At 66.9% G+C, this 52,558-nt stretch carries 64 protein-coding genes (1 of these 64 cut by a window edge); 43 read left to right on the forward strand and 21 right to left on the reverse strand.

The features are described 5' to 3' along the window. Positions 1–99: 99 nt before the first annotated feature. Both hisD and RIdsm_RS02445 read right to left on the reverse strand, forming a co-directional pair. Positions 100–1,410 (reverse strand): histidinol dehydrogenase, encoded by a 1,311-nt coding sequence (gene hisD, locus RIdsm_RS02440; RefSeq protein ID WP_057821485.1) that lies wholly within the window; start codon positions 1,408–1,410, stop codon positions 100–102. Between the two features lie 125 nt (positions 1,411–1,535). After that, on the reverse strand, positions 1,536–1,973 hold the full coding sequence (locus RIdsm_RS02445) for a low molecular weight protein-tyrosine-phosphatase (protein ID WP_057821484.1): 438 nt from the start codon (positions 1,971–1,973) through the stop codon (positions 1,536–1,538). Positions 1,974–2,001: 28 nt separating this feature from the next. On the opposite strand from RIdsm_RS02445, the gene RIdsm_RS02450 reads away from it, so the two are divergent. Next, a complete protein-coding gene (locus tag RIdsm_RS02450) occupies positions 2,002–2,694 on the forward strand; it encodes an NAD-dependent deacylase (RefSeq protein WP_057821482.1) in 693 nt (230 codons plus the stop codon). A 330-nt stretch (positions 2,695–3,024) separates the two neighbouring features. On the opposite strand, the gene rpmB is transcribed toward RIdsm_RS02450, so the two are convergent. Further along, positions 3,025–3,315, reverse strand: coding sequence for a 50S ribosomal protein L28 (gene rpmB, locus RIdsm_RS02455; RefSeq protein WP_057821479.1), 291 nt, complete (start codon positions 3,313–3,315; stop codon positions 3,025–3,027). Between the two features lie 365 nt (positions 3,316–3,680). On the opposite strand from rpmB, the gene RIdsm_RS02460 reads away from it, so the two are divergent. Continuing rightward, on the forward strand, positions 3,681–4,085 hold the full coding sequence (locus tag RIdsm_RS02460) for a hypothetical protein (RefSeq protein WP_217625282.1): 405 nt from the start codon (positions 3,681–3,683) through the stop codon (positions 4,083–4,085). Positions 4,086–4,286: 201 nt separating this feature from the next. On the opposite strand, the gene RIdsm_RS02465 is transcribed toward RIdsm_RS02460, so the two are convergent. Next, on the reverse strand, positions 4,287–5,261 hold the full coding sequence (locus tag RIdsm_RS02465) for a glutathione S-transferase family protein (RefSeq protein ID WP_057821475.1): 975 nt from the start codon (positions 5,259–5,261) through the stop codon (positions 4,287–4,289). Positions 5,262–5,557: 296 nt separating this feature from the next. On the opposite strand from RIdsm_RS02465, the gene RIdsm_RS02470 reads away from it, so the two are divergent. From RIdsm_RS02470 to RIdsm_RS02510, 9 genes are all read left to right on the forward strand, one after another. Next, positions 5,558–5,782, forward strand: coding sequence for a DUF6732 family protein (locus RIdsm_RS02470; protein ID WP_057821473.1), 225 nt, complete (start codon positions 5,558–5,560; stop codon positions 5,780–5,782). Between the two features lie 5 nt (positions 5,783–5,787). Continuing rightward, complete coding sequence (locus RIdsm_RS02475; protein WP_057821471.1) at positions 5,788–7,056, forward strand: sirohydrochlorin chelatase; 1,269 nt, start codon at positions 5,788–5,790, stop codon at positions 7,054–7,056. Between the two features lie 75 nt (positions 7,057–7,131). Then, the gene (locus RIdsm_RS02480; protein ID WP_057821469.1) at positions 7,132–7,770 is read left to right on the forward strand and encodes a precorrin-8X methylmutase; all 639 of its coding nucleotides are present in this window, start codon (positions 7,132–7,134) and stop codon (positions 7,768–7,770) included. A 61-nt stretch (positions 7,771–7,831) separates the two neighbouring features. Then, positions 7,832–9,034 carry a bifunctional cobalt-precorrin-7 (C(5))-methyltransferase/cobalt-precorrin-6B (C(15))-methyltransferase gene (locus tag RIdsm_RS02485; RefSeq protein ID WP_057821467.1) on the forward strand — a complete coding sequence of 401 codons (1,203 nt, stop codon included), beginning with the start codon at positions 7,832–7,834 and terminating at the stop codon, positions 9,032–9,034. Between the two features lie 97 nt (positions 9,035–9,131). After that, on the forward strand, positions 9,132–9,833 hold the full coding sequence (gene cobI / locus RIdsm_RS02490) for a precorrin-2 C(20)-methyltransferase (RefSeq protein WP_057821465.1): 702 nt from the start codon (positions 9,132–9,134) through the stop codon (positions 9,831–9,833). Then, a complete protein-coding gene (gene cobJ / locus RIdsm_RS02495; RefSeq protein WP_057821463.1) occupies positions 9,824–11,632 on the forward strand; it encodes a precorrin-3B C(17)-methyltransferase in 1,809 nt (602 codons plus the stop codon). The genes cobI and cobJ overlap by 10 nt, the downstream gene beginning before the upstream one ends. Next, the gene (locus RIdsm_RS02500) at positions 11,629–12,159 is read left to right on the forward strand and encodes a DUF6882 domain-containing protein (protein ID WP_057821461.1); all 531 of its coding nucleotides are present in this window, start codon (positions 11,629–11,631) and stop codon (positions 12,157–12,159) included. The genes cobJ and RIdsm_RS02500 overlap by 4 nt, the downstream gene beginning before the upstream one ends. Continuing rightward, the gene (cobM, locus tag RIdsm_RS02505; RefSeq protein ID WP_057821459.1) at positions 12,156–12,926 is read left to right on the forward strand and encodes a precorrin-4 C(11)-methyltransferase; all 771 of its coding nucleotides are present in this window, start codon (positions 12,156–12,158) and stop codon (positions 12,924–12,926) included. Before RIdsm_RS02500 ends, cobM begins: the two co-directional genes overlap by 4 nt. Before the next feature lie 87 nt (positions 12,927–13,013). Continuing rightward, positions 13,014–13,364: a hypothetical protein gene (locus RIdsm_RS02510; RefSeq protein ID WP_057821457.1), complete on the forward strand. Its 351-nt coding sequence runs from the start codon at positions 13,014–13,016 to the stop codon at positions 13,362–13,364. A gap of 31 nt (positions 13,365–13,395) precedes the next feature. Here RIdsm_RS02510 and RIdsm_RS02515 read toward each other — a convergent pair whose 3' ends face one another. Both RIdsm_RS02515 and RIdsm_RS02520 read right to left on the reverse strand, forming a co-directional pair. Next, a complete protein-coding gene (locus RIdsm_RS02515) occupies positions 13,396–13,932 on the reverse strand; it encodes a L,D-transpeptidase family protein (protein WP_057821454.1) in 537 nt (178 codons plus the stop codon). Beyond that, on the reverse strand, positions 13,929–15,185 hold the full coding sequence (locus RIdsm_RS02520) for a MalY/PatB family protein (RefSeq protein ID WP_082647564.1): 1,257 nt from the start codon (positions 15,183–15,185) through the stop codon (positions 13,929–13,931). The genes RIdsm_RS02515 and RIdsm_RS02520 overlap by 4 nt, the downstream gene beginning before the upstream one ends. A gap of 100 nt (positions 15,186–15,285) precedes the next feature. Between RIdsm_RS02520 and def (RIdsm_RS02525) the strand changes: the two genes are divergently transcribed. The 5 genes from def (RIdsm_RS02525) to RIdsm_RS02545 all read left to right on the forward strand — a co-directional run bounded on the left by def (RIdsm_RS02525) (position 15,286) and on the right by RIdsm_RS02545 (position 17,807). After that, a complete protein-coding gene (gene def / locus RIdsm_RS02525; protein WP_057821452.1) occupies positions 15,286–15,804 on the forward strand; it encodes a peptide deformylase in 519 nt (172 codons plus the stop codon). Further along, positions 15,801–16,295, forward strand: a complete 495-nt coding sequence (gene def, locus RIdsm_RS02530) for a peptide deformylase (RefSeq protein WP_057821450.1) — start codon at positions 15,801–15,803, stop codon at positions 16,293–16,295. Before def (RIdsm_RS02525) ends, def (RIdsm_RS02530) begins: the two co-directional genes overlap by 4 nt. A gap of 96 nt (positions 16,296–16,391) precedes the next feature. After that, positions 16,392–17,297: a methionyl-tRNA formyltransferase gene (gene fmt / locus RIdsm_RS02535; RefSeq protein ID WP_057821448.1), complete on the forward strand. Its 906-nt coding sequence runs from the start codon at positions 16,392–16,394 to the stop codon at positions 17,295–17,297. A 13-nt stretch (positions 17,298–17,310) separates the two neighbouring features. Further along, entirely contained in the window at positions 17,311–17,553 is a 243-nt protein-coding gene (locus RIdsm_RS02540; RefSeq protein ID WP_057821446.1) for a hypothetical protein, read from the forward strand. An 11-nt stretch (positions 17,554–17,564) separates the two neighbouring features. Continuing rightward, positions 17,565–17,807 carry a GlsB/YeaQ/YmgE family stress response membrane protein gene (locus tag RIdsm_RS02545; protein WP_057821444.1) on the forward strand — a complete coding sequence of 81 codons (243 nt, stop codon included), beginning with the start codon at positions 17,565–17,567 and terminating at the stop codon, positions 17,805–17,807. A gap of 105 nt (positions 17,808–17,912) precedes the next feature. On the opposite strand, the gene rnhA is transcribed toward RIdsm_RS02545, so the two are convergent. The 6 genes from rnhA to RIdsm_RS02575 form a co-directional block, all read right to left on the reverse strand. Continuing rightward, the gene (gene rnhA, locus RIdsm_RS02550) at positions 17,913–18,374 is read right to left on the reverse strand and encodes a ribonuclease HI (protein WP_057821442.1); all 462 of its coding nucleotides are present in this window, start codon (positions 18,372–18,374) and stop codon (positions 17,913–17,915) included. Beyond that, positions 18,367–18,960 carry a class I SAM-dependent methyltransferase gene (locus RIdsm_RS02555; protein ID WP_057821441.1) on the reverse strand — a complete coding sequence of 198 codons (594 nt, stop codon included), beginning with the start codon at positions 18,958–18,960 and terminating at the stop codon, positions 18,367–18,369. Before RIdsm_RS02555 ends, rnhA begins: the two co-directional genes overlap by 8 nt. Further along, a complete protein-coding gene (locus RIdsm_RS02560; RefSeq protein ID WP_057821439.1) occupies positions 18,957–19,412 on the reverse strand; it encodes a DUF3429 domain-containing protein in 456 nt (151 codons plus the stop codon). The genes RIdsm_RS02555 and RIdsm_RS02560 overlap by 4 nt, the downstream gene beginning before the upstream one ends. A gap of 77 nt (positions 19,413–19,489) precedes the next feature. After that, a complete protein-coding gene (locus tag RIdsm_RS02565; protein ID WP_057821437.1) occupies positions 19,490–20,101 on the reverse strand; it encodes a LysE family translocator in 612 nt (203 codons plus the stop codon). 670 nt (positions 20,102–20,771) lie between these two features. Then, positions 20,772–21,722, reverse strand: coding sequence for a 4-hydroxy-3-methylbut-2-enyl diphosphate reductase (gene ispH / locus RIdsm_RS02570; RefSeq protein ID WP_057821435.1), 951 nt, complete (start codon positions 21,720–21,722; stop codon positions 20,772–20,774). A 131-nt stretch (positions 21,723–21,853) separates the two neighbouring features. After that, on the reverse strand, positions 21,854–22,429 hold the full coding sequence (locus RIdsm_RS02575; RefSeq protein WP_057821433.1) for a LabA-like NYN domain-containing protein: 576 nt from the start codon (positions 22,427–22,429) through the stop codon (positions 21,854–21,856). Between the two features lie 169 nt (positions 22,430–22,598). On the opposite strand from RIdsm_RS02575, the gene folK reads away from it, so the two are divergent. Next, positions 22,599–23,165 (forward strand): 2-amino-4-hydroxy-6-hydroxymethyldihydropteridine diphosphokinase, encoded by a 567-nt coding sequence (gene folK, locus RIdsm_RS02580; RefSeq protein ID WP_074940752.1) that lies wholly within the window; start codon positions 22,599–22,601, stop codon positions 23,163–23,165. A 4-nt stretch (positions 23,166–23,169) separates the two neighbouring features. On the opposite strand, the gene RIdsm_RS02585 is transcribed toward folK, so the two are convergent. Next, positions 23,170–23,712: an RICIN domain-containing protein gene (locus RIdsm_RS02585; RefSeq protein ID WP_057821431.1), complete on the reverse strand. Its 543-nt coding sequence runs from the start codon at positions 23,710–23,712 to the stop codon at positions 23,170–23,172. Positions 23,713–23,921: 209 nt separating this feature from the next. On the opposite strand from RIdsm_RS02585, the gene rpoZ reads away from it, so the two are divergent. The 9 genes from rpoZ (at position 23,922) to rnc (ending at position 30,833) form a co-directional block, all read left to right on the forward strand. Next, complete coding sequence (gene rpoZ / locus RIdsm_RS02590) at positions 23,922–24,275, forward strand: DNA-directed RNA polymerase subunit omega (protein WP_057821429.1); 354 nt, start codon at positions 23,922–23,924, stop codon at positions 24,273–24,275. Between the two features lie 30 nt (positions 24,276–24,305). Next, on the forward strand, positions 24,306–26,441 hold the full coding sequence (locus tag RIdsm_RS02595) for a RelA/SpoT family protein (RefSeq protein WP_057821427.1): 2,136 nt from the start codon (positions 24,306–24,308) through the stop codon (positions 26,439–26,441). Positions 26,442–26,459: 18 nt separating this feature from the next. Then, positions 26,460–27,122, forward strand: coding sequence for a DUF2062 domain-containing protein (locus RIdsm_RS02600; protein WP_057821425.1), 663 nt, complete (start codon positions 26,460–26,462; stop codon positions 27,120–27,122). 49 nt (positions 27,123–27,171) lie between these two features. Next, positions 27,172–27,939 (forward strand): pyridoxine 5'-phosphate synthase, encoded by a 768-nt coding sequence (locus RIdsm_RS02605; RefSeq protein ID WP_057821506.1) that lies wholly within the window; start codon positions 27,172–27,174, stop codon positions 27,937–27,939. Further along, on the forward strand, positions 27,936–28,382 hold the full coding sequence (locus RIdsm_RS02610; RefSeq protein ID WP_057821423.1) for an ABZJ_00895 family protein: 447 nt from the start codon (positions 27,936–27,938) through the stop codon (positions 28,380–28,382). Before RIdsm_RS02605 ends, RIdsm_RS02610 begins: the two co-directional genes overlap by 4 nt. Before the next feature lie 16 nt (positions 28,383–28,398). Next, positions 28,399–28,836 (forward strand): hypothetical protein, encoded by a 438-nt coding sequence (locus tag RIdsm_RS02615; RefSeq protein WP_057821504.1) that lies wholly within the window; start codon positions 28,399–28,401, stop codon positions 28,834–28,836. Next, positions 28,833–29,249, forward strand: a complete 417-nt coding sequence (acpS, locus tag RIdsm_RS02620; protein WP_057821421.1) for a holo-ACP synthase — start codon at positions 28,833–28,835, stop codon at positions 29,247–29,249. The genes RIdsm_RS02615 and acpS overlap by 4 nt, the downstream gene beginning before the upstream one ends. A gap of 67 nt (positions 29,250–29,316) precedes the next feature. After that, positions 29,317–30,153, forward strand: coding sequence for a signal peptidase I (lepB, locus tag RIdsm_RS02625; RefSeq protein ID WP_057821420.1), 837 nt, complete (start codon positions 29,317–29,319; stop codon positions 30,151–30,153). Further along, entirely contained in the window at positions 30,150–30,833 is a 684-nt protein-coding gene (gene rnc / locus RIdsm_RS02630; protein WP_057821418.1) for a ribonuclease III, read from the forward strand. The genes lepB and rnc overlap by 4 nt, the downstream gene beginning before the upstream one ends. 23 nt (positions 30,834–30,856) lie before the next feature. Here rnc and RIdsm_RS02635 read toward each other — a convergent pair whose 3' ends face one another. After that, complete coding sequence (locus RIdsm_RS02635; RefSeq protein WP_057821416.1) at positions 30,857–31,861, reverse strand: glycosyltransferase family protein; 1,005 nt, start codon at positions 31,859–31,861, stop codon at positions 30,857–30,859. Positions 31,862–31,999: 138 nt separating this feature from the next. Between RIdsm_RS02635 and era the strand changes: the two genes are divergently transcribed. The 4 genes from era (at position 32,000) to RIdsm_RS02655 (ending at position 35,110) form a co-directional block, all read left to right on the forward strand. Further along, a complete protein-coding gene (gene era, locus RIdsm_RS02640; protein ID WP_057821414.1) occupies positions 32,000–32,908 on the forward strand; it encodes a GTPase Era in 909 nt (302 codons plus the stop codon). Between the two features lie 90 nt (positions 32,909–32,998). Beyond that, the gene (locus RIdsm_RS02645; RefSeq protein ID WP_057821412.1) at positions 32,999–33,331 is read left to right on the forward strand and encodes a DUF1491 family protein; all 333 of its coding nucleotides are present in this window, start codon (positions 32,999–33,001) and stop codon (positions 33,329–33,331) included. 219 nt (positions 33,332–33,550) lie between these two features. After that, positions 33,551–34,480, forward strand: coding sequence for an IS110 family RNA-guided transposase (locus tag RIdsm_RS02650; protein ID WP_151175234.1), 930 nt, complete (start codon positions 33,551–33,553; stop codon positions 34,478–34,480). 102 nt (positions 34,481–34,582) lie between these two features. Beyond that, complete coding sequence (locus RIdsm_RS02655; RefSeq protein WP_057820826.1) at positions 34,583–35,110, forward strand: universal stress protein; 528 nt, start codon at positions 34,583–34,585, stop codon at positions 35,108–35,110. Positions 35,111–35,117: 7 nt separating this feature from the next. Here the strand turns inward: RIdsm_RS02655 and RIdsm_RS30000 are convergent, their stop codons facing one another. Then, positions 35,118–35,486 (reverse strand): VOC family protein, encoded by a 369-nt coding sequence (locus RIdsm_RS30000; protein WP_057820828.1) that lies wholly within the window; start codon positions 35,484–35,486, stop codon positions 35,118–35,120. Positions 35,487–35,491: 5 nt separating this feature from the next. Next, complete coding sequence (locus tag RIdsm_RS02665) at positions 35,492–38,554, reverse strand: VWA domain-containing protein (RefSeq protein ID WP_057820830.1); 3,063 nt, start codon at positions 38,552–38,554, stop codon at positions 35,492–35,494. A 122-nt stretch (positions 38,555–38,676) separates the two neighbouring features. Here RIdsm_RS02665 and recO point away from each other — a divergent pair, with 122 nt between their 5' ends. After that, positions 38,677–39,417, forward strand: coding sequence for a DNA repair protein RecO (gene recO, locus RIdsm_RS02670; RefSeq protein ID WP_057820832.1), 741 nt, complete (start codon positions 38,677–38,679; stop codon positions 39,415–39,417). 382 nt (positions 39,418–39,799) lie between these two features. Here the strand turns inward: recO and RIdsm_RS02675 are convergent, their stop codons facing one another. Together RIdsm_RS02675 and RIdsm_RS02680 are read right to left on the reverse strand one after the other, a co-directional pair. Continuing rightward, positions 39,800–40,000 carry a YjiS-like domain-containing protein gene (locus RIdsm_RS02675; RefSeq protein ID WP_057820834.1) on the reverse strand — a complete coding sequence of 67 codons (201 nt, stop codon included), beginning with the start codon at positions 39,998–40,000 and terminating at the stop codon, positions 39,800–39,802. Positions 40,001–40,145: 145 nt separating this feature from the next. Beyond that, a complete protein-coding gene (locus tag RIdsm_RS02680; RefSeq protein ID WP_057820963.1) occupies positions 40,146–40,694 on the reverse strand; it encodes a TetR/AcrR family transcriptional regulator in 549 nt (182 codons plus the stop codon). A gap of 186 nt (positions 40,695–40,880) precedes the next feature. Between RIdsm_RS02680 and phnC the strand changes: the two genes are divergently transcribed. The 5 genes from phnC to RIdsm_RS02705 all read left to right on the forward strand — a co-directional run bounded on the left by phnC (position 40,881) and on the right by RIdsm_RS02705 (position 45,608). Further along, the gene (phnC, locus tag RIdsm_RS02685; RefSeq protein WP_057820836.1) at positions 40,881–41,675 is read left to right on the forward strand and encodes a phosphonate ABC transporter ATP-binding protein; all 795 of its coding nucleotides are present in this window, start codon (positions 40,881–40,883) and stop codon (positions 41,673–41,675) included. Positions 41,676–41,733: 58 nt separating this feature from the next. Next, positions 41,734–42,636: a phosphonate ABC transporter substrate-binding protein gene (gene phnD, locus RIdsm_RS02690; RefSeq protein WP_057820838.1), complete on the forward strand. Its 903-nt coding sequence runs from the start codon at positions 41,734–41,736 to the stop codon at positions 42,634–42,636. Positions 42,637–42,710: 74 nt separating this feature from the next. Next, a complete protein-coding gene (gene phnE / locus RIdsm_RS02695) occupies positions 42,711–43,586 on the forward strand; it encodes a phosphonate ABC transporter, permease protein PhnE (protein WP_057820840.1) in 876 nt (291 codons plus the stop codon). Beyond that, positions 43,583–44,935: a phosphonate ABC transporter, permease protein PhnE gene (gene phnE / locus RIdsm_RS02700; protein ID WP_057820843.1), complete on the forward strand. Its 1,353-nt coding sequence runs from the start codon at positions 43,583–43,585 to the stop codon at positions 44,933–44,935. The genes phnE (RIdsm_RS02695) and phnE (RIdsm_RS02700) overlap by 4 nt, the downstream gene beginning before the upstream one ends. 58 nt (positions 44,936–44,993) lie before the next feature. Beyond that, entirely contained in the window at positions 44,994–45,608 is a 615-nt protein-coding gene (locus tag RIdsm_RS02705) for an LbetaH domain-containing protein (protein WP_057820844.1), read from the forward strand. A 125-nt stretch (positions 45,609–45,733) separates the two neighbouring features. On the opposite strand, the gene RIdsm_RS02710 is transcribed toward RIdsm_RS02705, so the two are convergent. Together RIdsm_RS02710 and phnF are read right to left on the reverse strand one after the other, a co-directional pair. Next, the gene (locus tag RIdsm_RS02710; protein ID WP_057820846.1) at positions 45,734–46,915 is read right to left on the reverse strand and encodes an alpha-D-ribose 1-methylphosphonate 5-triphosphate diphosphatase; all 1,182 of its coding nucleotides are present in this window, start codon (positions 46,913–46,915) and stop codon (positions 45,734–45,736) included. A gap of 80 nt (positions 46,916–46,995) precedes the next feature. Continuing rightward, the gene (gene phnF / locus RIdsm_RS02715; protein ID WP_057820849.1) at positions 46,996–47,721 is read right to left on the reverse strand and encodes a phosphonate metabolism transcriptional regulator PhnF; all 726 of its coding nucleotides are present in this window, start codon (positions 47,719–47,721) and stop codon (positions 46,996–46,998) included. A 102-nt stretch (positions 47,722–47,823) separates the two neighbouring features. Between phnF and phnG the strand changes: the two genes are divergently transcribed. The 4 genes from phnG to fosX are packed head-to-tail and all read left to right on the forward strand — an operon-like array spanning position 47,824 to position 50,367. Continuing rightward, positions 47,824–48,267 carry a phosphonate C-P lyase system protein PhnG gene (gene phnG, locus RIdsm_RS02720; protein WP_057820851.1) on the forward strand — a complete coding sequence of 148 codons (444 nt, stop codon included), beginning with the start codon at positions 47,824–47,826 and terminating at the stop codon, positions 48,265–48,267. Next, positions 48,267–48,845, forward strand: coding sequence for a phosphonate C-P lyase system protein PhnH (phnH, locus tag RIdsm_RS02725; RefSeq protein ID WP_057820853.1), 579 nt, complete (start codon positions 48,267–48,269; stop codon positions 48,843–48,845). The genes phnG and phnH overlap by 1 nt, the downstream gene beginning before the upstream one ends. Continuing rightward, the gene (locus tag RIdsm_RS02730) at positions 48,836–49,951 is read left to right on the forward strand and encodes a carbon-phosphorus lyase complex subunit (RefSeq protein ID WP_057820855.1); all 1,116 of its coding nucleotides are present in this window, start codon (positions 48,836–48,838) and stop codon (positions 49,949–49,951) included. Before phnH ends, RIdsm_RS02730 begins: the two co-directional genes overlap by 10 nt. Beyond that, positions 49,948–50,367, forward strand: a complete 420-nt coding sequence (fosX, locus tag RIdsm_RS02735; protein ID WP_057820857.1) for a FosX/FosE/FosI family fosfomycin resistance hydrolase — start codon at positions 49,948–49,950, stop codon at positions 50,365–50,367. Before RIdsm_RS02730 ends, fosX begins: the two co-directional genes overlap by 4 nt. A 96-nt stretch (positions 50,368–50,463) precedes the next feature. Here the strand turns inward: fosX and RIdsm_RS30005 are convergent, their stop codons facing one another. Next, positions 50,464–50,604: a hypothetical protein gene (locus RIdsm_RS30005; RefSeq protein ID WP_160325902.1), complete on the reverse strand. Its 141-nt coding sequence runs from the start codon at positions 50,602–50,604 to the stop codon at positions 50,464–50,466. A gap of 107 nt (positions 50,605–50,711) precedes the next feature. Here RIdsm_RS30005 and RIdsm_RS02740 point away from each other — a divergent pair, with 107 nt between their 5' ends. The 3 genes in view from RIdsm_RS02740 to RIdsm_RS02750 are tightly spaced (at most 3 nt apart) and all read left to right on the forward strand, a layout consistent with a single transcriptional unit that may run on beyond the window. Next, on the forward strand, positions 50,712–51,581 hold the full coding sequence (locus RIdsm_RS02740; RefSeq protein WP_057820965.1) for an alpha-D-ribose 1-methylphosphonate 5-phosphate C-P-lyase PhnJ: 870 nt from the start codon (positions 50,712–50,714) through the stop codon (positions 51,579–51,581). Beyond that, positions 51,578–52,348, forward strand: a complete 771-nt coding sequence (gene phnK, locus RIdsm_RS02745; RefSeq protein WP_057820859.1) for a phosphonate C-P lyase system protein PhnK — start codon at positions 51,578–51,580, stop codon at positions 52,346–52,348. The genes RIdsm_RS02740 and phnK overlap by 4 nt, the downstream gene beginning before the upstream one ends. A gap of 3 nt (positions 52,349–52,351) precedes the next feature. Next, positions 52,352–52,558: the 5' end (the start) of a CorA family divalent cation transporter gene (locus RIdsm_RS02750; RefSeq protein WP_057820860.1), read on the forward strand. It continues 747 nt past the right edge of the window; 207 of the gene's 954 nt are visible here — the first part of the coding sequence; its start codon is at positions 52,352–52,354; its stop codon lies beyond the right edge, outside the window.

The raw sequence follows: 52,558 nt of genomic DNA on the forward strand, positions 1-52,558 counted from the left end.
GAGGAGGCGCGTAGCGGCGGGCCGTGGTCCGGCAAAGCGCGGCGGGCTGTGCCCTCGATCCCGCGCCCGGGGCTCCGCTGCGATGGTGGGTCTTGGGGGCTACCCTGCCTCTCCCACGGCGCGTTTCGGCGGGCTGGCGACCTTCTCGAGCCGGATGTCGGCGGAGCGGGCGTGGCCTTCCATGCGCTCGGCGCGGCTGATGGCGGCGGTTGCGGTGGCGAGGTCGGGAAGGGCGCTTTCATCGACCTGTTGCCATGTCACCGTTTTCAGGAACTTGTGGACCGAAAGCCCGCCGGTATAGCGCGCCGCGCCCGAGGTGGGGAGCACGTGGTTGGGCCCGGCGGACTTGTCGCCGAAGGCCACGGTGGTGGCCTCGCCGAGGAAGAGCGAGCCATAGGCGCGCAGGCGGTCGCGCCACCAGGGCAGGTCGCGCGCCTGTACGTGAAGGTGTTCCGGCGCCTTGCGGTTGGCATAGGCGGCCAGCTCCTCGCGGTCTGCGCAGAGGACCACTTCGCCGAAATCGCGCCAGGCGGCGGTGGCGGCCTCGCGGTTGGCCTCGGGCAGGGCGTCGATCAGGTGGGGCACGCGGGCCAGCACGGTTTCGGCGAGCGGCCGGTCGGTGGTGGCGAGCCAGGCGGGCGAGGTGGGCCCGTGCTCGGCCTGGCCGACGAGATCGGTGGCGACGGTCTCGGGGTCGGCGGAATTGTCGGCGAGCACGAGAATGTCGGTGGGGCCTGCGAACATGTCGATGCCCACGGGGCCGAAGAGCTGGCGCTTGGCCTCGGCCACGTAGGCGTTGCCGGGGCCGACGAGGATATCGGCCGGTCGCGCGCCGAAGAGGCCGAAGGCCAGCGCCGCGATGCCCTGGACGCCGCCGATGGTCAGGATGCGCGAGGCGCCGGCGAGGTGCATGGCGTAGAGCATCGGCGAGGGGATGCCGCCCGCCGCGGCGTTGGGCGGCGTGCAGGCGGTGATGTCGGGCACGCCGGCCTCGCGCGCCGTGGCGATGGACATGAGCGCCGAGGCGATATGGGTGTAGCGCCCGCCGGGCACGTAGCAGCCGGCCGCCTGCACGGGGATCTGTTTCTGGCCGGCGATCATGCCGGGGCGCAGCTCGATCTCCATGTCCTGCGCGGTGGCGCGCTGGGTGGCGGCGAAGCGGGAGATGTTGTCATGGGCCCAGCTTATGCTGTCTTTCAGCTCCTGCGGGGTTTCGGCGATGGCGGCCTCGATGCGCTCGGGGCTGACGGTGATCTCCCCTTCCCAGGCGTCGAGCTTGCGGGCGTAGTCGAGTGCCGTCTCCTCTCCGCCCGAGCGCAGGCGGGCGAGCATGTCGCGGACGGTTTCGACCACCTGGGCGGTGGCCTGGGGCTGTTCGCCGGGGGCGGTCTTGAGGGGGATTTCGGCCATGTGTCGCGTCTCCTTCCCTCATCAATTGCGCGGGAGAGGCGCGTCGGACAAGGGGCGCGTGCCGGGGCGGCCGGTGTTTTTTCCGGCGCTGAAAGGATGTTTCGGCTTTCCTGAAAAGAGCGGGCTCAGAGGCTCGATTTGAGGCCGCGTGCCGCTTTTTCGATCAGGTCGAGCGTGCCGTCGAAATCGCGGGTGTAGTAGGGGTCGGGGACGTGATCCATGCCGGCCTCGGGGGCGTAGTCGGTGAAAAGGCGCACGGGGGTGGCGTTGCCTGTGGGGCGGCGGGCCTCGATGGCGTCGAGGTTCGAGGCGTCCATCGCGACGATCAGGTCGAAGCGGGTGAAGTCATGGGGTGTGAACTGGCGGGCGCGCAGGTCGGAGAGGTCGTAGCCGCGGGCGAGGGCGGCGCGCTGCATCTCGGCATAGGGCGGCTCGCCGACGTGCCAGTCGCTGGTGCCGCAGCTGTCGGTTTCGGTGTCGGGGGCCAGCGTGCGGAACACCCCCTCGGCGGTGGGCGAGCGGCAGATATTGCCGAGGCAGACGAAGAGAATCCGGGTGGTCATGGGGTCCTTGATAGGGCAAGCAGGGGGCATGGAAAAGATCGTGATCCTGACGGGGGCGGGGATTTCGGCCGAAAGCGGGCTGGGGACGTTCCGGGACGAGGGCGGGCTGTGGACGCAGTACGCGCTGGAGGATGTGGCGACGCCGGAGGGGTTCGCCCGCGATCCGGTGCTGGTGCATGAGTTCTACAATGCAAGGCGGGCGCATGCGGCGGAGGCGGTGCCGAACCCGGCGCACCTGGCGCTGGCGCGGCTGGAGGAGGCGTTGGGCGGCGAGGTGCTGATCGTGACGCAGAACGTGGACGGGCTGCACGAGAAGGCCGGGTGCCGGAACGTGCTGCACATGCACGGGCAGCTTGACCGGGCGCTGTGCGCGGGCTGCGGGCACCGGTGGGAGGCGCCGTTGGAGATGTCGGTGGAGGATGCCTGCCCGGCCTGCGGGGCGAGGGCGGTGCGGCCAGACGTGGTGTGGTTCGGGGAGATGCCCTATCACATGGACCGGATCGACCGGGAGCTGGCGGAGGCGGATATCTTCGCGGCGATCGGGACGTCGGGGCAGGTGTATCCGGCGGCGGCCTTCGGGCAGATGGCGGGGGCCTATGGCGCGCGGACGGTGGAGCTGAACCTCGAGCGGTCGGCGGCGTCGGAGGATTTCGGCGAGATGCGGCACGGGCCGGCGAGCAAGGTGGTGCCGGCCTGGGTGGAGGAAGTGCTGGGGGTGTGAGGGAAGTGCCCCAACGCCCGGAATCAAGGCGAGCCAGGGGCTCGCCGCCGGGCTATCGGCGATTGCTTGCAATCGCCTGCCGCAAGTGAATTGCGAGGCAATTCACGATAGGCAGCGCCCGACCGCCCCCCGGGCGGGCGTTTCTGCGATGGAGACATGCAGAGCCATCGTCGGATGTAGGCTGCGCGATAAATCAACCAACTCTGGCGTGGGTGCGCCCACCCGCGGTCGGGCGCTGCCCGGCGTGGCAACGGTTGCGAAAAACATGAAAAAGAAAAGCCCCGCCGATTGGGCGGGGCCGCTGCTAAGCCTTCGAGGTACTCGTTACCCTCAGGCGTTGGCCGCCTGTGCCTTCGCAATCTCTTTCTTCACTTTCAGCGCGTTGGCCGAAAGCGTGTCGTCTTTTGCCTTGGCAAGAAACGCGTCCAGGCCGCCGCGATGGTCGACGCTGCGCAGGGCCGAGGCCGTGATCCGCAGCTTGATGCCGCGGCCCAGCGTTTCGGACTGCAGGGTCACATCGTTCAGGTTCGGCAGGTACCGGCGCTTGGTCTTGTTGTTGGCGTGGCTGGAGTTCATGCCAACCATCGGCTTCTTTCCGGTCAGTTCGCACACGCGCGACATGGGGTCATCCTCGTCTTGGGCCGGGGGCGCTCTGCGGCCCCGTTCAATACAAACGGGCACCACCAAAGGCGGCGCCCCGAAATCCGTTGGGGGTCTTTACGGCCAAAGATGCGGGGCGTCAAGGGATTCGGGCGGGGAAAATGGCCTGCAAAATGCGCAGGATGGCGCCGGTGGCGCGCGGCGCCGGTCGGGTCGACATTTTCCCGCCGGTGGCGGGGCCGGTTTCCAGCGGTATCCGGCCGGTGCGGGGCGGGGTCATTGCAACGGCAGGGGGCCGGGGACAGGTGTGTCGGGCTAGGCAAGCAGTACTTTGAAGGGAGGCACCTATGCAACCGACACTCAAGACACTTCTTCTTTCCGCAAGCATGGCGGCCGTGACCGCGGCGCCGCTGGCCGGGGTTTTCGCCACGGCCGGTGCAGGCGTGGCCCAGGCCGAGCCCGGCGGCAACGGCAATGGCGGCGGCAATGGCAGCGACAACGGCAATGGCGGGGCCAGCGGCGAGGCGCCGGGCGGCCAGGCCAGCGCGGATGGCGCTGCCGGGGCCGAGGGGGCGCCGGGCGCCGACGGCACCGTCGGCAACCCGGGCAACGACATCGATGTCGGCCGCGCCGGCGAGACGCCCAACGGGATCGAGGATGGCTGGGGCGAGGGCGCCCGGGGCGCCTCGGACTCGGTGACCGATGCCGAGGATGGCGCCGGCAGCGACGACCCGGACGATACCGCCGGAATGGAAGAGGATGACGAGACCGGCAACAACCCGGAGGTCTGAGGGGTTTCGTGATCATGGAGAGGCCGGCGCCTTGATCGGGGCCGGCCTTTTTTGTTGCTCCGTGGGAGGGGGCGCTGCCCCCGCCGTTGAAACTCTCAAGAGTTTCAACGCCTCCCCCGGGATATTTCGGGCCAGAAGAAGCGGGGGCGGGGGGCTGCTTCTTTCTGGTTTCAGGTACCGGACTGCGCCGGTGCGGCCCGGTCAGCCCCGGTCGTGGGGGGCGTCGAAGTCGGGTTGCGGGTTGATCGGGATGATCCCGTAGGGGTTAATCGTCTTGTGGCTCATGTGGTAGTGGCGCACGATGTGGTCGAAGTTGACCGTGTCGCGGACGCCGGGCCACTGGTAGAGCTCGCGCAGGTAGCCCCAGAGGTTGGGGTAATCCATGATCCGGTTGCGGTTGCACTTGAAGTGTGTGTGGTAGACCAGGTCGAAGCGGACGAGCGTGGTGAAGAGGCGCCAGTCGGCTTCGGTGATCGTCTCGCCCATCAGGTAGCGGCTGTTCGACAGGCGGTGTTCGAGCCAGTCGAGGCTGTCGAAGAGCGGGTGGACCGCCTCGTCATAGGCTTCCTGCGAGGTGGCGAAGCCGGATTTGTAGACGCCGTTGTTGACGGTGTCGTAGATGCGGTCGTTGACCGGCTGGATCTTGTCGCGCAGTTCCTCGGGCCAGTAGTCGTCGGTGTTGCCGGTGATGTCGTTGAAGGCCGAGTTGAACATGCGGATGATCTCGGCGCTTTCGTTGGAGACGATGGTTTCGCGCTCGGTGTCCCACAGCACCGGCACGGTGACGCGGCCCGAGATCTTGGGATCGGCCTTGAGGTAGAGCTCGCGCAGGTAGTCGAGCCCGTAGAGCTTGTCGCCGGTGGCGCCGGGGTAGTCGGAGCGCAGTTCCCAGCCTTCCGACAGCATGTCGGGGTGGACGACGGAGACGTCGATATGGTCTTCGAGGTCTTTCAGGGCCCGGAAGACGAGCGCCCGGTGGGCCCACGGGCAGGCCAGCGAGACATAGAGGTGGTAGCGGCCGCTTTCGGCCTTGAAGCCGCCTTCGCCCGAGGGGCCGGCGGAGCCGTCGGCGGTGATCCAGTTGCGGAACTTGGTTTCGGACCGGACGAACTTACCGCCGTGCGATTCGGTGTCGTACCCCTGGTCTTTCCATTCACCTTCTACGAGCAATCCCATCTGGGGCCTCCTTTCATTTGGGGAACGAATTAGGCCGGGGGCGGTTCCGCGAACAGGGGGCGGGGCGCGCAGGGGTCGTGCGGGGCCGCACATGTCGGTTCGGGAACCGGTCGTGCCGATTCTTGATTTGCGCGGGCGGCGCCTGCCGCCTATAGAGGGGCAAGACGATGCCCGGAGAGCGGGCCGGAAAGGTGTGTGAAGGGCGGCCGACCCAATCCGGGGGCCAAGCTTCAGGTCGTCAGTGTTCTCCTTTTCGACCGGGCCGGTACGTGACGTTTGGACAAGGGGGATACCTCATGAGATTTGCCGTTTTTGTTGCCGCCATCATGGCCGCGGGCGCCGCCGAGGCGCATCCGGGGCATCTGGCCGAGGTGGCCGGGCACGGCCACTGGCTGGGTGCGGCTGCGATCGGGGCGGCGATTGCCATCGGGCTTTGGGCCGGGCTGAAGGGCCGGAAGAGCGAGGAGCCTGAGGCAGAGGCCGAGGACGAGGATGCCGACGCCGAGCCGCAGGAGGCGTGAGGCAGATGGTCAAGACCGGGGTGATGATTTGTGGCCACGGCTCGCGCAGCCAGTCGGCGGTGGACGAGTTCGCGACGCTGGCCGAGAAGCTGCCGCCGCTTCTGCCGGCGGAGTGGGAGATGGAATACGGCTATCTCGAGTTCGCCAACCCGGTGATCCGCGACGGGCTGGACCGGCTGCGGGAGAAGGGCTGCGAGCGCATCCTGGCGGTGCCGGGGATGCTGTTCGCGGCGATGCATTCGAAGAACGACATTCCGACGGTTCTGAACACCTATGCGGCGAAGCACGGGATATCGGTGAGTTATGGCCGGGAGCTGGGGGTCGACCCGAAGATGGTGGCGGCTGCTGGCTCGCGGGTGCGGGAGGCCTTGGACCGGGCCGATGCCGAGCATGGCGCGGTGAGCCTGCACGACACCTGCCTGGTGGTGATCGGGCGCGGCGCGTCGGACCCGGATGCCAATGCCAACGTGTCGAAGATTGCGCGGCTGTTGCAGGAGGGGATGGGGTTCGGCTGGTGCGAGGTGGGCTATTCGGGCGTCACCTTCCCGCTGGTGGAGCCGTGTCTGCAGCACGTGGTGAAGCTTGGGTACAAGCGGGTCGTGGTGTTTCCGTATTTCCTGTTTTCGGGGATCCTGATCGACCGGATCTATGGGTTTACCGACCAGGTTGCGGGGGAGTATCCGGGGATCGAGTTCGTGAAGGCCGGGTATCTGGGCGATCATCCGCAGGTGTTGGAAACCTTTGCCGAGCGGGTGAGGGAGCAGGTGGGCGCCGTGCCGCCGCCCAATTGCGGGACATGCCCCTACCGGACACAGGTTCTGGCGCTGGAAGGCGAAGAGGTTGTGGAGATCTCGGCCGAGGAGCGGCGGGGGCATCCGGCGTTCAGCGACACGCCGCCGCCGACTTGTGTCATGTGCAAGTATCGCACCGCCGTGCTGGGCTTCGAGGCCGAGGTGGGGGCGGTTCAGGAGAGCCATCACCACCATGTCGAGGGGCAGGGCGCGTCGGCGCCGGGGTCGAACGTGGAGGATTGCCAGCTGTGCAGCACGTTCTGCACGGGGCTGTGCCGGCTGGAGATGGCGGGGCATCATCACCATCATCATCACGATCACGGGCACCATCATCACCATCATGACCATGGGCATGAGCACCACCAACATGATCATGACCATCACCACGACCATGGCCACGATCATCACCATCACCACCACGCCGCCTATCCGCATGCCGACCACCCGCTGGGTCCGGAGAGCGCGCGGAAGACGAAGGCCTGAGGCGGGCGGTTCGCCCGTTTGAAAGTTGCGTTGCCGGAGCGGTATCCGGCGTTCCAGAGAGCCGAGGCCAGATCAGTGCGCCCCTACGAGAAGAACCCGCAGGCGATTTATGCCGAGAGCTTCGCGACCGTCCGCAAGGAGGCGCGGCTGGACCGGTTCGGGCCGGGAATGGAGGCTTTGGCGATCCGGCTGATCCATGCCTGCGGCATGGTCGAGGTGGCGGATCGGCTGGCGTTTTCGGAGGGTGCCTACGAGGCGGGGCAGGCGGCGTTGCAGGCCGGTGCGCCGGTGCTTTGCGATTGCGAAATGGTGGGGGCGGGGATCATCCGGCGGTATCTGCCGCGCGACAACGAGGTGATCGTGACGCTGAACGATCCGAAGGTGCCGGGTATTGCGGCGGGGATCGGGAACACGCGCTCGGCGGCGGCGGTGGAGCTTTGGGCCGAGCGGCTTGAGGGCGCCGTGGTGGCCGTCGGGAATGCGCCGACGGCGTTGTTTCATTTGCTGGAGCTGATCGACGAGGGGGCGCCGAAGCCTGCCGTGATCCTGGGGTTTCCGGTGGGGTTTGTCGGGGCGGCCGAGTCGAAGGCGGAACTGGCGGGGAACCCGCGGGGGTGTGAATTCGTGGCGCTGCGCGGGCGGCGCGGCGGGTCGGCGATGGCGTCGGCGGCGGTGAATGCGCTGGCGGCGGGGATACCGGAGGGGCGCGCGTGATGGCGGCGCTGCTCGTCGTGCCCTTGCAGGCGCGCCTCGCGGTGATTTGGGGAGAGTGAGCATGGCGGAGCCGTGGCTGCATATCGTCGGGATCGGCGAAGATGGAATGGACGGGTTGCTGCCGGCGACGCGGGCTGTTGTCGAGGCGGCGGAGGTGATTGTCGGCGGCGACCGGCATCACAAGCTGTCGGAGGCGGTGACGGCGGAGCGGGTGGCCTGGCCGAGCCCGTTCGATGCGCTGATCGATCTGCTGATGTCCTTCAAGGGGCGGCGGGTGGTGGTGCTGGCGACGGGGGATCCGCTGTGGTTTTCCGTGGGCGCACGGATCGGGCGGGCGATTGATCCCTCCGAGATCACCTATCATCCGCAGGTGTCTGCCTTTCAGCTGGCCTCGGCCCGGATGGGGTGGAGCGTTGCGGATGTGGAGACGCTGACGGTGCACGGGCGGCCCGTGGAGCAGATGATCGCGTTCATCCAGCCGCAGGCGAGGTTGCTGATCCTGACCACCGGGGCGGAGACGCCGGCGAAGATTGCCGCGTTCCTGACCGAGCGGGGGTTCGGGAAGTCCAGGATGACGGTTCTGGCGGCGATGGGTGGCCAGGACGAGGCGCGGTTCGACGGGGTGGCGGAGAGCTGGGCGCATGAGGTGCCGGCCTTCAACACGCTGGCGGTGGAGTGTGTGGCCGCACCGGATGCTGCGCTATTGCCGCGGGTGCCGGGGCTGGCGGATGAGCTGTTCGAGCATGACGGGACGATGACCAAGCAGGAAGTCCGGTCGGTGACGCTGTCGAAGCTCATGCCGATGCGGGGGGCGCTGTTGTGGGATATCGGGACCGGGTGCGGATCGGTGGCGGTCGAGTGGATGCGCGGGGCGCGGTATGCGCGGGCCGTGGGGATCGAGCCGCGGGCGGACCGGCGGGCGATGGCGGCGGCGAATGCGCTGGCGCTGGGCGTGCCGAAGCTGGAGCTGATTGACGGGTACGTGCCGGAAGCGCTGGAAGGGCTGGAGGCGCCGGATGCGGTGTTCATCGGCGGGGGCTTGAGCCGCGAGGTGTTCGAGGCGGCGTGGGCGGCATTGCGGCCTTTGGGAAGGTTGGTGTGCAACGCGGTGACGCTGGAGAGCGAGGCGGTTTTGCTGGACCTGCACAAGGAATTTGGCGGGGAGTTGGTGAAGATCAGCGTGGCGCGGGCCGAGCCCGTGGGGCGGCTGACCGGGTGGCGGCCGTTGATGCCGGTGACGCAGTGGAGCCTGATCAAGCGATGAGGTTGGCGCGTCTTCTTCATATGACGGCGCTCGCTGAGAGTGGGGGATGCCTCCGGCGGGGATATTTGGGCCAAGAAGAAGCTTGGGGGTGTGTCTCTTGAGCGGCGTTTTGTATGGGGTCGGGCTGGGGCCGGGGGATCCGGAGCTGATGACCTTGCGGGCGCATCGGTTGATTTCGGGTGCGACGGTGGTGGCTTATCCGGCGCTGGCGGGGGCGGAGAGTTTTGCGCGGTCGATCGCGGCGGGGGCGTTTGCGCCGGGCGTGCGGGAGATCGTGATGGATGTGCCGATGACCACCGAGCGCGGGCCGGCGCAGGTGGCCTATGATGTCGGGGCCGAGGAGATCGCGGGGGCGCTGGAGGCGGGGGAGGATGTGGTTTGCCTCTGCGAGGGGGATCCGTTCTTTTACGGCTCGTTCATGTACCTGTTCGCGCGCTTGTCGGGGCGGTTCGAGGTGGAGGTGGTGCCGGGGGTGACGTCTGTGACCGCCTGTGCGGCGAGGGCCGGGATGCCGCTGGCGGCAAGGAACGAGCGGGTGACGGTGTTGCCGGGGCCGCTGCCCGAGGAGGAACTCAGGGCGCGGATCGAGGGGGCGGAGAGCGTGGTGATCATGAAGGTGGGGCGGCATTTGCCGAAGATCCGAGGGGTGATCGAGAGCCTCGGGTATGGCGGGCAGGCGGTTTACGTGGAGCGCGCGAGCCTGCCGGGCGAGGTGGTTTGCCCCTTGGCGGAGGCGCCGGAGAAGGCGCCGTATTTCTCGATGATCTTGCTGACGAAAGGGGCCGATCCATGGCTGTGACACCGGTAGTTCTGGCGCTGAGCCGGTCGGGAGAGGATGTGGCGCATCGCGTGGCGGCGCTGTTGAGGGCGCAGGTGCATGGGCGTGAGGGGCGTGTGGGCCGGGCGGATGCGTTTTTCGGGAATGCGCTGGATCATGCGCGGGATTTGTTTGCGGCGGGCGTGCCTGTTGTGGGCGTCTGTGCGAGTGGCATCCTGATCCGGGCGGTGGCGCCGATGTTGTCGGACAAGCGGGCGGAGCCGCCGGTGGTGTCCGTGTCGGATGACGGGGGTGTCGTGGTGCCGCTGTTGGGCGGGCACCGGGGGGCGAACCGGCTGGCGGCGGAGATTGCCGAGGGGCTGGGTGGTCTCGCGGCGGTGACGACGGCGGGGGACGTGGCGATGGGCGTGGCGCTGGATGCGCCGCCCGAGGGGTATCGGCTGGCGAACCCGGGCGATGCGAAGGCGGCGATGGCGGCGATGTTGGCCGGGGCGGGTGTGTCTGTTGTGGGCGAGAATATCTTTGGCGTCGAGGATACGGGCGGTTCGGTCGAGCTGGTCGTGAGCGAGGCGCCCGCGGACGGGGGCGATGAGCGGCTGGTTTATCATCCGCAGCGGCATGTTGTCGGCGTGGGCTGTGCGCGGAATGCCGACCCGGAGGAGCTTTGGGGGCTGGTCGGGGCGACGCTTGAAGAGGCCGGGATTGCGCCGGGGGCGGTGGCGTGCGTGGCGACGATCGATCTGAAGGCGGACGAGCCGGCGATGAACGAGGTGGCGCGGCGGCTGGGGGTGCCGCTCAGGTTGTTTACCGCGGAGGAGCTGGAGGCGGAGACGCCGAAGCTGGCGCACCCGTCCGAGGTGGTGTTTGCCGAGGTGGGGTGTCATGGCGTCTCGGAAGGGGCGGCGCTGGCTTGTGGCGGGGCGCTGGTTGTCGAGAAGCGGAAGACGGCGAATGCGACCTGTGCGGTGGGGCGGTGCGAGACGCCGCTGACGGAGATGCCGGGGCGGGCCAGGGGGCGCCTGTCGGTTGTCGGGATCGGGCCGGGGCAGGCGACATGGCGGACGCCGGAGGTGTCGAAGCTCATTGCCGAGGCGGATGAGCTGGTGGGGTACGGTTTGTATATCGACCTGCTGGGGCCGCTGGCGGCGGGCAAGGAGCGGTCGGATTTCCCGTTGGGGGGCGAGGAGGCGCGGTGCCGGTATGCGCTGGAACAGGCGGGGCTGGGGAAGAATGTGGCGCTGGTGTGCTCGGGCGATGCCGGGATTTACGCGATGGGGGCGCTGGTGTTCGAGTTGCTGGATCGGGACGCGGCGGCGCAGGGTGTGAGCGATGCGGCGCGGCGGGTCGAGGTGGTGTGCTCGCCCGGCGTGAGTGCGTTGCAGGGGGCGGCGGCACGGGCCGGGGCGCCGTTGGGGCATGATTTCTGTACGATTTCCCTGAGCGATTTGCTGACACCGCGCGATGACATCATTCGCAGGCTGCACGCCGCGGCGGAGGGGGATTTCGTGATCGCCTTCTACAACCCGGTGAGCAAGACGCGGCGGACATTGCTGGCGGAAGCGCGGGATATCCTGTTGCAGCATCGGCCGGGGGAGACGCCGGTGATGCTGGCCACCTCGCTGGGGCGGCCGGAGGAGCACGTGCGCTATCGGCGGCTGGATGAGCTGGAGGTCGACGAGGTGGATATGCTGACCGTGGTTCTGGTGGGGTCGAGCAATTCGCGGCTGGCGCAGCTGGGCGAGGGGCCAAGGATGTTCACGCCGCGGGGCTATGCGCGGAAGATCGACGGCGACTTGGCGCAGAAGGAGGGCGCGGGATGAACGAGATATTGCTCGAGTTTGCCGGGCGCATGTCGGATGCCGGGGCGACGCAATTGCCGGAAAGCTTCAGGCAGATGGCGGTGAACGCGCGGTTTTTCCTGAACACGCGGATGGCCGGGTCTGATTTTGCGAAACGGCTGGAAGAGGCGAAAGATTTCCGGGTGAACCAGAAGAAGGGACGGATTGTCTGGTCTTTCGGGGATGCGCCGGAGGTGGCGGCGGATGCGCAGGTGATCGGGACCTATTCCAACGATGGCAGCTTCATGTGGGGCTGGGGGCATCCGGATGTGGTGGAGCCGATGCAGCAGGCCGCCTGGGCCGTGCAGCAATTCGGCGAGCGGCAGGAGATCGAGGAATTGCTGAGCCGGGGCGGGCCCGTGGATGAGGAAAAGCTGCAGGATTACCTGGCGATCTGCGCCTATATCTCGAACGCCGATGGCGTCTTCATGGGCGAGCATGGCGGCGGCGGCAAGGTGTGCATCTGTTACTATCTGAACGATCAGCTGAAGGGGCTTCTGGGCGCATGACGGTTTATTTCATCGGGGCGGGGCCGGGCGACCCGGAGTTGCTGACCAAGAAGGCGGAGCGGGTGATCGGGGAATGCCCGGTGTGCCTTTATGCCGGGAGCCTGGTGCCGGCGGAGGTGGTGGCCTGTGCGCCGGAGGGGGCGCGGGTGATGGACACCGCGCCGATGACGCTGGACGACACCCATGCCGAGATCGTGGCCGCGCATCGGCGGGGCGAGGATGTGGCGCGGGTGCATTCGGGCGATCCGTCGCTCTACGGGGCGATTGCCGAGCAGATAAGGCGGCTGCGCCGTGACGGGATCGATTACCAGATCATTCCGGGTGTGCCGGCCTATGCGGCGGCCGCAGCCGCGCTGGGGCAGGAACTGACGGTGCCGGAAGTGGGCCAGTCGATTGTCTTGACGCGGGTGAGCATGAAATCGACCTCGATGCCCGAGGGCGAGACGCTGGAGAATTTCGCGCGGACGCGGACGACGCTGGCGATACATCTGGGGGTTCGCGCGCTCAGGGAAATCGAGCGGGTGCTGGTGCCGTATTATGGCGCGGATTGCCCGGTGGTGGTGGCGTACAGGGTGGGCTGGCCCGACCAGATGTTCATTCGCGGGACGCTGTCGGACATCCGCAGCAAGGTGCGCGACGAGAAGATCACGCGCACGGCGCTGATCCTCGTGGGGCCGGTCCTGGGAGAGATTTCGGACTTTACCGACAGTGCCCTTTACGACCCCGCGATCCCGCATGTTCTCAGGCCAAAGGCGACAGTTTCATGAAGAATCCCGGTAGCTTCCGAATTATCTTTTGAGAATCGGCAGTTACACGCTAGATACCGAGTCGGTATTTCGAAGACTGGGTGCATCATGACAACGTATCTGCCGCCGGAGGTCCAGGCGGGGCTGGACGACGCCCGCAAGCGGGCGCTGAAAAAGAGCCAACGGCTGAGTGTTCAGGCGGGGGAGGAGACGTTCCGCGTGCTCGAGGCGTGGGATGACGGGTTCGCGCTGGAGCTGGCGGTGGCCGATCATTTGCGGGGCATGGTCGACCTGTACGACGGGCCGACGCTGTTGTCGCAATGCCTGATCGTGGCGTCGGAGGAAGACGGCGACCAGATGCGGTTCGAATACAAGCGCATGACCGAGGCGACGGGCGAGCAGCCGGTCGATTTCGAGAAGCCGGAGAACGCGCCTGTGGCGCTGATCGGCAAGGGCTGATCCGGATCGGCTGAGACGGGGCCGGCCCGGGTCAGGGCCGGATCACCACCTCCGTGCCGATGGGTGCGATGCGCCAGAGTTCCTCTATCACGGTATCCGCCACGGCGATGCAGCCCGCTGTCCAGTCGCCGGGCAGGGTGCGGAGGCCTTTGACGGCGTTGGGCTGGCCGTGGATGAAGATATCGCCGCCGGGGGAGACGCCCCTGGCGCGGGCCTGGGCCACGTGTTCGGGCTGGGGGTAGTCGATGCCCAAAGAAAGGTTGTACTTGCTGTTGGGGTTGCGGCGGTCGATGCGGAAGGTGCCTTCGGGCGTGCGGCCGTCGCCTTGCTGCGTCTTGGGGCCTTCGGGGTCACGGCCGAGGCCGATGGGGTAGCTGCGCAAGGCTTCGCCGCCCTTGAAGACGGTGAGGCGGCGCGCGGCCTTGTCGATCTCGATCCGGTCGATCTGTTCGGTGAGGGGCGGCAGCGGCGCGGGCGGCGGTGGCGGGGGCGCATAGCGCTGCCAGAGGATGACCCCGCCGAGGATGAGGGCGGCCAGAACGGCCGCCCGCAGCGCCCAGCGGATCATTGCAGGTCGGAGAAGGCGTCTTGCAGCCGCGAGACGGCCTCTTCCACGTTGGCGCGCCGGGTGCCGATGTTGAAGCGGAGGAAGGTCTCGCCCCCGGTGCCGAAGCCGCCGACGGAGGGAACAAGCCGGGCGTCTTCATGGACGCGGCGCAGGACGTCTTCCATCGACAGGCCGGTATTGGCGAAATCGACCCAGGCGAGATAGGTGGATTGCATCGGCATTGGCACGACGCCGGGGATCTGCGCGACGCCATCGTTGAAGACCTGCGCGTTGCCGGCGATGTAGGGGACCAGCTCGTCGACCCATTCGGCGCCGCGCGGCGTGTAGGCGGCGGCGGTGAGTTCGACGCCCAGCAGGTTGGGCTGGGTCTGGTGGACGAGCAGCGCGTGGCGGAATTTCTTGCGCTTTTCCGCCTCGGGGATGGTCACGGCGGCGTTGCGCGCCCCGGCGATGTTGAAGGTCTTGGACGCGGCGGTCAGCACGATGGTGCGATGGGCGGCCTCTGGCGCGGCCACCATGAAGGGGGTGTAGCTGTTGCCGGGGAAGGCGAGGTCGTGGTGGATCTCGTCGGAGATCATCAGCAGGTCGTGCTTTTCGCAGAACGCGGCGAGCTGCTGAAGTTCCTCGACCGTCCAGATGCGCCCTGCCGGGTTGTGGGGCGAGGAGATCAGGACGGCCTTTTCCTTGCCCGTCAGGCCGGCTTCCAGCGCGTCGAAATCCATGTGGTAGATACCGTCGCGGATGACCAGCGGCGACTCGTGCACCACCCGGCCGGCGTTCTTCGTCTTGTTTGTGAACTCGTGGTAGACGGGGGTGAAGATGATCACCTCGTCGCCCGGGTCGGTGAAGGTTTCGAGCAGGAGCGCGATGGCGTGGCCGAGGCCCAGCGTGCTGGTCATCCAGTCGGGGTCGACCGCCCAGCCGTGGCGTTCCTTCATCCACCAGGCGGCGGCCTGAATGGCCTTGGCGTCGGAGGCGAAATAGCCGTAATTGGCCTTTTCCAGAAGGCCCTGAACGGCCTCCTGCAGGACGTCCGCCGCGCGGAAATCCATGTCGGCGACCCACATGGCGATGCCATCCTCGGGCGAAACGCCGCCATAGGCCTCCATCTTGTCCCACTTGGTGGCGTTGGTGCCGCGGCGGTCGATCGGCTCGTCGAAATTCGTTTCGGAGGCGGCACCGGAAGAGGACGCGTGCCCGTCGCCGGTGGACTCGTTGGTGCCGTGCGGGTCGGTTGGATCGTCGAAATTCATGGGGCCTCCGGTTGCTCGCTCTTGCGCGGGAAGCTATCTCACTGAGGCCCGGGTGCAAGGGGCGTTGCGCCTCGCGCGGCCATCGCCTAAATGAACACGCATGAAACGGCCTATTCTCATTCACCCCGATCCGCGCCTGAAAAAGGTGTGCGCGCCCGTGAGCGATGTCTCGGACGAGCTGCGCGCGCTGGCCGACGACATGCTGGAAACCATGTACCACGCGCCGGGCATCGGCCTGGCGGCGCCGCAGGTGGGCGTGATGGATCGCCTGCTGGTGATGGATTGCGTGAAGGAAGAGAACGAGACGCCGCGGCCGATGGTGCTGATCAACCCAGAGGTGGTGGCCAGTTCGGATGAAAAGAACGTCTACGAGGAAGGCTGCCTGTCGATCCCCGAGCAGTTTGCCGAGGTGACGCGGCCCAAGCTGGTCGACGTGCGCTGGATGGACCTTGACGGCAATGAGCAGCAGGAGACGTTCGACGGGCTGTGGGCGACCTGCGTGCAGCACGAGATCGACCATTTAAACGGCAAGCTGTTCATCGATTACCTCGGGCCGATGAAGCGGCAGATGATCACCCGCCGGATGCAGAAGCTGAAGCGGGAAAAGGCGCGGGTGTGAGCGTTCGGCGCTGTCTGCCCTGGCCCGACGGGCGGTTGCGCCGTGCGGCGGAGCCGGTGGACGCCATCACCGACGAGATCCGCGCGACTTGGAACGACATGATCGACACGATGGAGGCGATGCCCGGCGTCGGGCTGGCGGCCACGCAGATCGGCGTGATGCTGCGGCTGGCTGTGGTGGATGCGTCGTCGGAGCGGGGGAAGGCTGTGCGGATGGCCAACCCCGAGGTTCTGCATGCCAGTATCGAACTGCGCGAGCATGAAGAGGCGAGCCCGAACTTGCCGGGTGTGTCGGCCAAGGTGAAGCGGCCCCGGGCGGTGACGGTGCGGTTTCTGAACGAGGCGGGCGAGGTGGAGGAGCGCGATTTCGTCGGGCTCTGGGCGACCTCGGTGCAGCACCAGATCGACCACCTGAACGGGCGGCTTTACTTTGACCGGCTGGGCAAGGTGAAGCGGGACATGCTGTTGCGGAAGGCGAAGAAAGCCGGGTAGGCGGGTGGTGGTGAGAGGTGGGTTGGCACCCACCCTACGGCGCCGGACATCCGGGCGGTGGGTTGGCATCCACCTTACGTGAGGAAAGGGACACCGATGCGCGTGGTATTCATGGGAACGCCCGATTTCTCGGTGCCGGTGCTCGACGCACTGGTGGAGGCCGGGCACGAGGTGGCGGCCGTCTATTGCCAGCCGCCGCGCCCGGCGGGCCGGGGCAAGAAGGACCGGCCGACGCCGGTGCATGCAAGGGCCGAGGCGCTGGGGCTGGAGGTGCGGCATCCGGAGCGGCTGAAAGGGGCCGAGGAGCAGGCGGAATTCGCGGCGCTCAACGCGGATGTTGCGGTGGTGGTGGCCTACGGGCTGATCCTGCCGCAGGCGGTGCTGGATATGCCGAAGCATGGCTGTCTGAACATTCACGCCTCGCTTCTGCCGCGCTGGCGGGGGGCGGCGCCGATTCACCGGGCGATCATGGCGGGCGATGCCGAGACGGGCGTGTGCATCATGCAGATGGAGGCGGGGCTCGATACCGGGCCGGTTCTGTTGCGGGAGGCGACGCCGATCAGGGCGGAGGACACGACCGGCTCGCTGCATGACCGGCTGTCGGCGATGGGCGCGGCGTTGATCGTGAAGGCGCTGGCGGGGCTGGGCGAGCTGGTGCCAGAGGCTCAGCCAGAGGAGGGCGTGACCTATGCCGACAAGATCGACAAGGCCGAGGCGAAGGTTGACTGGGCCGCGCCGGCGACGGAGGTCGACGGGAAGATCCGCGGGCTTTCCCCCTTTCCCGGTGCTTGGACCGATTATGACGGCCAAAGGATCAAGCTGCTGGCCTCGCGCCTGGCCGAAGGGGCCGGCGCGCCGGGCGAGGTGCTCGACGATGCGCTGACGGTGGCCTGTGGTGAGGGCGCGGTGCAGGTTTTGCGCTTGCAACGGGCCGGCCGGGGGCCGCAGGATGCCGCCGAGTTCCTGCGCGGCACGAAGCTGCCCCGCGGCACGCGGTTGTAGAGAGGGGTCGCGCATGTTTCTGCAGCTTTTCGGCACGGTCGTGATTGCCGGGATCGTGGGCTATGTCAGCGAGAAGTCGGGGTTCACGCGGAACGGCTACCTGCCCTCGATCATCATCTGCGTCGGCGGGGCGTTCCTGTTCTACTTCGTGCGGATCATGTTCGGGTTCCGCTTCGGCGCCCCGGGAGTGGACGCGATCCTCTCGTCCATCGGTGCGTTGATCATCGTGCCGACCCATTGGCGCAAACGCAGGTAAGGAGGGAGCCGATGTCTGTCATCTACCTGATCATCATCGGGGCCGCGGCGGGGTTTCTCGCGACGCGGATCATGAAGATCGAGGCCGGTATCCTGCCGACGATCGGGATCGGTATCGCCGGGGCGCTGATCGGCGGGCTGGTGTTGCAGGTGCTGCTGACGGTGGCGGGGCTTTTGGGCGGGCTGATCGGGGCCGTGCTGGGGGCGCTTCTGCTGATCTGGCTTTACCAGACCTACTGGGCGCGCCGGAAATAGGCCGGGCGGGCGCCTGCACTTTCATTGTTCCGGAAATACTCAAAGCGCGGCGCCTGCGTCGGGGCGGGGCGTATCGAGTATTTGGAGAACAGTGAAAGCCCGGGCTCAGCCCTTGCCCGGTTTGAAGGGTTTCATGCCGGCGCGGGCGAGTTCGTCGGCGCGTTCGTTCTCGGGGTGGCCGGCGTGGCCCTTGACCCATTCCCAGGTGACCTTGTGGCGCGCCTGGGCCGCGTCGAGGCGTTGCCAGAGTTCGGCGTTCTTCACGGGCTTTTTCGCAGCGGTCTTCCAGCCGTTCTTCTTCCAGCCGAAGATCCAGCCGGTGACGCCGTTTTTCACGTAAGCGCTGTCGGTGACGATGGTGATGGGCGAGGGCGTTTTCAGCGCCTCGAGCGCGTGGATCGCGGCGAGGAGTTCCATCCGGTTGTTGGTGGTCTCGGCCTCGCCGCCCTTGAGCTCGCGTTCCTTGACGACGTTGTCGCCCTCCATCGCCTGCAGGAGGACACCCCAGCCGCCCGGGCCGGGATTGCCGGAACAGGCCCCGTCGGTATAGGCGAAGAGCTCAGCCATGGGCGGCGATCGTGATCCAGGGGTCCATCGTGCCGGCGAGGCCCTTGTCGGTGCCGGTGTGCGAGGAGAAGGGGGTGAAGCCGGCGTCGGTGAGGAGGTCGTGCAGCTTCTCGTCGGTGTAATAGGTGTAATGACGGCCGAGCGCGTCGCGATGCGCGCCTACGCCGGTTTTCATGCCGATATGGAAGAGCCCGCCGGGTTTGAGCGCACGGCGGAGCGCGGCGAGGTGGCGGGGCATGGCGTCGCGCGGGGCGTGGAGGAGGGAGAAATTGGCCCAGATGCCGTCATAGGCATCGGTCTCGGTGATGTCGTCGAAACTGGCGACACGGGCGGTGACGCCCGGGGAGCGGCTGGCGAGGTCGACCATTTCCGGGGCGGCGTCGGTGGCGGTGACGGTGAGGCCCGCAGCCGCCATTTGCGCCGCCGCCCAGCCCGGGCCGCAGCCGAGGTCGAGCACATGGGCGCCCGAGGGCAGGGCGCCGATGAAGGCGGCCAGCTGGGGGTCGTCGGGGGCTTCGTCGGTCATGCGGACGTAGTCGTCGATCTTGGCCGCATAGGCCGCGAGGGTTTCCTTGTCGGTGCTCATGAGAAGATCACTCCGATCGCGAGGCAGGTGGTGACGACGATGGTCAGCAGGATGCGCAGCTGCATCCACCAGTCGGGCGCCGCCCCCTGCCTCCAGAAAAACCAGTCGATGCCGAGGATGGCGATGAAGCCCGCGATAAGCGAGAGCCCCGCCGAGGTGACGCCGCCGCCGGTGGTGAAGAAGGCCCAGAGCGCGGGCAGCACCGACAGGATGTAGCCGGTCGTGGCGCGCGCGCCGTGCAGGCGCGTGGCGAAGCCCCAGAGGACGCCCGACATGAAGCTGAGGATGATCGCCCCGTAGAACAGCATCACGTAAGCCCCGGCGAAGCGTGGGCCAAGCGTACGCGCGCCCCATTCGGCCAGCCCCGGCTGGAGCACGGTCAGAACGCTCCAGACGAAGGGGAGAAGGCCGGCGAAGCCGAGCAGGAGGGGCGTGCGGGGGATTTCGGTCAAGGAGCTATCCGGGCGTGACGTGATGGGGAGGGTGTAGAGCCCGGGCGGGATGGGTTCAAGGGCTGGCTGGGTCGTGGTCAGGCACGTTCGAGGGCGAGGCGGCCTGCGAGGGACGCGAAGATGGCGGCGAAGCCGCGGCCGAGCCAGCGCATGATGCGTTCCGAGGCGAGCAGCCGATCGCGGGCGGCGGCGGCGAAAAGCCCGTAGAGCAGGAAAACCGCGAGGGTGAGCGCCATGAAGACGGCGCCGAGGCCCAGCATCTCGGCCGTCGCCGTGGCCGGGTTGCCCGACAGGAAGGGCGGCAGGAGGGCCAGGAAGAAGATCGAGAGCTTGGGGTTGAGAATGTTGATGAGCGCGCCGCGGCGGGCGATCGTCAGGCCCGGCTCGGCCCGCGCCTCGGGGCGGACGGAGAGGGCGCCGTCGGATTTGAGCGCGTGCCAGGCAAGGTAGAGCAGGTAGGCGACGCCCGCGAATTTCACCAGTTGGAAGAGCAGCGCGGAGGCATGGAGCACGGCGGCGAGGCCCAGTGTGGCCGCGAGGATATGCGGGACGATCCCGAAGGTGCAGCCAAGGGCCGCGAAGGCGGAGGCGCGGCGGCCCCGGCCGAGGCCGATGGCGAGCGTGTAGATGACCCCGGTGCCGGGGGCGATGACGACGACGAGGGCGGTGATGAGGAACTGGAGGGTCATTGTAGCAGGTCTCGGCAATGGGTGTCGCGGGACCTTAGGCGGGGGTGAGGCCCCGGATCAAGTCCGGGGCGCGGGGTGGGGGGAGGAAACGGGGCACGGGCGTGTCCTGCGCGGGGAGCGCGACCTTTGCAAACGGTCTTCTCGAATGGCGCGCTATGCGGCCCGCACCAGCCCAGAGCCGGGGCCTCTTGCCGCTTTGCATTGTGCGGCCAGGGGGGCCGGGGTCGGGGATGTATCGGGGGAGCCCGGGTCAAGCCTCGGCCGGAATGGGTGTGGTAAGCCGTGGTGCCGAATGGGCTCCGGGTGGGCGAGGTGTGCGGCGCGAGGCCGCGGGTCAGGTCCGGGGCGGGGGTTGATGGGAAGAGACGGGGCAAGGGAAAGGTTCGGCGCGGGAGGGCGCGACCTTTGCAACCGTTCTACTTGAATGGCGCACTATGCGGTCCGCCCCGGCCCCAAGCCAGGGTATCTTTCCGCTTTGCGTTGCGCGGCTCACGCGGGCTCGGGTCGGGGAGGTGTGCGGCGCGAAGCCCCGGATCAAGTCCGGGGCGGGGAGATGTGGGGGGTGAGACTCTCTTCGAGGCGGTGGTGCCGGAATTTTCGAAAATTCCGGGCCCGGAAAATGCGCATTTTCCGGACCGTTTTCCGCGCGGAAAACGGCGTCGCGCGTGTGTCAGGCGGGTTCGCGGAGGACGCGGGGAACCTTGAATTCGACGCTTTCCTGCGCGGTTTCCACCTGCTCGGTGGTCACGTCGTAGCGGGCGCGGAAGGCGTCGATGACCTCGTCGACCAGCACTTCCGGCGCAGAGGCGCCGGCGGTGATGCCGATGGAGGTGATGCCCTCGAGCGCGCGCCAGTCGATATCGGCGGCGCGCTGGACGAGTTGGGAATAGGTGCAGCCAGCCTTGGCCCCTACCTCGACCAGACGGCGGGAGTTCGAGGAATTGGGCGCGCCCACCACGAGCATGGCGTCGGCTTGGGCCGCCATGGCCTTGACCGCTTCCTGCCGGTTGGTGGTCGCGTAGCAGATGTCTTCCTTGTGCGGCCCCTTGATGGCCGGAAAACGGGCGTTGAGGGCCGCGACGATATCGGTGGTGTCGTCGACCGAGAGGGTGGTCTGGGTGACGAAGGCGAGCTGCTCGGGGTCGCGCACGGTGATCCCGGCGACGTCATCGACGGTTTCCACCAGCAGCACGTCGCCGTCGGGCAGCTGGCCCATGGTGCCGATGGTCTCGGGGTGGCCGGCATGGCCGATCATGATGATCTGGAGGCCGTTCTCGGCGTGGCGCTCGGCCTCGATATGAACCTTCGACACCAGCGGGCAGGTGGCGTCGACATAGACCATCTCGCGCCGCGCGGCCTCGGCTGGGACGGCCTTGGGTACGCCGTGGGCCGAGAAGATCACGGGCCGGTCGTCGGGGCAGTCTTCGAGTTCCTCGACGAAGACCGCGCCCTTGGCGCGCAGGTCGTCGACCACGTATTTGTTGTGCACGATCTCGTGGCGCACGTAGACGGGCGCGCCCCATTTCTGCAGCGCCATCTCGACGATCTTGATCGCGCGGTCGACGCCGGCACAGAAGCCGCGGGGGGCGGCGAGGTAGAGGGTGAGGGGCGGTTTGGTCATGGGGCCTCCTGTCCGTGGTCCAGAGGTAAGGCCTGTGAGCCCGTGCGTCCAGAGGGGGCGGCCGGAACGGCCGGCATGCCGAAAGCCCGGGCGGCGGGCGCCCGGGCCGTGGCATGCCGGATCACGGTCGCTCAGCTTTGCTGGGCGTAGGCCGTTTCGCGTTCGGTGTTCTGGTTCTCGCGCGGGGGGCGGCCGATCACGTCCTTGAGGTCTTCCAGTTCGATGAAATTGTCGGCCTGACGGCGCAGGTCGTCCGAGATCATCGGGGGCTGGCTGCGGATGGTCGAGACGACCGAAACGCGCACACCCTGACGTTGCAGGCTTTCCACGAGCGGGCGGAAATCGCCGTCGCCGGAGAAGAGCACGATATGGTCCACGCGCGGGGCGAGTTCCATGGCATCGACCGCGAGCTCGATATCCATGTTCCCCTTGACCTTCCGGCGGCCCTGGCTGTCGGTGTATTCCTTGGCCGGCTTGGTGACCATGGAGAAACCGTTGTAGTTCAGCCAGTCGACCAGCGGGCGGATGGGCGAGTACTCGTCATTCTCCAGCAGGGCGGTGTAGTAGAACGCCCGCAGAAGTTTGCCCCGGCGCATGAATTCCGCGCGCAGGAGCTTGTAATCGATGTCGAAGCCCAGGGATTTCGCCGCTGCATACAGATTGGAACCATCAATGAACAGCGCAAGCCGTTCGTCCTTGTAAAACATCGAAATGTCCTTTCAAATGTAAAGCCCGGTCCGGTTTCGAGTGGTGTGAGTGGTGGTGTATAAATGCCGGAGAGGGCTGGCCAAGAAGAATAGGATTTCCGGCGGGGATGCACAAGGGCGTTTCCTGAACCTAGGATTCAACTTCAAGCGGTAAAATGAGCAAGGCTTTGTGGTGAAACACCAATTTTTCCTGATTGCACTCGGCGCAAACATGCCGTCGGCGGCCGGTTCGCCGGATGTGACGTCGCGTTCCGCACTGCGGAAATTGTCGGCGGCCGGGGCGCGGGAGGTGATTTCGAGCCGTTTTTTCGCGACGCCGTGCTTTCCGCCGGGGGCGGGCCCCGACTATGTGAACGCCGCCGCGGGGCTGACTTTCGATGGCGGGCCAGAGGATCTTCTGGCGGTCCTGCACGGGATCGAGGCCGATTTCGGGCGCGAGCGGGTGCAGCGCTGGGGGCAGCGGGTTCTGGACCTCGACCTGATCGCGGCGGGCGAGGCCGTGTTGCCCGATGCCGAGACGTATCGGGCGTGGCTTGACCTGCCGCTGGACGAGCAGACGCAACGCGCGCCCGACCGGCTGATCCTGCCGCATCCGCGGATGCAGGACCGTGCCTTCGTGCTGGTGCCGCTGGCCGAGGTGGCGCCGGAGTGGCGCCACCCCGTTCTTGGAAAGACGGTGGCCGAGATGGTCGAGGCCCTGCCGCAGGAGGCCCGCGACGAGGTGGTGCCGCTCTGAGCCGTTACCAGGCCGGGCGGCCGGTGGGCGTCAGCGACCAGAACTGGCCGGAGTAGTTGGCGCAATCCGTCAGGTGGGTGTAATTGTCGAGGTTGCCGCCGTTGAAGACATCGAGGCACATGCCGGCACCGCGGAAGTCGGTTGTCAGGCGGTAGAAGCCGCTGTCCTGCGTGATGTGCCAGAGCTGGCCGGAATAGTTTCCGCAGGGCGTGAGGTGGGTCAGGTTGTTGAGGTTCCCGCCATTGACCACGTCGAGGCACATGTTGGTGCCGCGAAACTCGGTCGACAGGCGGTAGAGGCCGGCGCCGGCCGGTTCGAGGCGCCAGAACTGGCCCGAGTAGTTGCCGGCCGGGGCGAGGTGGCTGAAGTTGTTCATCGGCCCGCCATTGACGATGTCGAGCGGCATGCCGGTGCCGCGGAAATCGGTGGAGAGCTTGTAGAAGACGGACGTGTCGAGCGCGGCGGCGGGCGAGGCCAGGGCCGTCAGGGCGGCGGTGGCGAGGCTGGCTATGGCGGTGAACGGACGGGGAATCGGGAAGGTAAACAAGGTTGAAAATCTCCGGATAGGGCGGGCGTGTCGAAATAGGTTGGTGCCGCCGCGCAGATCGTTAGCCCAGGGCCCGGATAAATCAATCTTTCTTATGTAAAATCGGGCCCCTCCGCCCCCTCGGGCGGCCAAATATCTCCTTGTAACTCGGGCGGAGACGTTTTAGATAAGGCACTTCCACAAGTTTATGCCATCCCTCTGGAGGTCTCATGGCCCGCGTGACAACCGAAGACTGCGTCGACAAGGTTCCCAACCGGTTCGATCTGGTGATGCTTGCCGCCCATCGGGCGCGCGAAATTTCCGCCGGATCGCAGATTACCGTGGACCGCGACAACGACAAGAACCCGGTTGTCGCCCTGCGCGAGATTGCCGAAGAGACCCAGTCGGCCGACGAGCTTCGCGAGCGTCTGATCGAATCGAATCAGACCCAGATCGAGGTCGACGAGCCCGAAGACGATTCCATGGCGCTGCTGATGGGTGGCGAGCCCGACAAGCCGGCCGAGGACGACATGTCGGAAGAGAACCTTCTGCGGGCGCTGATGGAGGCGCAGGGGCAGGGCTGACCTGTCCCCCGCTCAGGGGATGCGCAAGGCATGATCGCGGCTCAAGACCTTATCGAGCTTGTCCGCACGTATAACCCGAGAACCGACGAGAAGCTGATCACCGCGGCCTTTGATTTCGGCCGCGAGATGCACGAGGGGCAGTTCCGCCACTCGGGCGAGCCGTATTTCACCCATCCTGCCGCCGTGGCCGCCATCCTGGCCGAGCAGCGGCTGGACGACGCGACCATCGTCACCGCCCTGCTGCACGACACGATCGAGGACACGCGCGCCTCGTACAAGATCGTGGCCGAGAAGTTCGGGCCGGAGATTGCCGACCTGGTCGACGGCGTCACCAAGCTGACCAACCTGCAGCTTTCCAGCACCGAGACCCAGCAGGCCGAGAATTTCCGCAAGCTGTTCATGGCGATGTCGAAGGACATGCGCGTGATCCTGGTGAAGCTGGCCGACCGGCTGCACAACATGCGCACCATCAAGGCGATGCGCCCCGAGAAGCAGCTCAAGAAGGCGCGGGAGACGATGGATATCTTCGCGCCGCTGGCGGGCCGGATGGGCATGCAGTGGATGCGCGAGGAGCTGGAAGACCTGGCGTTCCGGGTCATCAACCCCGAGGCGCGGGCGTCGATCATCCGCCGGTTCATCACCTTGCAGAAGGAAGCCGGCGACGTGATCGAGCGGATCACGTCGGACATGCGCCACGAGTTGGACAAGGCGAAAATCGAGGCGGATGTGCTGGGCCGGGCGAAGAAGCCCTATTCGATCTGGCGGAAGATGCAGGAGAAGGAGATGGGCTTTTCGCGCCTGTCGGATATCTACGGCTTCCGCATCATCACCGGCTCGGAAGAGGATTGCTATCGCGTGCTGGGGGCGATCCACCAGCGCTGGCGGGCCGTGCCGGGGCGGTTCAAGGATTACATCAGCCAGCCCAAGTCGAACGGGTACCGGTCGATTCACACCACCGTGTCGGGGCGCGACGGCAAGCGGGTCGAGGTGCAGATCCGCACCCGCCAGATGCATGACGTGGCCGAGACGGGGGTTGCGGCGCACTGGTCGTACCGGGATGGCGTGCGCTCGGAGAACCCGTTCGCCGTCGACCCCGCAAAGTGGATTTCCAGCCTGACCGAACAGTTCGATTCGGAAGAGGATCACGAGGATTTCCTCGAGGCCGTGAAGCTGGAGATGTATTCGGACAAGGTGTTCTGCTTCACGCCCAAGGGGGATGTGGTGAAGCTGCCCCGGGGGGCGACGCCGATCGACTTTGCCTATGCCATTCACACGCGGATCGGGCATGCCTGCGTGGGTGCCAAGATCGACGGGATGCGGGTGCCCTTGTGGACCCGGATCAAGAACGGCCAGTCGGTCGAGGTGATCACCGCCGACGGGCAGACGCCGCAGGCGACGTGGCTGGACATCGCCACCACCGGCAAGGCGCGCGCCGCCATTCGCCGGGCGCTGCGCGAGCTGGACCGCGACCGGTACATCAAGCTGGGGCGCGAGCTTGCGCGCTCGGCCTTCGACAATGTGCGCAAGCGCGCCACCGAGAAGGCGCTGACCGCCGCGGCCAAGACCCTTCGGCTGAAGAATGCCGACGAGGTTCTGGCCCGGCTCGGGAGTGCCGAGCTGACCGCGCAACAGGTGCTGCACGCGGTCTATCCCGACATCGCCCCGGATGAGAGCAACGTGGTCGGCCGTGACCGCGCGGTGATCGGCCTGGCCCGGAATCAGCGGTTCGACCGGGCGCGCTGTTGCCAGCCCCTGCCGGGCGAGCGTATCGTGGGGATCACGTATCGCGGCAAGGGGGTTGTGGTGCATACGATCGACTGCGAGGCGCTGTCGGCCTTCGACGATCAGCCCGGGCGCTGGCTTGACCTGCACTGGCACGCCGGCAAGCACCCGGCCGAGTACGATGTGACGCTCAATATCACCATGAGCAACGACGCCGGCGTGCTGGGACGTATTTGCACATTGATCGGAGAGCAGAAGGCCAATATCTCGGACCTGACATTCGTCGACCGCAAACCGGATTTTTACCGACTGCTGATCGATGTCGAGCTGCGCGATGCCGAGCATCTTCACAGCGTGATCTCGGCACTTGACGCGGAAAGCGATGTGGCCGCCGTAGAGCGTTTCCGCGATCCGGGCCGGGCCGGTGGCGGTGAGAACAAGTGAACCGGGGAGCCGCGCAAGGTGGTCTTCAAGCGCAGAGACAGACGACCATGGTGGAAGATCGTTTATGAAACGGTCTGGCCCAAGGGCGGCTGGAAACGTGCGTTCTATTACATCAAGCATCGCGTCCGGCGCCTGCCCGACCCGCCGCACCGGATTGCCCGGGGGATCTTTGCCGGGATCTTCGTGACGTTCAGCCCGTTCTTCGGGATGCATTTCTTTGCCGCCGCCGCGCTGGCGCTGATCATCCGGGGCAATATCATCGCCTCGCTGCTGTCGACCTTCGTGGGCAACCCGCTGACCTTCGTGCCGATCGGGGCGATCTCGTTCCAGACGGGGAATTTCCTGCTGGGGCGGACGTTTCAGCATCACACCGGCGCGCACCGGTCGCTGGGCGGCAAGTTCGTCGATGCGTGGGTCGACCTGAAGGACAACTTCTTCACGCTGTTCGGCGACGGCCAGGCCGACTGGCACAACCTCTATGTCTTTTACGACGAGGTGTTCTTTCCCTACATGATCGGCGGGATCATCCCCGGGCTGATTTTCGGCATGATCGGCTATTACGTCAGCCTGCCGGTGATCCAGGCCTACCAGAAGGGCCGCAAGGGCCGGATCAAGGACAAGCTTCTGGCGCTGAAAGAAAAAGCCGCGGGCAAGGCTGACGCCAAGCAGAATCAGGATTAGGGTGAGCCCCGGACCCGGACGGAACGGGCAGGAACAGGAGGGCGGCATGATGTCTGCGGGAAAACTGCGCCTTGGCGTGAATATCGACCACGTGGCGACCGTGCGGAATGCGCGCGGCGGGGATTACCCCGACCCGATCCGCGCCGCGAAGCTGGCCGAGGAGGCGGGGGCCGACGGGATCACCGCCCACCTGCGCGAGGACCGGCGGCACATTTCCGACAGCGATATCGACCGGCTGGTCGAGACGCTGAGCGTGCCGCTCAACTTCGAGATGGCCGCGACCGTAGAGATGCAGGCGATTGCGTTGCGGCACAAGCCGCACGCGGTGTGCATCGTGCCCGAAAAGCGCGAGGAGCGGACGACGGAAGGCGGGCTGGAAGTGGCGCGCGAGGAAAACCGGCTGGCGCATTTCATCGCGCCGTTGCGGGATGCGGGCTGCCGGGTGTCGATCTTCATCGCCGCCGACAAACGCCAGATCGAGGCCGCGCATCGGATCGGGGCCGAGGTGATCGAGTTGCATACCGGCGCCTATTGCGACGCCCATGCCGAGGGCCGAATCGAGGAGCGTGACCGGGAGTTGGCCGCCCTGCGCGAGATGTCGGCTTATGCCCATTCGCTGGGGCTCGAGGTGCATGCGGGCCACGGGCTGACCTATGACACCGTGCAGCCGGTGGCGGCGTTTCCCGAGGTGATGGAGCTGAATATCGGGCATTTCATCATCGGCGAGGCGATCTTCCTGGGGCTGCAGCCGGCGATTCGCGAGATGCGGCGGCTGATGGACGGGGCGCGCGCAGACAAGGCGCGGTCGGCCGGATGACCGCTGTCAGCCTGATCCGGTACGCGGTGGTGTTCCTGGCGGTGGCCATCGGCGTGGCGCTGATCGTGGGCGTGCTGAACGCACAGGTCGATTCGGCGCTGGGCTCGTCGGCGCAGCTGATGGTGCCGGCGATGATCGGGGCCGTGGTCGAGGGCCAGCAATTCGCCCGGCGGGAGAAGCGCCGGCCCAAGGGGGCCGAGGCGTGGAATTTCACCTGGGCCGCGACGGGGATCGCCGTGGTGCTGAACCTGGCGCTGGCCTATGGCGGGGGCGCGTGGCTGCCCGAATTTGCCAAGCTGGCGGTGGCGCCCATGGGCTCGCGGCAGTTCCTGATATTGCTGGGGCTTTATGCCGGGGGCTACCTGATCTGCAACCGGGTGTTCCTGGGCATCGCGGCGGGCAACCAGCTGAGCCTGATGCGCAGCAAGGGCGAGATCGAGTGACATGAGGGAGGTCGCCATGAAAGCGATTGCTGTATGTCTGGGCTTGCTGGCCGCGGCGCCCGTGGTGGCGCAGGAGGCGGTGCCCTGCGACTGGCCCGCGCGGGCCGACAACATTGCCGAGCCGTGGGAGGAGAACACCCGCACCTTCGCGGAGGGCAAGGTGCGGCTGGCGCTGCTGGATACCGCGGAACCGGCGGCGGCCGCGTTTCACGTGTTCGTCCTGTCGCCGCCCTATGACGAGCTGGGCCTGCGCCAGTGCCGGACGATCGGGTTGAACGGCATGGGCTTTGCGGGCGCCGATTTCGGCAGTCTTCAGGCCGCTTATGACCCGGCTGTGGGGCTGATCTTTACCATGACCGTGCAGGTCTATGACGGGATGGATTACACGCCGCGGACACTGCGGTTCACGCTGAACCAGGCGACCGGGGACATCGGGGCGCAGCTTTCCCCATGATCCTCGGTATCGGGACCGATCTGGCCAATATCGAGCGGATCGCCGGCACGCTGGAGCGGTTCGGCGACCGGTTCCGCAACCGGGTGTTCACCGAGGTGGAACAGCGCAAGGCCGAGCGGCGGGCGGATACGGCGGGCACCTATGCCAAGCGCTGGGCGGCGAAGGAGGCCTGTTCGAAGGCGCTGGGCACGGGGTTGCGGATGGGGATCGCGTGGAAGGACATGGCCGTCAGCAACCTGCGCAGCGGGCAGCCGGTGATGGAGGTGACCGGCTGGGCCGCCGAGCGGCTGGCCGAGATGACGCCCGAGGGGCACGAGGCGATCATCCACGTGACGCTGACCGACGATCACCCCTGGGCGCAGGCCTTTGTCGTGATCGAGGCGCGGCCGATTGACGGGGGCCGGAAGGCGTGACTTGACACCATGCCGCCGCACGCTCATGAAACCCGCAATACCCGGAAACCGAGGCGCGGAGACAGGCATGGCCGAAGAGGGCAAGAAATCGAGCACGGTCTGGGAGACCATCAAGACGGTTTTCTGGGCGCTGGTGATCGCGGGCATCTTCCGCACCATCTTTTTCCAGCCGTTCTGGATTCCGTCCGGGTCGATGAAGGACACGCTGCTGATCGGCGATTTCCTGTTCGTCAACAAGATGGCCTATGGCTATTCCTACGCTTCTTGCCCGTCGATCCGGCTTCAGCGGTTCGGGATCAACATCGACGCGCAGGATATCTGCGGTTTTCTTGACGGCGACAACACCCGCCTGATGGGCAGCGAGCCCGAGCGGGGCGATATCATCGTCTTCCGCCACCCGGTGCACGGCACGGATTTCATCAAGCGGGTGATCGGCTTGCCGGGGGACCGGGTTCAGATGCGCGACAGCGTGCTGTACATCAACGACGAGCCTGTTCAGCTCGAGGATGCCGGCGACTTTACCGAGATCAAGGAGCGGCAGGGCCCGCTTCAAGTGACGCCGCGCTGTGAGAACGGGCCGGTGGGCATGGGCGCGGAGTGCCGGAAGTCGCGGCAGATCGAAACGCTGCCCAATGGGCGCAGCCATGCCATCCTGAACATCTCGCGCCAGTCGCTCGACGATACCGGCGTGTTCACGGTGCCCGAGGGGCATTACTTCTTCATGGGCGACAACCGCGACAACTCGACCGACAGCCGCGTGCCGCTGGCTGCGGGGGGCGTCGGGTTCGTGCCGTATGAAAACCTGATCGGGCGCGCGGGGAGGGTGATGTTCTCGTCCGCGGGCCGCTCGATGCTGTTCTTCTGGACATGGCGGGGCGACCGGTTCTTCGAGAAGCTGGAATGAAGCTTTCGGGCGAGTTGAAGGCCTTTGAAGGCCGGCTGGGGCACAAGTTTGCCGAGCCGGAGTTGCTGGTGCGGGCGGTGACGCATTCCTCGATGTCCTCGCCCAACCGGGACGACAACCAGCGGCTGGAATTCCTGGGCGACCGGGTGCTGGGGCTGGTGATGGCCGAGGCGCTGCTGGAACGGGACCGGGCGGCGCAGGAGGGCCAGCTGGCGCCCCGCTTCAACGCGCTGGTGCGCAAGGAGGCCTGTGCCGACGTGGCCCGGCAGATCGACCTTGGCAAGGTTCTGAAACTGGGCCGGTCCGAGATGATGTCGGGCGGGCGGCGCAAGCAGGCGCTCTTGGGCGACGGGATGGAGGCGGTGATTGCCGCCGTCTATCGCGATGCCGGGTTCGAGGCGGCCCGCGAGGTGGTTCTGCGGCTGTGGGGCAAGCGGATCGAGAGCGTCAAGGAAGACGCCCGCGACGCCAAGACCGCCCTGCAGGAATGGGCGCAGGCGCGGGGCCAGATGCCGCCGGAATATGTCGAGACGGCACGGTCGGGGCCGGACCATGCGCCGCAATTCACCATAGAGGCGCGGCTGGCCGACGGGCAGGCCGAGAGCGCCACCGCCGGGTCGAAGCGGCAGGCGGAGCAGGCGGCGGCGACGGCGTTGCTGGCGCGGGTCGAGGCCGGGTAGGGTCGTCGGCGCGGCGTCACGCCTTACAGCCGCGTCAGGGCATCTTCCATGTAGCGCACCCAGTTCGACGGCGCGTGTTCGGTTCGGGCTTTTATCTGCGCCGTCTGGGCGATGGCCTGGGCCGCGTCGCGGTCGGTAAAGAGGCCCTCGATGGCCTCGACCATGGCGTCGGTGTCGCCGGGTGCGATGCGGCCATAGACCGTGCCGTCGGAGAGGTATTCCGCCAGACCGAGGCAGTCTGTCGCCACCACCGGCACCCCCAGCAGCTTGGCCGCGACGAGGGTGATATGCCCGCAGGCGGTTTGATGGCTGAGAAGCGGCAGGGCAAGGCCGACCGAGTCGGTCGCCAGCCGCCACGTGACCGGGCCGGGCTGGTTGAGGCGGACATCGACATTATCGGGGAAATCGATGCCCTGCACGCTGTAAGGCCGGGCGATGACGACGGCGCGACGCCCGGGCAGGCGGCGCATGGCGTTGGCGAGCAGGCGATAGTCGCGGGCCTCGCCGCCGATCGAACAGAGATAGGGCTGATCGGGTCGCGCCGCGTCCGCGTCCAGGGCCGTTTCGGGCGGGTCCATGGCCCATTTGAGCACGCGGATCCGGTCGGGCGGCACGCCGAGTTCGCGGGCGTAGAGCTGTTTCTCATGCGCGGAGAAGACGACGAACTCGTCGATATCCCGAAGCCCGTTGCGGTAAGCCTTGCGCCGGGCGCCATCCGGCAAGGCGGTGAAATTGAAGGAGAACGCGATCTGCGGCACCGAGGGGCAAAGCGCCCGGCGCGTGAAGTTGGTCAGCGCCGCCATGTTGGGCAGGTGCGAGATCAGGAGCGGCTTGTGCCCGGCCTTGCGCGCGCGGCGGGCGGCGAGGGCGGCGGCGGTAACAGCTCGGAGGCGGCGAACACGGTTGGGGCCGCCATAGGCCTGCGAGGTGAAGCTCGACCAGTCGAGGTCAGGGTCGGGCATGTGATCGGCCATGAACCGCCAGCCGGGCGCCATCAGGTCTGTGGTGTTGATGAGCGCGCGTGTCATCCCGGGCCGGTCTCCGTTATTGTGGTCTTGGAACCTCGGGCGACGCTAGACAAGTTTCGCACCGGGGGGAATAGCACGATCTCTGGCAAAGCGGGCCGTGATGGGCTAAGGCGCATCAACTGAGCCAAGGAAGAGCCAATGACCCAGCGCGCCGGTTTCATCGCCCTGATCGGAGAGCCCAATGCGGGCAAGTCCACGCTTCTCAACCGCATGGTGGGGGCGAAGGTGAGTATCGTGACCCACAAGGTGCAGACCACCCGCGCCCGGATTCGCGGCGTGGCGATGGAGGGGGAGGCGCAGTTGGTGTTTGTCGACACGCCGGGCCTCTTCAAGCCACGCCGGCGGCTGGACCGGGCGATGGTGGCCGCCGCCTGGGGCGGGGCGGCGGATGCCGACGTGGTGGTGCTGCTGGTCGAGGCGCATCGGGGGATCACCGAGGGGGTCGAGCAGATCCTAGAGAACCTCGCGGAGGCGACGAAAGGCCGGAAGGTGGCACTGGCGATCAACAAGATCGACCGGGTGAAATCGGAGGCGCTTCTCGGCCTCACGCAGGAGTTGAACGAACGGTACCCGTTCGAGCGGACCTTCATGATTTCCGCCGAGCGGGGGCACGGGGTGGACGACCTGAGGGAATGGCTGGCGGGCGAGATGCCGGAGGGCCCGTGGCTGTACCCCGAGGATCAGATTGCCGACCTGCCGATGCGGATGATCGCGGCCGAGATGACGCGCGAGAAGCTGACCCTGCGGCTGCACCAGGAATTGCCGTACCAGCTGACGGTCGAGACCGAGAGCTGGGAGGAGCGGAAAGACGGCTCGGCGCGGATCGACCAGGTGATCTATGTGGCGCGGGACGGGCACAAGGGGATCATCCTTGGCCGCAAGGGCGAGACGATCAAGGCCGTGAGCCAGGCCGCGCGGGAGGAGCTGGAGGAGTTCCTCGGGCGGAAGGTGCATTTGTTCCTGCAGGTGAAGGTGCGGCCCGGCTGGCTGGAAGAGGCCGAGCGGTATTCAGAGATGGGGCTGGAGTTCAAGGACGGGAACGGGTGAGCGAGCCTGGCCGGGGAATGGTGGGTTGGCACCCACCCTACGGGGCGCGGCTTTGGCACGCGGCCCCGGATCAGGTCCGGGGCGGGTAGAATGGCGCGGTTGACGGCTGAATTCTGGGTGCAGGCCTACCTGGCGCGGCTGCGGTTGCAGGATATTCCGGCGTTTGTCACGTCGCATGGCGACGACACCGCGGGTGCGGTTCTGGTGAAGCTCAACACGCTGGATGGGCAGGCGCGGGCGTTCCAGCGCAGTTTCGACCTGATGAGCGGCAAGCGGGCCTGGGTTGTGCTGGCCGAGGGCGAGGAACGCGCGGTGGACGAGGCGATTGCGAAGCAGCGCGGGTTCGACCCCGACCTGTGGGTGATCGAGGTCGAGGACCGGGCCGGGCGGCATCTTCTGGACGAGCCGGGGCTGGCGGATTGACCGTGTGATTTGCGGCGGGAGTGGTGGGTTGGCACCCACCCTTGTCTCTTTGATCTGTGCGATATTGTGTATCGGCAGGCGAGACCCCGTCCCACCCTTGGTCCTTGAGACCGTCGCGTAGCCCGGGGCTCGTCTGCCGACCGTTGTCAAACCTGAACAGTTGCCAGGGAGGGCTGTGCAACCAGCCGATCCCGCAGATCAAGGACAGGCCCCATGACTTTGCCACAAGATGTCATCGGCGTCGATATCGCCAAGGACTGGATCGACGTCTTCTTTCTTTCCACCGGTCGGGCGGAGCGGGTGCCGATGGCGACCGCCGAGCTTCGGGCTTTCGCCGCCCGGGCCCGGGGGGCGCTGGTGGTGTTCGAGGCCTCGGGCGGGTACGAGCACCCGCTGGCCGAGGCGCTCGGCGCGGCGGATGTCACCTACGCCCGGGTCAACCCGCGGCAGGCGCGGGAGTTCGCCCGCGCCACGGGCCGGCTGGCCAAGACCGACCGGGTCGATGCCCGGGTGCTGGCGGAGATGGGTCGGGCGCTGGCTTTGCGCCCGACGCCGCCGGCCGATCCCGGGCGGGCGCGGCTGGCCGGCCTGATGGGCCGCCGGGACGATCTCGGCGCGATGCTGCGGGCCGAGATGGCGCGCCTGCGTCAGGCCCGCGATGCCTCTGTCCGCCGCGATATCGGCAGCATGATCGCGCTGCTGCGCCGCCGGATCGGCAAGCTCGAGGCCGAGATCGCCGCGGTGATCGGGGCGGATGAGGCATTGTCGGACCGGTCGCGCCTCTTGCGGACGATGCCGGGGGTGGGGCCGCTGCTGGCGGCGAGCCTGCTGGCCCGGCTGCCCGAGCTGGGCCGTCTCGACCGCCGGGCGATCGCCAGCCTCGCCGGTCTGGCGCCGCATGCCTGCGACAGCGGCCGGTTCCGGGGGAAGCGGCGGATCTGGGGCGGCCGCGCGGAGGTGCGGCGCACGCTCTACCTCGCGGGGTTCATCGCCAGCCGGTATGACCCGGCGCTAAGGGCCTTCCGGCGCAAGCTGCAGGAGGCGGGAAAACCGGTCAAACTCGCCATCGTCGCCTGCGCCCGCAAGCTGCTCACCGTCCTCAACGCAATGCTGCGGGATCAAAGAGAGCACCGGCCAGCGGCAGGATAAGAAAGACAGTTGCTACGGGTCGGGACTGGCGGATTGATCGCGGTAAAGGCGCGGGGGCGTGGGCGCCGGTAGGCTTTTCCTGACGCAGAGGGAGAAACCACCATGAAACAGCATATCTTCGTTGCGACCGATGGGTCGGACACCGCGATGAAGGCCGTCGATCTGGCATCTGAAATCGCCACGGAATTCGGCGTGCCGCTGACCGTGGGGCACGTGCTTCAGTTCGGGCGCCCGTCGGAGGAGCTGGCACGGATGGCGGATGTCGAACATATCGTGGAGCATGTGCGGAAAGCCTCGAAGGTGGATTTCGAGATAATGACCGGCACCGGAGGGGACCTGTTCGCGGATACGCGCCCCTCGGGCGACGTGGTGCGGGTGATCACGATGCTCGGCGAGGAAATCCTGCGCCGCGCCGCCGACCGGGCCAAGGAGATGGGCGTGACACAAGTCGAGACGGTTAGCGCGCAGGGCGACCCGGCCGATGCGATTCTCGACATGGCGGAGGAGGCCGGGGCGGACATGATCGTGCTGGGGCACCGGGGGCTGGGGCGGCTGAAGACGATGCTTCTGGGCAGCGTGGCGCTGAAGGTGACGCAGCATGCCCCGTGCACGGTGGTGTCGGTGCGCTAGGTACGCCTCAGCCGACCTGTTGCGCGATCCACCATGTCGTGCCGCTGGCGTCGCGGACGCCACCGCGGCGGTCGCCGTCGCCCTTCTCGGTCATCGGTTGCACCACCTCGGCCCCCGCCGCGACGGCGCGGTCGAAGGCCGCGTCGGCATCGGCGAGGTAGAGATGCAGGTTGGCGGGCGGGCCGCCGGGCATTTCGCCCATCATGACCACGCTGTCGCCGATGCGGGTTTCGCCATGCATGATCCCGCCGCCCTCGCGCTCGATGATGCGGAGGTCTTCCGCGCCGAAGACGGCGGCGCAGAAGTCGAGCACCGCGCGGGCATCCTCGACAATGAGATAGGCCGAGACGTCGGGGTAGCCGTCGGGCTTGTGCATGCGTGTTACTCCACGGTGATGACCTTGCGGGCGAGCACGGCCTGGTTGCTGACATCGAGGAAGCGCAGTTCGTAGCTGCCGGGCTCGTCGGGCAGGGTCAGGCTGACCGGCGGTTCGCCGGTGATCTTGACCGCCTCGATCCAGGTGAAGATGGCCTGATCGGCGGCGGCGATGGTGATCCGCTGATCGGCGCTGGTGGCGTCGACCGACCAGCCGACCTCGATCGTGCTGCCGGCGCTTGCGGTGTCGGGGGCGGTCAGCTCGGCGCCGGAATTGAGCGCGGCGTCGGCGTCGAGCACCTCGATGGGCTGGCGGGCCAGCACGCGGCCGCCTTCGCGCAGGATGTAGCGCAGCTCGTACATGCCGGGCGTTTCGGGCGCGGTCATGTCCTTCTCGGTGTTCTGGCGGATGGTGAAGTAGTTGGAGAAGTCGTCATCGCCGCTGCCCATCGGCGCCAGCGCCACGTAGTCGCCGGGGTCGACCGCGCCGGTCCACGAGACCTTGAGCGTGTCGGTCGCGCGCACCTCGGAGGGGCCGGAGACGGTGACCTCGGGCTCGGTGATCTCGATGGGCCGGGTGGCCAGGGTCTTGGAGCCTTCGCGGAGGATGTAGCGGATCTCGTAGAGGCCGGGGCTCGAGGGGGCGCGGAGGTCCTTCTCGGTGTCGTCGCGCACGGTGAAATAGTTGCCGAACTCGCCGTCTTCCGCGCCGGCAGGCACGATGGCGATGTAGTCGCCGGCGGCGACGGTGCCTGTCCACGAGACACGGATGGCGGAGCCCGCCAGCGCCATCTCGGGGGCGGTGACCGAGACCTCGGGCGCGACGATCTCCATCATGTCGGAGGCCAGCGTCCTGCCGCCTTCGCGCAGGACGTAGCGGACCTCGTACATGCCGGTTTCCGCAGGCGCCTGAAGCTCTTTCTCGGTGTCGTCGCGGACGGTGACGTAATTGCCGAACTCGCCCTCTTCTGTGCCGGCGGGGACGATGTTGATATAGTCGCCGGCATCGACCGTGCCGGTCCACGAGACCAGGAACCGCTCGCCCGTCTGGGCGGTGTCGGGGGCGTCGACCGTGACCTCGGGCGTGGTGACCTCGATGGGCGTTGAGGCCAGCGTCTTGCCGCCTTCGCGCAGGACATAGCGGACCTCGTACATGCCGGTGTCGGCAGGGGCCTGAAGCTGGTTCTCGGTCCTGTCGCGGACGACGATGTAGTTGCCGAACTCGCCCTCGGCGGTGCCGGTGGGGACGATGGTGACATAGTCGTTGCCGTTGACCGTACCTGTCCACGAGACCGGGAACTTGGAGCCGGTGGTGGCGGTCTCGGGCGCGGTGACGGTGACCGTGGGCGGAGTGATTTCGATGGGCGTGGTGGCCAGTGTCTTGTTGCCTTCACGCAGGACGTAGCGGACTTCGTACATGCCGGTTTCGGCGGGGGCCTGAAGGGTGTGCTCGGTCTTGTCACGGACGACGATATAGTTGCCGAACTCGCCCTCTGCGGTGCCGGCGGGCACGATGGTGACATAGTCGTTGCCGTTGACGGCGCCGGTCCATGAGACGGGGAACTTGGAGCCGGTGGTGGCGGTTTCCGGCGCGGTGACGGTGACCTCGGGCGCGGTGATCTCGATCGGCGCGGAGGCCAGCGTCTTGTTGCCTTCACGCAGGACGTAGCGGACCTCGTAGAGGCCGGTTTCGGCGGCGGCCTGCAGATCGTTCTCGGTCTTGTCGCGGACGACGAAGTAGTTGCCGAACTCGCCTTCCGCGGTGCCGGCGGGGACGACGGTGATGTAATCCTGGCGGTTGACCGTGCCGGTCCAGCCGACGGTGAATTTCGACCCGGCGAGCGCGGTGTCGGGCACGCTGAGCGTGACCTCGGGTTCGGTGACCTCGATCGGGCGGGTGGCGACGGTGCGGTTGTCGACCTTGAGGATGTAGCGCAGCTCGTACATGCCGGGGTCGGCGGGGGCGTTGAGCGAGCCCTCGGAGCGGTCGCGCACGGTGACGTAGCCTTCATAATTGCCGGTGTCGGCGCCGACGGGCACGATGGTGACGACGTCGCCGGGGTTGATCGTGGGCGACCAGCCGATGGTGAAATCCTCGCCGATGAGCACCATGTCGGGGCCGGTCAGAACGACCTCGGGCTTGGTGATCTCGAGCGCGTCGGTGCCGAGAACCGTGTCGCTGTCGTCGTGGATGTAGCGGATCTCGTACATGCCCTGGTCGGCGGGCAGGGTGAAGGCGACGGTCATGTCTTCATTGACGCCCTGCGTCGGGCCGTAGTCGCCCGAAGCGGTGCCGGCGGGGACCACGGTGAGGAAGTCGCCCTGTGCGGCTGTCGGCTCCCAGGTGACCTCGATGATCGAGCCGCCCACGGCTGTGCCGGGGCCGGTGACGGTGACGTCGGGCAGGGCGGGTTCCGGCTCGGGCTCGGGGGTGGATTCGGCCACGGCGGTGCTGACGCTCGACATGGCGGATTTGAGCTCTTCGGCGTTGGAGGCCTGGATATAGGTGCCGCCGGTTTCCTCGGCGATGCAGGAGAGGGAAGTGTCGTCCTGGTCGGCGCCGAGGCCGAAGCCGACGACATGGGCGGTGAAGCCGACGCCGCCCTGTTCCAGCGCGCGGGCCAGTTCGCACGGGTCGCGTTCGCAGCTTTCGAGACCGTCGGAGATGAGCACCACGGTGGCGGGCCGGTCGGTGTAGGCAAGCTCTGTCGCGGCGCGTTCGACGGCGTCGGTGAGGGGGGTCTTGCCGGTGGGGGTGATGCCCTTGACCTGTTCGAGGATGCTGTCGCGGGTGGCGGCGCCGGGCTGGACGAGGGTTTCGATATCGCCGCAATCGCCGCGGCGGCGGTGGCCATAGGCCATCAGGCCGACCTCGCGGTTTTCCGTCCAGTCGCCGAGGAGGGTGTCCATCACGTCGCGGGCGATCTCGATCTTGGCGACGCCTTCGATCTGCCCCCACATGGAGTTCGAGCCGTCAAAGACGACCATCACGTTTTCCTGTGCCGAGGCAGTGGTGGCGGCAAAGGAAAGGCCGGCGGCCAGAATGGCCTTCCTGAAAAATGACGACATGACTATCCCCCTCAAAAATCTGATTTCGGGGAGATAAGCACATAACGCGAGTCGTTTCCATGCGCTTGGCATTGGCGGCGAACTGGTGTCCAATCGGGCGACGGGCGAGGCAGGAAGAGCGCATGGAGTGGCGAGATCAGGGCATATTGCTTTCCAGCCGGACGCATGGCGAAACCTCTGCAATCATTGAGGTTTTCACGCCCCAGAGGGGGCGGCATGCCGGGGTTGTGAGAGGCGGGGCGTCGCGGAAGATGGCGCCGGTGCTGCAGCCGGGGGCGCAGCTGGATGTCGCCTGGCGGGCGCGGCTCGAGGATCATATCGGGACGTTCTCGGTGGAGCCCGTGCGCTCGCGCGCGGCGGCGTCGATGGGCGACAGGCTGTCGCTGGCGGGGCTCAATGCGGTGGTGAGCCTGTTGCTGTTCTGCCTGCCGGAGCGGGAGGCGCATGAGCGGCTCTATCGGCGGACGGAGGCGCTGCTGGACCTGCTGGGGCAGGGGGAGATCTGGCCGCTGGCCTATTTGCAGTGGGAGATGGTGCTACTGGATGACCTGGGCTTCGGCCTTGATTTGCAGGCCTGCGCGGTGATGGGGCCGCGGGCGAACGACCTCAGCTATATCTCGCCCAGAACCGGGCGGGCGGTGTCGAAGGCGGGCGCGGGGGAGTGGGCGGACAAGCTGTTGCCGCTGCCGCCCTGCATGATCGGGCATGGCACGGCACCGGACGGGGAGGTGGCCGAGGCGCTGGGGGTGACCGGGTATTTCCTGCAGAACCGGGTGGCGCCGGAGCTGGGGCACAAGCCGTTGCCGGAGGCGCGGGCGCGGTTCGTGGAGAGATTCCGGAACAGCGTGGCGAATCAGGGTTAACGGGCTGATTTCAAGGGGAAACCCGGTGTCGGTATCGCGTCGGTATAACGTCGGTATTTCGTCGGTGTTCTTGACCGACGGGGGGCGGGTTAAGGCGGCGGGCGTTGCGCGGGGTCGGAATTTTCGAAAATTCCGGGTTGGAAAATGCGTATTTTCCAGCCCGTTTTCCGCGCGGAAAACGGGGGCGCGGGCGGCGATCGGGGGATGTCGCCAGAGGGGGATGCATGGCGTCGGAAGGGCGCGGGCGGCGATCGGGGGATGTCGCCAGAGGGGGATGCATGGCGTCGGAAGGGCGCGGGGCGATATCTTGAAAAGATATCGGGTCGAATTCTTTTGAAGAATTCGACGGGTGGGTGAGGGGTGCCTCACCCACCCTGCGGGATCAGCGGAACCAGTGGTGGGGGGCGTCCCAGACGCGGCGGGCGGCCTCGGCGCGGGCGGCATCTTCGGTGAGGCCGACATCGCGGAGCAGGCGGGGTTCGAGACGGGCCAGCGCGCGGCGCTGGCGCTGGAGGGACATGTAGCGCCAGAGCGGGATGCGGCGGCGGGCCGGGGGGTGGCGTCGGGAGAGGAGGGAGATCATGGCGGAGATCCTTTCGGGGGTGAGCTATGGAAGGATCATGGCCGTTTGCCTGCGCGCGGGCGAACCGGATCATGCGGGAATGCGGCGACCCGGTTCTTGCGGGAAGTGGAGGGAGAGGTGGGTTTCACCCACCCTACGGCGGGTTTCAGCGCAGGGCGAGCACCAGGTCGACGAGCGAGCCCATGGAGCCGCGGTTGTCGCCCTTGCCGGTCTGGCCGAGCAGGTCCATGCCGATGCCGGCGGCATAGATGATGCGGGCCATTTCGGGGTTGCCGATGCCGGTGTCGGTGAGGAGATCGTGCAGGGCGGTCAGCCGGGCCTCGTCGACGCGGGCGACGGCGTCGCGGGCCGCTTCGGCGTCGATGGCCCAGGAGCGGACGGCAGATTCGGTCGTGCTGCCGGTTTCGGGGGCCGCGATGGTCTGGGCGAGCGCGCGCAGGCGGGCCACGGCGCCGGTTTCGCCCTCGATCACGGCGGCGAGTTCGGCCAGCGCGGCCTTTTCCCAGCGTCCGAGCAATTGGCCATGGAAATCGGGCACGTCCTTGAAGTGCCAGTAGAAGGAGCCCTTGGTGGTTTTCATGTGCCGCGCCATCGGCTCGGCCTTGAGCGCCCCGGCGCCCTGTTTCGCCAGCAGTTTCGCCCCGGCGGCGAGCCAGTCGTCACGGGTGAGTCGCTTGGAGCGTCCTGTGGTCATGATCGTGGCATACGCGGGCGTATGCCTGCGCGCAAGGGCGGCGTGGCTTCGCGAAACGCCTGTTTTCAAGGCAATGCCTGCCGATTGGGCGGGGTGAAAAATGCCCGTCATCAAACTTTTACCGAACCGTCGCAAATGCTTTGAGGTTTGCGCCTAGCACGTCCCCAAATCCAGGGGGACACCAAATTGCTGGACATCAAGTCGCTGACCAAGGCTTTCGGTCGGAACACGGCGGTCGACGCCGTGTCCTTCACCGTGGACAGGCCCGCCATGATCGGGATCATCGGGCGTTCGGGCGCCGGCAAGTCGACGCTTCTGCGGATGCTGAACCGGCTGACCGACGCCACCGAGGGCCAGATCGTCTTCGAGGGGCGGGACGTGACCGCGCTGAAGGGCGCCGACAAGCGGGCGTGGCAGTCGGACTGCGCGATGATCTTCCAGCAGTTCAACCTCGTGCCGCGGATGGACGTGGTGTCGAACGTGCTGCATGGCACGCTGAACCGGCGCTCGACCCTGGCCACGATGTTCAACCTCTACCCCGAGGAGGACATTCACCGCGCCATCGACATTCTCGACCGGCTGGGCATTGCCGAGCACGCGCCGAAGCGGGCCGAGGCCCTGTCGGGCGGGCAGCAGCAGCGCGTGGCGATTGCCCGCGCGATCATGCAGCAGCCGAAGATCGTTCTGGCCGACGAGCCGATTGCCAGCCTCGACCCGATGAACGCGCAGCTGGTCATGGATGACCTGCGACGCATTCACGAGGAAGACGGCCGCACGGTGATCGCCAACCTTCACACGCTCGATACCGCCCGGCGCTATTGCGACCGGGTGATCGGCATGCTGCACGGACGGGTCGTTTTCGACGGCACGCCGGCGCAGCTGACCACCGGCGTCGCACGGGACATCTACGGCGCCGACGGGAGCTTTTCCGAAAGCTCGACCTCGACGGATATCGCGTCGCTCGACCGCGAATATGCCTGACTTTCATCTGCCCGCCGCAGCGGTTGCGGGGGCCAAAAAACCCAATCGGAGGACCAAGATGAAACACCTGATCGCTGCCGTTCTGGCAACCACTGCCCTGACCGTGCCCGCCACGGCGCAGGAAATCGACGAATTCCGCATCGGCATCCTTGGCGGCGAGAACGCCCAGGACCGCCTGAACTCGAACGAGTGCCTGCGGGAATATACCGAGGAAGCGCTTGGCGTTCCGGTCAAGCTTTTTGCGCCGGCCGACTATAACGGCGTGATCCAGGGCCTGCTGGGCGGCACCATCGACATGGCGTGGCTTGGCGCCAGCGGTTATGCCAAGACCTACCTGGAAGATCCGGACGCCGTGACGCCGGTTCTGGTGAAGGTGAATGTGGATGGCGGCTATGGCTACCACTCGATCGGCTTTGCCCGGAAGGACAGTGGCATCACCTCGCTGGAAGACCTCAAGGGCAAGGTGTTCGGCTTTGGCGATCCGAATTCGACCTCCGGCTACCTGATCCCGTCGATCGAGATTCCGCAGGAAATCGGCGCCAGCATGGAATCGGGCGACTATTTCGGCGAGGTGAAGTTCACCGGCGGTCACGAGCAGACCATCGTTGCCGTCAACAATGGCGACGTCGATGGCGGCGTGACCTGGGCCGATGGGCTGGGCAACTGGGAAGACGGTTACAACTCGGGCGCGTTGCGCAAGGCCGTGGATGCGGGCCTTGTCGACATGAACGACCTGGTCGAAATCTGGCGCTCGAAGCCCATTCCGGAAGGCCCGGTGGTGATCTCGAACGCGATGCCGGAAGAGGTCAAGGCGACCATGACCGAGCTGTGGGACAATCTGTCGGAGAAGGACGCGGATTGCTTCTATGGCGTGGCCGCGGGCGAGGCGAAGAGCTTCGATCCGATCACCCATGACGCGTATCTCTCGATCATCGAGGCACGCAAGTCGAAGTCGCAATAAGCGGCTGACCTCAATCGGGGCGGGCCCTGCCAGGTGCGGGGCCCGCTTCGCTGCATGAAGGACGGGGCTGGCAGATGGCGGAACTGAGCGCGGACGGCGGCGGGACACGGGCGGAGCATATCCGGGCCGAGTACATGGAGATGACGCGGCGCAAGCGTCTGTATTCCGGCATCCTGCTGGTGGTGTTCGTGGCGCTGATGGTGTCGGGCTTCATGCTGGCTGACAGCCGGAATGCCGGGGGCTTCTGGGACGGGTGGCACAACATCCTCGACTTTCCCGCGCAGGTGTGGGGCGAGGCGTGGGAGAAGGCGGGCGAGCTGCCGGGGCATTTGCTGACGTTTCTGCCGGCGCTGATCGAGACGGTGAATATCGCCGCCGCGTCGACCTTGCTGGGCGGGCTGGGGGCGATCGTGATTTCGCTTCTGGCGACGCGGGGGATGGCGCGGTGGCCGAGGCTTATTCCGGTGTTCCGGCGGATGATGGATATCATGCGGGCGATTCCGGAGATCGTGATTGCGCTGGTGCTGATCTTTGTCCTCGGCGGCGGGCCGGTGCCGGCGATGATCGCGATTGCGTTTCACACGGTGGGGGCGCTGGGCAAGCTGTTTTCCGAGGTGAACGAGAATGCCTCGCTGAAGCCCGTGGAAGGGCTGCAATCGGTCGGGGCGAGCTGGTCGCAAAGGATGCTGCTGGGTGTCATTCCGCAGGTGTCGCCCAACTACCTGAGCTATGCGCTGCTGCGGTTCGAGATCAATATCCGGGCCTCGGCCATCCTTGGCTTCGTGGGGGCCGGGGGCATCGGCTACGAGCTGAAGAACGCCATGTCCTGGGGGCAGGGCAAGTTCGACGAGGCGGCGGCGATCTTTATCCTGCTGTTCCTGACGATCATGTTCTTCGATCAGATTTCTTCCTATTACCGTGACAGGCTGACCCGGGGGAGGCCGCTATGACCATGACCGTGGACGGGGGACCGTCGCTCAAGCAGCAGGCCTCGCATCTTTTCAAGCGCAAGCGGCTGCTGAATTTCGGGCTGCCGGCGGTGATCCTGGCGTATTTCGTCTATATCTTCATCACCTTCGACATTGCCGGGCTGGCGCAGAGGGCGAGCCTCGAGAATGCGCGGACGCTGGTGGCGGACAGCTACAGCTACAAGACGCATGTGACCTATGACGACCGGGCGGGCGGTTTCGAGATCGCCATCGAGGGCGAGCGGAAGGGCACGTACCCGGAGGGCGAGACGCCGGACTGGGTGACGCTGACCGAGACCGGGCTGATCGCCGATCTGGGGCAGGGCTACGAGGTGGTCTATGAGGGCGCGCGGGTGTTCTTCGATATCCCCGGTTACGGCATGCTTGAGGCCGAGCCGTCGCGGCAGGGGGTGGACATGGTCTTCCCCTCGGGCGGGATGGAGGACCAGCCCGACTGGATCAACGCGTCGAAGAACCGGCTTTCGGTGACGACCGATGCGGGCCGGCTGACGGTGACGCGGACACGGGCGGAGCTTTTCAAGTACCAGCTCGGCTGGGAGCTTTTCTTCTTCACGCTGGAGAGCCCGTTTCACGGCAAGTCCTTCGGCGAGCTGGTGTCGCTGGCGATGTCGGGCGATCGGCTGGTCGAGGGCAATTCGAACGCGGCCGCGATGTGGCACGATTTCTGGAACAACGCCATGTGGCGGCATGCGGAAGTGGCCTGGGCCATTTTCGAGACGATGCTTATGGCGTTCCTGGGCACGTTCGGGGCGGCCATCGTGGCGCTGCCGCTGGCGTTCCTTGCGGCGCGGAATTTCACGCCGGTGAAGGCGCTGATGTTCGGGGTGCGGCGGGTGTTCGACTTTGTCCGGGGGGTGGACGCGCTGATCTGGACGATCGTGCTGGCGCGCGCCTTCGGGCCGGGGCCGATGACGGGGGCGCTGGCCATCCTGCTGACGGATACCGGGACGTTCGGGAAGCTGTTTTCCGAGACGCTCGAGAACGTGGACGACAAGCAGATCGAGGGCATCCAGTCGACCGGGGCGAAGCCGTTGCAGCGCTATCGGTTCGGGGTCATTCCGCAGATCACGCCGGTGCTGTTGTCGCAGCTTCTGTATTACCTCGAATCGAACACGCGGAGCGCGACGATCATCGGCGCCATCACCGGCGGCGGGATCGGGCTTTTGCTGACGCAGGCGATCATCACCCAGAAGGACTGGGAAGAGGTGAGCTATTACATCGTGCTGATCGTGCTTATGGTGATGCTGATGGATACGATATCCGGCTGGTTGCGGAAGCGGCTCATTACCTCGGACGACAGCGGGGTCTGAGGGGGCGGGACGCCTTCGGCGAGGATATTTGAACCAAGAAGAAGCGAGGGGTGGGCCCATGCCGGAGCTGGGGCTGGAGCCGTTCGTGCATCCGGATTGCGAGATCACGGAGAGCACGTTCGGGCGGTATTGCGAGATCGGGCAGGGGAGCCGGGTGCAGCATACGGTGATGGGCGATTATTCCTATTGCGACCGGATGTGCGACATCGCCAATGCGGAGATCGGGAAGTTCGCGAATATCGCGAGTTTCGTGCGGCTCGGGGCGAGTGATCATCCGTTGGACCGGGCGAGCCTGCATCATTTCATGTATCGCTCGGCCTATTACTGGCCCGATGAAGCGGATGATGCTGCGTGGTTCGCGGCAAGGCGGGCAAGGCGCGTGGTGATCGGGCATGACACCTGGATCGGGCACAACGCGCAGGTGAAGCCGGAGGTGACGGTGGGCCATGGTGCGGTTGTTGCGGCCGGGGCCGTGGTGACGAAGGATGTGGCGCCCTTCATGATCGTGGCCGGGGTGCCGGCGAAGCCCATGCGGGAGCGCCTGCCGGGGCCGGTGGCCGAGCGGATGATGGCGCTGGCGTGGTGGGATTGGGAGCATGAGCGGCTGAGGGCGGCGCTGGCGGATTTCCGGGCGCTGAAAGCGGAGGCGTTCCTGGAGAAATACGGGGGGTAGGCAGCAAAATGGGCGGCCCCGTAGTGCCGCCCTCTTTGGTGCTGAAATTCTTGTCTTTAACGGGCCCCGAATAGGCGGGGTTTGCAACGGATCCATGGCGGCCGTGTAAAGGTTTCGTGACGGTCCTACTCGGCCGCCATGGCGAGGCGGCCGGGGGAGGCGAGGAAGCGGCGGGCGGCTTCGCCGGTCATGTGGGTGACGCGGCCGGCCACCAGCGTGGCCTCGACCTGGCGGGTTTCGGTGTTGACGATGGCGAGGTCGGCGCGCTTGCCCTCGGCGATGGTGCCGCGATCGGTGAGGCGCATGATGCGGGCGGGGTTTTCGGAGATGAGCTTCCATGCCAGGGCGAAGGAGAGCACGCCCTCATCCGCCAGCCGGAAGGCGGCGGCGGCCATCGAGGGGTAATGGTAGTCCGAGACGAGCGCGTCGCATTTGCCGAGCGCCACCAGTTCGAGCGCGGAGACGTGCCCCTTTTGCGAGCCGCCGCGCACCACGTTGGGGGCGCCCATGAGCACCGGGTCGCCGCCTGCGCAGGCGAGCTTGGCCACCGCGCGGGTGAGGGGGAATTCGCAGATCTTGGCGCCGATCATGGAATAGGTTTCGCGGGCCTCGGGGTGGCGGTCGTCGTGGCTGCCGTAGCGAATGCCGCGCCGGTCGAAGGCGGCGGCGAGCGTGCAGAGGTAGCGGGGCACGGCGGCGGCCTGGCGCTTGGCGTGGTGGAGGGCGGCGGTGTAGGCCTCGGGCGACTGGCCCACGGATTTCGCCATCATCTCGAGCGGGGCGCCGCCGGTGTCGGCGAGCGGCAGGGTTTCGTCGAGGTGGTTGTTGAAGACGACGTAGCCGATGGCGTGGGCCTCGATGGCCGCGAGCAGGCGGTCGAGCGTGTCGGCGGTGTGGGTTTCGCAGCGGATCTGGACGCGCAGGTCGGTTTGCATGCGGGGGCGGTAGGCGTCGACGGCTTTCAGGAACTCTTCGGCGAAGTCGGGGCCGCGGTGGCCGCCTTCCCAGGACCAGCTTTGCGCCATCCAGGCGGTTGTCAGCCCGTTGGCGGCGGCGTCGCGGTCGGTGGAGACGAGGCCTTGTTCGATGGGAAAGGGGGCCGAGGGGCGGGGCCGGAGGTGGCGCTCGAAGGCGTCGCCATGCAGGTCGACGATGCCGGGGAGGATGAGGAAACCGGAGAGGTCGACCTCGGGGAGGGGCCTGTCGGTGATCAGGCCGCCCTGCACCGCCACGGGCGCGGCGTGAAGGCCGCCGTCGCGCAGGATGTCTGCGCCGGTCAGGCGCATGGCGGGTGGTCTGGCGGACATGGGGCTGCTCTCATGCTCGGGTTTTCCAAGAGGGTATCCGATTTGTTTATCGGTTTGGTGACAAGGGGATGGGGCATCGGTCACGGATCCGCGACCGTCAGGGTGACGCGGTCGCCGGAGAACCAGGTGCGGCCGTATTCGACCGGTTTGCCGTCGGCGTCGATGTTGAGGGAGATGGTGCGCAGGAGCGGCGCGCCTTCGCGGAGTTGCAGGTGGAGGGCCTGGGTGGGCGTGGCGAGCTTGGCGTTGAGGCGGGTCCAGGCGCGGGTGTAGTCGTCGAGCCCCTGGTCGGCCAGCGCCGCGGTGACGGAGCGGAGGCGGGTGAGGGCGTCGGGCAGGCCGGGGAAGCGGGCGGCGGGGAAGACGCTCTGGAACAGCGCGACGGGCTGGCCGTCGGAGAGGGAGAGCCCTTCGTAGACATGGACGGGGTCGCCCTGGGTGAGGGCGAGAAGCTCGGCCTCGGTCGTGTCGGCGGCGCGGGTTTCCATGGCGAGGAGCTGTTTGCCGGGCAGGTGGCCGGCGGCGCGCAGGTTCTGGTGGAAGCGGACGCGCTTGCCGATGGGATAGTCGGTGTGGCTTTGGGCGACGAAGACGCCGGCGCCGCGGCGGGCGTGAACGAGGCCGTCTTCGGCGAGGGTGGCCAGCGCGCGGCGGACGGTGTGGCGGTTGACGCCGAAGCGCCTGGCGAGCGCGGCCTCGGTCGGGAGCTTGTCGCCGGGGGCGTAGCGGCGTTCCGAGATGTCGCGCAGGAGCGTGTCGTGGATCGACTTCCAGATCGGGGTGCGCTTGGCGGTGTCTGTGGTCACGTCACGAAACTTTCACGTCTGAATGCCTTGCCCGACTCGGGATGCCGGTGTATGGATTTGTCTAGTTGTATAGTAATATAGACAAGTTGGCAAGGTGTCTGGATGACCGCAAATGACGAGCGCAAGGCATGGATGAGCCTTCTGGCCAAGGCCCCGGCGGCCGAGCTGGCGCGGCTTTGGGAGGCGTTCGGGGATGAGCCCGGGCATGAGTGGCTGCGCGCGCCGGAGGCGGGCGGCGTGATGGTGCGCGGCCGGGCCGGGGCGACGGGCGCGCCGTTCAACCTGGGCGAGATGACGGTGACGCGCTGTTCGCTGAAGCTGGAAGGCGGCGCGGTGGGGCATGCCTATGTGCAGGGGCGCGACAAGCGGCAGGCCCGGCAGGCGGCGCTGGTGGATGCGCTGATGCAGACCGGTGAGGCCGCGACGGTGCGCGAGGCCATTCTCGACCCGCTGGCCGGGGCGCTGGAGGCGGCAAGGGCCGCGAGGGCGGCGAAGGCCGCGGCAACGAAGGTGGATTTCTTCACGATGGTGCGGGGAGAGGATTGATGGAAGCCTCGGTTCTGGAAGGCGGGTTCGGGGATGCGCCGGTAGAGGCCGCGCGGGCGTTTCGCGCGGCGATGCGGGTGATGGCGCGGCCGGGCACGATCGAGGCGCTGGACGCGGCACGGCCGCCGGCGCCGGTGTCGGTGGCGGCGGGGACGTTGTTGCTGACGCTGTGCGATCACGAGACCGGCGTTTACCTCGCCGGGGCGTATGACACGGCCGAGCTGCGGGAATGGCTGGCGTTTCACACCGGCGCGCCGGTTGTGGCGGCGGGTGAGGCGCAGTTCGCGCTGGGCGACTGGGCGGCGTTGATGCCGCTTTCGCAGTACGCGGTGGGCTCGCCGGAATATCCGGATCGTTCGGCGACGCTGATTGTCGAGATGGAGCGGCTGGAGGCCAAGGGCACCGGGCTGCGCGGGCCGGGGATCAGGGAGCGGGCGGAGCTGAGCCTGCCGGATGCAGACGCGATGAGGGCGAATGCGGCGCAGTTTCCGCTGGGGGTGGATTTCTTCCTGACCTGCGGCGACCGGGTGGCCGCCTTGCCGCGATCGACCAGATTGGAGGATGCGCCATGTACGTAGCTGTCAAAGGCGGGGAACGGGCGATCGACAACGCCCATGCGTGGCTGGCCGACGAGCGGCGGGGCGACCGCGACGTGGCCGAGCTGTCGGTGGCGCAGATCCGGGAGCAGTTGAGCCTTGCGGTGAACCGGGTGATGGCGGAGGGGTCGCTGTATGACCCGGACCTTGCCGCGCTGGCGATCAAGCAGTCGCGGGGCGACCTGATCGAGGCGATCTTCCTGATCCGGGCGTATCGCACGACGCTGCCGCGGTTCGGGGCGTCGAAGCCCATCGAGACGGGCGAGATGGCCTGTGACCGGCGGATTTCGGCGACGTTCAAGGATGCGCCAGGGGGCCAGGTTCTGGGGCCGACCTTCGATTACACGCACCGTCTGCTGGATTTCAAACTGGCCGCCGATGGCGAGGTGCCGGAGGCGGCGGAGGGCACGCCGCAGGGCGGGGACGTGCCGCATATCACCGGGTACCTGAACCGCGAGGGACTGATCCAGGACGAGCCGGAGAGTGACGAGACACCGCCGGACCTGACGCGGGAGCCGATGGAGTTGCCTGCCGGGCGGCCGCTGCGCCTGCAATCGCTGACACGGGGCGACGAGGGGTTCGTGCTGGGCATGGCCTACTCGACCCAGCGGGGCTATGCGCGCAACCACGCGTTCGTGGGTGAGCTCAGGATCGGGGCCGTGGCGGTGGAAATGGATATCCCCGAGCTGGGCTTCGCCATCGAGATCGGCGAGATCACGGTGACGGAATGCGAGACGGTGAACCAGTTCAAGGGGTCGAAGACCGAGCCGCCGCAGTTCACGCGCGGCTATGGGTTGGTGTTCGGGCAGACCGAGCGGAAGGCGATTTCCATGGCGCTGGTCGACCGGGCGCTGCGCTGGAAGGAGCTGGGCGAGGATGACCAGGGGGCGCCGGCGCAGGACGAGGAATTCGTGCTGATGCATTCGGACAATATCCAGGCGACCGGGTTCCTGGAGCATATCAAGCTGCCGCATTACGTGGATTTCCAGAGCGAGCTGGAGCTTGTGCGGAAATTGCGGCGCGAGGTGGAGGCGGCGCGCTCGTCCGTCCTTTCGGACGGCCTCGCACCGGATGAGGCGGCGGAATGAGCGAGGGGCTGTCGCATATCACCTTCATCTGTGCCGATCTCGACCGGATGCAGGCGGTGCTGGAAGAGGTGCTGGAGGCGCGCTGTGTCTATGCCAGCGGCGGGGAGCTGTTCTCGCTGTCGGAAGAGCGGTTCTTCCTGGTGGGCGACGTGTGGGTCGCGATCATGAAGGGCGATCCGGTGAGGGAGCGGAGTTACAACCACGTGGCCTTCAAGGTCGACGAGGCGCAGTTCGACGACCGCGTGGCGCGGATCGAGGCGATGGGGCTGGACATGCGCCCGCCAAGGCCGAGGGTCACGGGCGAGGGACGATCCGTGTACTTTCACGGCCCTGACGGGCACCTCCTGGAGCTGCATACCGGCACGTTGGAGCAGAGGCTGTCGCGGTATGCGCGCGGCCGGGAGGGTGTGGCATGATGTATGGGGTTCTGGCCCTCGGGGGCCAAAGGTGGAACTGCGGGCCGAAGCCGGAGCCGCGTGCGGGGTTGCCGCGGGCCGGCCTCGGCCGCAATCCTATTCCGCCGGCGTCTGGTCGTCTGCGCCTTCGGATGGTTTCCGGCCGAAACCGGAATTCGGGAACATGTCCATCAGCATCTTGCCGACGAGCAAGGCCCCGAAGATCACCATCAGGGTTACGATTACCATCGTCGTCATGTTTCTTCATCCCTCTCTTGAACCGAACATGAGCACTCTCGCTAACCGGGAATATCGGCGACACCATGGCTGAAAGGGTCCATTTCATGACGAATGAAAGCGAAAATGTGACGGCCTATAACTTTGCGTATCTGGACGAGCAGACCAAGCGGATGATCCGCCGTGCGATCCTGAAGGGGCTGGCCGTGCCGGGCTACCAGGTGCCGTTTGCGAGCCGGGAGATGCCAATGCCCTATGGCTGGGGCACGGGGGGGGTGCAGGTGAGTGCCGCGACGCTGACGCCCGAGGATTGCTTCAAGGTGATCGACCAGGGGGCGGACGATACGACGAATGCCGTGTCGATCCGGAAGTTCTTCGAGAAGACCGCCGGGGTGGCGACCACCGAGGAGACGGGGAAGGCCACGGTGATCCAGACGCGGCACCGGATTCCGGAGGAGAGGCTGACGGAGGACCAGATCCTGGTGTACCAGGTGCCGATCCCGGAGCCGCTAAGGTTTCTGGAGCCCCGCGAAACGGAGACGCGGAAGATGCATAGCCTGGAGGAATACGGGCTGATGCATGTGAAGCTTTACGAGGACGTGGCGCAGCACGGGGCGATTGCCACCGCCTATGCCTATCCGGTGAAGGTGGAGGGGCGCTACGTGATGGACCCCTCGCCGATACCGAAATTCGACAACCCGAAGATGGAGATGGACGCGATTCAGCTGTTCGGGGCGGGGCGGGAGCAGCGGATCTATGCGCTGCCGCCGCACAGCAAGGTGGTGAGCCTCGATTTCGAGGATCACCCGTTCGACCCGTCGAAGGCGGATCATGCCTGTGACCTGTGCGGGGCCGAGGACAGTTACCTCGACGAGGTGATCACCGACGACCAGGGCGGGCGGATGTTCGTCTGTTCGGACACGGATTACTGCCGCGCGCGGCGGGTGGCGGGGCATATGGGGGCGCAGGGCGCACCCTACGAGGAGGGCGCGGCATGACACCGCTTTTGCAGGTTCAGGGTGTGTCGAAATATTACGGCGCGCGGATCGGGTGCGAGGATGTGAGTTTCGAGCTGTATCCGGGCGAAGTGATGGGAATAGTCGGGGAGAGTGGATCGGGTAAATCCACGCTTCTGGGCTGCCTCGCCGGCCAGTTAGCTCCTGATGCCGGCGAGGTTCTGTTCGACACGCGGGGCGAGGGGTTGCGCGATACGCTGAAGATGTCGGAGCCGGAACGGCGGATGCTGGGGCGGACGGACTGGGCCTTCGTGCATCAGAATGCGCGGGACGGGCTGCGGATGGGCGTGAGTGCCGGGGGCAACGTGGGCGAGCGGCTGATGGCCGTGGGCGCGCGGCATTACGGGCAGATCCGGGGGCAGGCGATCGACTGGCTGGGCCGGGTCGAGATTTCGGAGGACCGGGTGGATGACCGGCCGGGGATGTTTTCCGGGGGCATGCAGCAGCGGTTGCAGATCGCGCGGAACCTGGTGACCGGGCCACGGTTGGTGTTCATGGACGAACCCACCGGGGGCCTCGATGTGTCTGTGCAGGCGAGGCTTCTGGATTTGCTGCGGGGGCTGGTGCGCGAGATGGGCCTGAGCGCCATCATCGTGACGCATGATTTGGCCGTGGTGCGCCTGCTGGCCGATCGGCTGATGGTGATGAAGGGCGGGCACGTGGTCGAGGCCGGGCTGACGGACCAGGTGTTGGACGACCCGCAGCATGGGTATACGCAGTTGCTGGTGTCGAGTGTTTTGCAGGTGTAGCCGATGATCGAGAGTTTCAGACCAGACGGGGCCGGCGGGCTGACGCGCGAGGAGGGGCTCGGGGCCGATGCGGTCTGGGTCGATCTGCGCGATCCGACGTCGGAGGAGCTGGCGGAGGTGGGCAAGGTGGCCGGGGCCAGCCTGCCCAGCAAGGAGGACATGGAGGAGATCGAACTGTCGAGCCGGCTGTACCGGGATGGCAATGTCGAT

The sequence above is a fragment of the Roseovarius indicus genome, assembly GCF_008728195.1.
GTDB lineage: Bacteria > Pseudomonadota > Alphaproteobacteria > Rhodobacterales > Rhodobacteraceae > Roseovarius > Roseovarius indicus.

Bases quoted from the DNA above. Each gene is read 5' to 3' on its own strand.
- RIdsm_RS02545 (WP_057821444.1), top strand. From the start codon at position 17,565: ATGTCTGTCATCTACCTGATCATCATCGGGGCCGCGGCGGGGTTTCTC.
- RIdsm_RS02605 (WP_057821506.1), top strand. From the start codon at position 27,172: ATGTCTGCGGGAAAACTGCGCCTTGGCGTGAATATCGACCACGTGGCG.
- RIdsm_RS02520 (WP_082647564.1), bottom strand. From the start codon at position 15,185: ATGAATTTCGACGATCCAACCGACCCGCACGGCACCAACGAGTCCACC.
- hisD (WP_057821485.1), bottom strand. From the start codon at position 1,410: ATGGCCGAAATCCCCCTCAAGACCGCCCCCGGCGAACAGCCCCAGGCC.
- fosX (WP_057820857.1), top strand. From the start codon at position 49,948: ATGAGCGAGGGGCTGTCGCATATCACCTTCATCTGTGCCGATCTCGAC.
- RIdsm_RS02565 (WP_057821437.1), bottom strand. From the start codon at position 20,101: ATGACCCTCCAGTTCCTCATCACCGCCCTCGTCGTCGTCATCGCCCCC.
- RIdsm_RS02470 (WP_057821473.1), top strand. From the start codon at position 5,558: ATGAGATTTGCCGTTTTTGTTGCCGCCATCATGGCCGCGGGCGCCGCC.
- RIdsm_RS02675 (WP_057820834.1), bottom strand. From the start codon at position 40,000: ATGATCTCCCTCCTCTCCCGACGCCACCCCCCGGCCCGCCGCCGCATC.
- RIdsm_RS02555 (WP_057821441.1), bottom strand. From the start codon at position 18,960: ATGAGCACCGACAAGGAAACCCTCGCGGCCTATGCGGCCAAGATCGAC.
- recO (WP_057820832.1), top strand. From the start codon at position 38,677: ATGGAGTGGCGAGATCAGGGCATATTGCTTTCCAGCCGGACGCATGGC.
- RIdsm_RS02730 (WP_057820855.1), top strand. From the start codon at position 48,836: ATGTACGTAGCTGTCAAAGGCGGGGAACGGGCGATCGACAACGCCCAT.
- acpS (WP_057821421.1), top strand. From the start codon at position 28,833: ATGATCCTCGGTATCGGGACCGATCTGGCCAATATCGAGCGGATCGCC.
- RIdsm_RS02445 (WP_057821484.1), bottom strand. From the start codon at position 1,973: ATGACCACCCGGATTCTCTTCGTCTGCCTCGGCAATATCTGCCGCTCG.
- RIdsm_RS02475 (WP_057821471.1), top strand. From the start codon at position 5,788: ATGGTCAAGACCGGGGTGATGATTTGTGGCCACGGCTCGCGCAGCCAG.
- RIdsm_RS02705 (WP_057820844.1), top strand. From the start codon at position 44,994: ATGCCGGAGCTGGGGCTGGAGCCGTTCGTGCATCCGGATTGCGAGATC.
- RIdsm_RS02540 (WP_057821446.1), top strand. From the start codon at position 17,311: ATGTTTCTGCAGCTTTTCGGCACGGTCGTGATTGCCGGGATCGTGGGC.
- rnhA (WP_057821442.1), bottom strand. From the start codon at position 18,374: ATGGCTGAGCTCTTCGCCTATACCGACGGGGCCTGTTCCGGCAATCCC.
- cobJ (WP_057821463.1), top strand. From the start codon at position 9,824: ATGGCTGTGACACCGGTAGTTCTGGCGCTGAGCCGGTCGGGAGAGGAT.
- era (WP_057821414.1), top strand. From the start codon at position 32,000: ATGACCCAGCGCGCCGGTTTCATCGCCCTGATCGGAGAGCCCAATGCG.
- rpoZ (WP_057821429.1), top strand. From the start codon at position 23,922: ATGGCCCGCGTGACAACCGAAGACTGCGTCGACAAGGTTCCCAACCGG.
- RIdsm_RS02610 (WP_057821423.1), top strand. From the start codon at position 27,936: ATGACCGCTGTCAGCCTGATCCGGTACGCGGTGGTGTTCCTGGCGGTG.
- rpmB (WP_057821479.1), bottom strand. From the start codon at position 3,315: ATGTCGCGCGTGTGCGAACTGACCGGAAAGAAGCCGATGGTTGGCATG.
- ispH (WP_057821435.1), bottom strand. From the start codon at position 21,722: ATGACCAAACCGCCCCTCACCCTCTACCTCGCCGCCCCCCGCGGCTTC.
- phnD (WP_057820838.1), top strand. From the start codon at position 41,734: ATGAAACACCTGATCGCTGCCGTTCTGGCAACCACTGCCCTGACCGTG.
- RIdsm_RS02485 (WP_057821467.1), top strand. From the start codon at position 7,832: ATGGCGGAGCCGTGGCTGCATATCGTCGGGATCGGCGAAGATGGAATG.
- RIdsm_RS02500 (WP_057821461.1), top strand. From the start codon at position 11,629: ATGAACGAGATATTGCTCGAGTTTGCCGGGCGCATGTCGGATGCCGGG.
- fmt (WP_057821448.1), top strand. From the start codon at position 16,392: ATGCGCGTGGTATTCATGGGAACGCCCGATTTCTCGGTGCCGGTGCTC.
- RIdsm_RS02710 (WP_057820846.1), bottom strand. From the start codon at position 46,915: ATGTCCGCCAGACCACCCGCCATGCGCCTGACCGGCGCAGACATCCTG.
- RIdsm_RS02655 (WP_057820826.1), top strand. From the start codon at position 34,583: ATGAAACAGCATATCTTCGTTGCGACCGATGGGTCGGACACCGCGATG.
- phnG (WP_057820851.1), top strand. From the start codon at position 47,824: ATGACCGCAAATGACGAGCGCAAGGCATGGATGAGCCTTCTGGCCAAG.
- RIdsm_RS02595 (WP_057821427.1), top strand. From the start codon at position 24,306: ATGATCGCGGCTCAAGACCTTATCGAGCTTGTCCGCACGTATAACCCG.
- RIdsm_RS02680 (WP_057820963.1), bottom strand. From the start codon at position 40,694: ATGACCACAGGACGCTCCAAGCGACTCACCCGTGACGACTGGCTCGCC.
- def (WP_057821452.1), top strand. From the start codon at position 15,286: ATGAAACGGCCTATTCTCATTCACCCCGATCCGCGCCTGAAAAAGGTG.
- phnE (WP_057820840.1), top strand. From the start codon at position 42,711: ATGGCGGAACTGAGCGCGGACGGCGGCGGGACACGGGCGGAGCATATC.
- RIdsm_RS02465 (WP_057821475.1), bottom strand. From the start codon at position 5,261: ATGGGATTGCTCGTAGAAGGTGAATGGAAAGACCAGGGGTACGACACC.
- phnK (WP_057820859.1), top strand. From the start codon at position 51,578: ATGACACCGCTTTTGCAGGTTCAGGGTGTGTCGAAATATTACGGCGCG.
- cobM (WP_057821459.1), top strand. From the start codon at position 12,156: ATGACGGTTTATTTCATCGGGGCGGGGCCGGGCGACCCGGAGTTGCTG.
- RIdsm_RS02515 (WP_057821454.1), bottom strand. From the start codon at position 13,932: ATGATCCGCTGGGCGCTGCGGGCGGCCGTTCTGGCCGCCCTCATCCTC.
- RIdsm_RS02645 (WP_057821412.1), top strand. From the start codon at position 32,999: ATGGCGCGGTTGACGGCTGAATTCTGGGTGCAGGCCTACCTGGCGCGG.
- RIdsm_RS30005 (WP_160325902.1), bottom strand. From the start codon at position 50,604: ATGACGACGATGGTAATCGTAACCCTGATGGTGATCTTCGGGGCCTTG.
- RIdsm_RS02510 (WP_057821457.1), top strand. From the start codon at position 13,014: ATGACAACGTATCTGCCGCCGGAGGTCCAGGCGGGGCTGGACGACGCC.
- phnE (WP_057820843.1), top strand. From the start codon at position 43,583: ATGACCATGACCGTGGACGGGGGACCGTCGCTCAAGCAGCAGGCCTCG.
- RIdsm_RS30000 (WP_057820828.1), bottom strand. From the start codon at position 35,486: ATGCACAAGCCCGACGGCTACCCCGACGTCTCGGCCTATCTCATTGTC.
- RIdsm_RS02450 (WP_057821482.1), top strand. From the start codon at position 2,002: ATGGAAAAGATCGTGATCCTGACGGGGGCGGGGATTTCGGCCGAAAGC.
- rnc (WP_057821418.1), top strand. From the start codon at position 30,150: ATGAAGCTTTCGGGCGAGTTGAAGGCCTTTGAAGGCCGGCTGGGGCAC.
- RIdsm_RS02575 (WP_057821433.1), bottom strand. From the start codon at position 22,429: ATGTTTTACAAGGACGAACGGCTTGCGCTGTTCATTGATGGTTCCAAT.
- RIdsm_RS02665 (WP_057820830.1), bottom strand. From the start codon at position 38,554: ATGTCGTCATTTTTCAGGAAGGCCATTCTGGCCGCCGGCCTTTCCTTT.
- RIdsm_RS02615 (WP_057821504.1), top strand. From the start codon at position 28,399: ATGAAAGCGATTGCTGTATGTCTGGGCTTGCTGGCCGCGGCGCCCGTG.
- RIdsm_RS02635 (WP_057821416.1), bottom strand. From the start codon at position 31,861: ATGACACGCGCGCTCATCAACACCACAGACCTGATGGCGCCCGGCTGG.
- phnH (WP_057820853.1), top strand. From the start codon at position 48,267: ATGGAAGCCTCGGTTCTGGAAGGCGGGTTCGGGGATGCGCCGGTAGAG.
- RIdsm_RS02460 (WP_217625282.1), top strand. From the start codon at position 3,681: ATGGCGGCCGTGACCGCGGCGCCGCTGGCCGGGGTTTTCGCCACGGCC.
- lepB (WP_057821420.1), top strand. From the start codon at position 29,317: ATGGCCGAAGAGGGCAAGAAATCGAGCACGGTCTGGGAGACCATCAAG.